This is a genomic window from Micromonospora desertarenae, from assembly GCF_056150265.1.
Genome location: NZ_JAXCFQ010000003.1, coordinates 113,259 through 170,929 on the forward strand (window position 1 = coordinate 113,259; position 57,671 = coordinate 170,929).

49 protein-coding genes (2 of these 49 cut by a window edge) are annotated in these 57,671 nt (G+C 74.4%); 15 read left to right on the forward strand and 34 right to left on the reverse strand.

Annotated elements, in window-relative coordinates:
• The 3 genes from SM577_RS06485 to nrdR form a co-directional block, all read right to left on the reverse strand.
• On the reverse strand, positions 1–26 hold the beginning of the coding sequence (locus SM577_RS06485) for a DUF2332 domain-containing protein (RefSeq protein WP_302917597.1). It extends 910 nt beyond the left edge of the window; only the first 26 of its 936 coding nucleotides appear in the window; its start codon is at positions 24–26; its stop codon lies off the left edge, out of view.
• A 173-nt stretch (positions 27–199) separates the two neighbouring features.
• Entirely contained in the window at positions 200–3,103 is a 2,904-nt protein-coding gene (locus SM577_RS06490) for a vitamin B12-dependent ribonucleotide reductase (protein WP_474586483.1), read from the reverse strand.
• A gap of 21 nt (positions 3,104–3,124) precedes the next feature.
• The gene (nrdR, locus tag SM577_RS06495; RefSeq protein ID WP_167187561.1) at positions 3,125–3,619 is read right to left on the reverse strand and encodes a transcriptional regulator NrdR; all 495 of its coding nucleotides are present in this window, start codon (positions 3,617–3,619) and stop codon (positions 3,125–3,127) included.
• Between the two features lie 567 nt (positions 3,620–4,186).
• On the opposite strand from nrdR, the gene lexA reads away from it, so the two are divergent.
• Positions 4,187–4,975, forward strand: a complete 789-nt coding sequence (gene lexA, locus SM577_RS06500) for a transcriptional repressor LexA (RefSeq protein WP_302917599.1) — start codon at positions 4,187–4,189, stop codon at positions 4,973–4,975.
• An 87-nt stretch (positions 4,976–5,062) separates the two neighbouring features.
• Here the strand turns inward: lexA and SM577_RS06505 are convergent, their stop codons facing one another.
• A complete protein-coding gene (locus SM577_RS06505) occupies positions 5,063–6,724 on the reverse strand; it encodes a hypothetical protein (RefSeq protein ID WP_474586484.1) in 1,662 nt (553 codons plus the stop codon).
• A gap of 50 nt (positions 6,725–6,774) precedes the next feature.
• Positions 6,775–8,226, reverse strand: a complete 1,452-nt coding sequence (hflX, locus tag SM577_RS06510) for a GTPase HflX (protein ID WP_474580302.1) — start codon at positions 8,224–8,226, stop codon at positions 6,775–6,777.
• Between the two features lie 177 nt (positions 8,227–8,403).
• On the opposite strand from hflX, the gene SM577_RS06515 reads away from it, so the two are divergent.
• Positions 8,404–9,870 (forward strand): NAD-dependent malic enzyme, encoded by a 1,467-nt coding sequence (locus SM577_RS06515; RefSeq protein ID WP_302917602.1) that lies wholly within the window; start codon positions 8,404–8,406, stop codon positions 9,868–9,870.
• Between the two features lie 132 nt (positions 9,871–10,002).
• Here SM577_RS06515 and dapF read toward each other — a convergent pair whose 3' ends face one another.
• From dapF to SM577_RS06530, 3 genes are all read right to left on the reverse strand, one after another.
• The gene (gene dapF, locus SM577_RS06520; RefSeq protein ID WP_474586485.1) at positions 10,003–10,854 is read right to left on the reverse strand and encodes a diaminopimelate epimerase; all 852 of its coding nucleotides are present in this window, start codon (positions 10,852–10,854) and stop codon (positions 10,003–10,005) included.
• 7 nt (positions 10,855–10,861) lie between these two features.
• A complete protein-coding gene (miaA, locus tag SM577_RS06525) occupies positions 10,862–11,809 on the reverse strand; it encodes a tRNA (adenosine(37)-N6)-dimethylallyltransferase MiaA (protein WP_474580304.1) in 948 nt (315 codons plus the stop codon).
• Between the two features lie 61 nt (positions 11,810–11,870).
• On the reverse strand, positions 11,871–12,587 hold the full coding sequence (locus SM577_RS06530; protein ID WP_474586486.1) for a class III extradiol ring-cleavage dioxygenase family protein: 717 nt from the start codon (positions 12,585–12,587) through the stop codon (positions 11,871–11,873).
• A gap of 201 nt (positions 12,588–12,788) precedes the next feature.
• Between SM577_RS06530 and SM577_RS06535 the strand changes: the two genes are divergently transcribed.
• A complete protein-coding gene (locus SM577_RS06535) occupies positions 12,789–13,997 on the forward strand; it encodes a DUF349 domain-containing protein (RefSeq protein ID WP_302917606.1) in 1,209 nt (402 codons plus the stop codon).
• 333 nt (positions 13,998–14,330) lie between these two features.
• Here the strand turns inward: SM577_RS06535 and miaB are convergent, their stop codons facing one another.
• Positions 14,331–15,830, reverse strand: a complete 1,500-nt coding sequence (gene miaB, locus SM577_RS06540; RefSeq protein WP_302917607.1) for a tRNA (N6-isopentenyl adenosine(37)-C2)-methylthiotransferase MiaB — start codon at positions 15,828–15,830, stop codon at positions 14,331–14,333.
• A gap of 52 nt (positions 15,831–15,882) precedes the next feature.
• Here miaB and SM577_RS06545 point away from each other — a divergent pair, with 52 nt between their 5' ends.
• Positions 15,883–16,113 carry a DUF2277 family protein gene (locus SM577_RS06545; RefSeq protein WP_474580308.1) on the forward strand — a complete coding sequence of 77 codons (231 nt, stop codon included), beginning with the start codon at positions 15,883–15,885 and terminating at the stop codon, positions 16,111–16,113.
• 137 nt (positions 16,114–16,250) lie between these two features.
• Here SM577_RS06545 and SM577_RS06550 read toward each other — a convergent pair whose 3' ends face one another.
• Both SM577_RS06550 and selD read right to left on the reverse strand, forming a co-directional pair.
• The gene (locus tag SM577_RS06550; RefSeq protein WP_474586487.1) at positions 16,251–16,730 is read right to left on the reverse strand and encodes a hypothetical protein; all 480 of its coding nucleotides are present in this window, start codon (positions 16,728–16,730) and stop codon (positions 16,251–16,253) included.
• 220 nt (positions 16,731–16,950) lie between these two features.
• Positions 16,951–17,940, reverse strand: coding sequence for a selenide, water dikinase SelD (selD, locus tag SM577_RS06555; protein ID WP_302917610.1), 990 nt, complete (start codon positions 17,938–17,940; stop codon positions 16,951–16,953).
• Between the two features lie 193 nt (positions 17,941–18,133).
• Between selD and SM577_RS06560 the strand changes: the two genes are divergently transcribed.
• Genes SM577_RS06560 through SM577_RS06575 form a run of 4 tightly spaced genes read left to right on the forward strand, consistent with a single transcriptional unit; the run spans position 18,134 to position 21,539 of the window.
• Positions 18,134–18,889: an amino acid ABC transporter ATP-binding protein gene (locus tag SM577_RS06560; protein ID WP_302917611.1), complete on the forward strand. Its 756-nt coding sequence runs from the start codon at positions 18,134–18,136 to the stop codon at positions 18,887–18,889.
• 57 nt (positions 18,890–18,946) lie between these two features.
• Positions 18,947–19,828 (forward strand): glutamate ABC transporter substrate-binding protein, encoded by an 882-nt coding sequence (locus SM577_RS06565; protein WP_302917612.1) that lies wholly within the window; start codon positions 18,947–18,949, stop codon positions 19,826–19,828.
• Between the two features lie 41 nt (positions 19,829–19,869).
• Positions 19,870–20,577 (forward strand): amino acid ABC transporter permease, encoded by a 708-nt coding sequence (locus tag SM577_RS06570; RefSeq protein WP_302917613.1) that lies wholly within the window; start codon positions 19,870–19,872, stop codon positions 20,575–20,577.
• Positions 20,574–21,539 (forward strand): amino acid ABC transporter permease, encoded by a 966-nt coding sequence (locus SM577_RS06575; RefSeq protein ID WP_302917614.1) that lies wholly within the window; start codon positions 20,574–20,576, stop codon positions 21,537–21,539. Before SM577_RS06570 ends, SM577_RS06575 begins: the two co-directional genes overlap by 4 nt.
• A gap of 59 nt (positions 21,540–21,598) precedes the next feature.
• On the opposite strand, the gene rny is transcribed toward SM577_RS06575, so the two are convergent.
• From rny to SM577_RS06630, 11 genes are all read right to left on the reverse strand, one after another.
• A complete protein-coding gene (gene rny, locus SM577_RS06580; RefSeq protein ID WP_474586488.1) occupies positions 21,599–23,365 on the reverse strand; it encodes a ribonuclease Y in 1,767 nt (588 codons plus the stop codon).
• A 1,228-nt stretch (positions 23,366–24,593) separates the two neighbouring features.
• On the reverse strand, positions 24,594–25,322 hold the full coding sequence (locus SM577_RS06585) for a 3-keto-5-aminohexanoate cleavage protein (RefSeq protein WP_474580310.1): 729 nt from the start codon (positions 25,320–25,322) through the stop codon (positions 24,594–24,596).
• A gap of 94 nt (positions 25,323–25,416) precedes the next feature.
• Positions 25,417–26,115, reverse strand: coding sequence for a regulatory protein RecX (locus tag SM577_RS06590; RefSeq protein ID WP_474586489.1), 699 nt, complete (start codon positions 26,113–26,115; stop codon positions 25,417–25,419).
• Between the two features lie 8 nt (positions 26,116–26,123).
• Positions 26,124–27,170: a recombinase RecA gene (recA, locus tag SM577_RS06595; RefSeq protein ID WP_088995380.1), complete on the reverse strand. Its 1,047-nt coding sequence runs from the start codon at positions 27,168–27,170 to the stop codon at positions 26,124–26,126.
• Between the two features lie 184 nt (positions 27,171–27,354).
• A complete protein-coding gene (locus tag SM577_RS06600; protein ID WP_302917618.1) occupies positions 27,355–27,555 on the reverse strand; it encodes a DUF3046 domain-containing protein in 201 nt (66 codons plus the stop codon).
• A 4-nt stretch (positions 27,556–27,559) separates the two neighbouring features.
• A complete protein-coding gene (locus SM577_RS06605; RefSeq protein WP_474586490.1) occupies positions 27,560–28,900 on the reverse strand; it encodes an MFS transporter in 1,341 nt (446 codons plus the stop codon).
• Between the two features lie 80 nt (positions 28,901–28,980).
• Complete coding sequence (locus SM577_RS06610; RefSeq protein WP_302917620.1) at positions 28,981–30,120, reverse strand: acyl-CoA dehydrogenase family protein; 1,140 nt, start codon at positions 30,118–30,120, stop codon at positions 28,981–28,983.
• A 67-nt stretch (positions 30,121–30,187) separates the two neighbouring features.
• On the reverse strand, positions 30,188–30,967 hold the full coding sequence (locus SM577_RS06615) for a GNAT family N-acetyltransferase (RefSeq protein WP_474586491.1): 780 nt from the start codon (positions 30,965–30,967) through the stop codon (positions 30,188–30,190).
• 135 nt (positions 30,968–31,102) lie between these two features.
• Positions 31,103–31,807 (reverse strand): UdgX family uracil-DNA binding protein, encoded by a 705-nt coding sequence (locus SM577_RS06620; protein WP_302917622.1) that lies wholly within the window; start codon positions 31,805–31,807, stop codon positions 31,103–31,105.
• Positions 31,808–31,858: 51 nt separating this feature from the next.
• Positions 31,859–31,981, reverse strand: coding sequence for a hypothetical protein (locus tag SM577_RS06625; protein WP_474586492.1), 123 nt, complete (start codon positions 31,979–31,981; stop codon positions 31,859–31,861).
• 61 nt (positions 31,982–32,042) lie between these two features.
• Positions 32,043–33,383: an aminotransferase class I/II-fold pyridoxal phosphate-dependent enzyme gene (locus SM577_RS06630; protein WP_474586493.1), complete on the reverse strand. Its 1,341-nt coding sequence runs from the start codon at positions 33,381–33,383 to the stop codon at positions 32,043–32,045.
• 34 nt (positions 33,384–33,417) lie between these two features.
• Between SM577_RS06630 and SM577_RS06635 the strand changes: the two genes are divergently transcribed.
• Positions 33,418–34,659 (forward strand): bifunctional pyridoxamine 5'-phosphate oxidase family protein/GNAT family N-acetyltransferase, encoded by a 1,242-nt coding sequence (locus SM577_RS06635; RefSeq protein ID WP_474586494.1) that lies wholly within the window; start codon positions 33,418–33,420, stop codon positions 34,657–34,659.
• Positions 34,659–35,327: a leucine efflux protein LeuE gene (gene leuE / locus SM577_RS06640; RefSeq protein WP_302917626.1), complete on the forward strand. Its 669-nt coding sequence runs from the start codon at positions 34,659–34,661 to the stop codon at positions 35,325–35,327. Before SM577_RS06635 ends, leuE begins: the two co-directional genes overlap by 1 nt.
• A 14-nt stretch (positions 35,328–35,341) precedes the next feature.
• Here leuE and SM577_RS06645 read toward each other — a convergent pair whose 3' ends face one another.
• The 11 genes from SM577_RS06645 to SM577_RS06695 form a co-directional block, all read right to left on the reverse strand.
• The gene (locus tag SM577_RS06645) at positions 35,342–36,271 is read right to left on the reverse strand and encodes a sporulation protein (protein WP_302917627.1); all 930 of its coding nucleotides are present in this window, start codon (positions 36,269–36,271) and stop codon (positions 35,342–35,344) included.
• A gap of 89 nt (positions 36,272–36,360) precedes the next feature.
• Positions 36,361–37,425: a hemolysin family protein gene (locus SM577_RS06650; RefSeq protein WP_474580318.1), complete on the reverse strand. Its 1,065-nt coding sequence runs from the start codon at positions 37,423–37,425 to the stop codon at positions 36,361–36,363.
• Complete coding sequence (locus SM577_RS06655) at positions 37,422–38,780, reverse strand: hemolysin family protein (protein WP_302917629.1); 1,359 nt, start codon at positions 38,778–38,780, stop codon at positions 37,422–37,424. Before SM577_RS06655 ends, SM577_RS06650 begins: the two co-directional genes overlap by 4 nt.
• A 193-nt stretch (positions 38,781–38,973) precedes the next feature.
• Positions 38,974–40,536, reverse strand: coding sequence for a M20/M25/M40 family metallo-hydrolase (locus SM577_RS06660; protein WP_474586495.1), 1,563 nt, complete (start codon positions 40,534–40,536; stop codon positions 38,974–38,976).
• A 229-nt stretch (positions 40,537–40,765) separates the two neighbouring features.
• Positions 40,766–41,098, reverse strand: a complete 333-nt coding sequence (gene mnhG / locus SM577_RS06665) for a monovalent cation/H(+) antiporter subunit G (protein WP_474580320.1) — start codon at positions 41,096–41,098, stop codon at positions 40,766–40,768.
• 34 nt (positions 41,099–41,132) lie between these two features.
• Positions 41,133–41,396, reverse strand: coding sequence for an MrpF/PhaF family protein (locus tag SM577_RS06670; RefSeq protein WP_302917632.1), 264 nt, complete (start codon positions 41,394–41,396; stop codon positions 41,133–41,135).
• On the reverse strand, positions 41,393–41,986 hold the full coding sequence (locus tag SM577_RS06675; RefSeq protein ID WP_302917633.1) for a Na+/H+ antiporter subunit E: 594 nt from the start codon (positions 41,984–41,986) through the stop codon (positions 41,393–41,395). The genes SM577_RS06670 and SM577_RS06675 overlap by 4 nt, the downstream gene beginning before the upstream one ends.
• On the reverse strand, positions 41,983–43,488 hold the full coding sequence (locus SM577_RS06680) for a Na+/H+ antiporter subunit D (RefSeq protein WP_474580321.1): 1,506 nt from the start codon (positions 43,486–43,488) through the stop codon (positions 41,983–41,985). Before SM577_RS06680 ends, SM577_RS06675 begins: the two co-directional genes overlap by 4 nt.
• Positions 43,489–43,522: 34 nt before the next feature.
• Positions 43,523–44,002, reverse strand: coding sequence for a Na(+)/H(+) antiporter subunit C (locus SM577_RS06685; protein ID WP_302917635.1), 480 nt, complete (start codon positions 44,000–44,002; stop codon positions 43,523–43,525).
• Entirely contained in the window at positions 43,999–46,836 is a 2,838-nt protein-coding gene (locus tag SM577_RS06690) for a Na+/H+ antiporter subunit A (RefSeq protein WP_474586496.1), read from the reverse strand. Before SM577_RS06690 ends, SM577_RS06685 begins: the two co-directional genes overlap by 4 nt.
• A gap of 139 nt (positions 46,837–46,975) precedes the next feature.
• Positions 46,976–47,362, reverse strand: a complete 387-nt coding sequence (locus SM577_RS06695) for a hypothetical protein (RefSeq protein ID WP_302917637.1) — start codon at positions 47,360–47,362, stop codon at positions 46,976–46,978.
• Positions 47,363–47,637: 275 nt separating this feature from the next.
• Between SM577_RS06695 and SM577_RS06700 the strand changes: the two genes are divergently transcribed.
• Complete coding sequence (locus SM577_RS06700; RefSeq protein ID WP_474586639.1) at positions 47,638–52,212, forward strand: ATP-dependent helicase; 4,575 nt, start codon at positions 47,638–47,640, stop codon at positions 52,210–52,212.
• A 78-nt stretch (positions 52,213–52,290) separates the two neighbouring features.
• Here SM577_RS06700 and SM577_RS06705 read toward each other — a convergent pair whose 3' ends face one another.
• A complete protein-coding gene (locus SM577_RS06705) occupies positions 52,291–52,866 on the reverse strand; it encodes a hypothetical protein (RefSeq protein WP_474586497.1) in 576 nt (191 codons plus the stop codon).
• A gap of 152 nt (positions 52,867–53,018) precedes the next feature.
• Between SM577_RS06705 and SM577_RS06710 the strand changes: the two genes are divergently transcribed.
• The 4 genes from SM577_RS06710 to SM577_RS06725 form a co-directional block, all read left to right on the forward strand.
• Positions 53,019–53,543 carry a GNAT family N-acetyltransferase gene (locus tag SM577_RS06710; protein WP_302917639.1) on the forward strand — a complete coding sequence of 175 codons (525 nt, stop codon included), beginning with the start codon at positions 53,019–53,021 and terminating at the stop codon, positions 53,541–53,543.
• A 9-nt stretch (positions 53,544–53,552) separates the two neighbouring features.
• Positions 53,553–54,347 carry an SAM hydrolase/SAM-dependent halogenase family protein gene (locus SM577_RS06715; RefSeq protein ID WP_474586498.1) on the forward strand — a complete coding sequence of 265 codons (795 nt, stop codon included), beginning with the start codon at positions 53,553–53,555 and terminating at the stop codon, positions 54,345–54,347.
• Between the two features lie 151 nt (positions 54,348–54,498).
• Positions 54,499–55,308, forward strand: coding sequence for a DNA-formamidopyrimidine glycosylase family protein (locus SM577_RS06720; RefSeq protein WP_302917641.1), 810 nt, complete (start codon positions 54,499–54,501; stop codon positions 55,306–55,308).
• A gap of 261 nt (positions 55,309–55,569) precedes the next feature.
• Positions 55,570–57,671: the 5' portion of a hypothetical protein gene (locus SM577_RS06725; protein ID WP_474586499.1), read on the forward strand. It continues 1,537 nt past the right edge of the window; the window shows 2,102 of its 3,639 coding nt (coding positions 1–2,102); it begins with the start codon at positions 55,570–55,572; the stop codon falls past the right edge of the window.

Below are 57,671 nucleotides of genomic sequence, written 5' to 3' on the forward strand. Positions count from 1 at the left end.
CGCACGTACGTCTCGGCGATGGTCATCCCCCGATGATCGCCGGCATACCCCCACGTTGTCCTGCCCGCCGACGGCGTCGACACCGGATTCGCCGTGCTGGACTCCCCCAGGGCGTTGAGGCCGCGACATCCCGCATCGCGCGCGGAGGAACGGACGAGCCCCGGGCGTGGGGACGCCCGGGGCTCGTCGCGGTGGTTCGTCAGCTGCAGCCGCTGGTGGAGCCGCAGCCCTCGCAGACGTAGCAGCTACCGGCCGGGCGCATCTTCGTACCGCAGGTGAAGCAGAGCGGCGCGTCGGCGGCCTTGCCGATCACGGCCTCCAGCAGCTCGGTGCTGGAACCCACCGACGGCGCCGGCTTGGCGGCGGCGACCTCGGCGACCTCCTGCGCCGGCTGGGCCACCGGGCCGGTCTTCGGCTCCTCCGGCTTGGTCTCGACCGGGGCGGAGGCGGCCATCGCGGCGAGGTCCGCGCCGCTCTCCGCCTCCGCCTCGGCCCGCAGCTGGGCAGCCCGCTCCTTGGCGGTGAAGATGCCCAGCTCCGCGCGCCGCTCGTACGGCAGGAAGTCCAGCGCGAGCCGACGGAAGATGTAGTCCATCACCGAAGCGGCCATCCGCACGTCCGGGTCGTCGGTCATGCCGGCCGGCTCGAAGCGCATGTTGGTGAACTTGCTGACGTACGTCTCCAGCGGCACGCCGTACTGGAGGCCGATGGAGATGGCCACCGAGAAGGCGTCCATCACCCCGGCGAGGGTCGAGCCCTGCTTCGACATCTTGAGGAAGACCTCGCCGAGGCCGTCGTCCGGGTAGGACGACGCGGTGAGGTAGCCCTCGGCGCCGCCGACGGAGAAGCTGACCGTCTGGGACGGGCGCTTCTTCGGCAGCCGCTTGCGCACCGGGCGGTACTCGACGACCTTCTCGACCACCTTCTCCACCTCGGCCGGAGCCTCGGTGGTGGCCTTGTTCGGCTTGGCCGCGGACAGCGGCTGGCCGACCTTGCAGTTGTCCCGGTAGATCGCCAGGGCCTTGAGGCCGAGCTTCCAGCCCTCGAAGTAGATCTTCTCGACGTCCTCGACGGTGGCCTGCTCGGGCATGTTGACCGTCTTGGAGATCGCGCCGGAGATGAACGGCTGGACCGCCGCCATCATCCGCACGTGCCCCATCGGGGCGATCGACCGCTCGCCCATGGCGCAGTCGAAGACCGGGTAGTGCTCCGGCTTCAGGCCGGGGGCGTCCACCACGTGGCCGTGGTCGGCGATGTGCTCGACGATCGCCTCGACCTGCTCCTCGGGGTAACCGAGGCTGCGCAGGGCGCGCGGCACCGTCTGGTTGACGATCTGCATCGAGCCGCCGCCGACCAGCTTCTTGAACTTGACCAGCGCCAGGTCGGGCTCGACGCCGGTGGTGTCGCAGTCCATCATCAGGCCGATGGTGCCGGTCGGGGCGAGCACGCTGGCCTGCGAGTTCCGCCAGCCGTTCTTCTCACCGACCTTGTTGCCCAGCGTCCACTGCTTCGTGGCCTCCCGCTGGATGGCGGTGGCCACGGTGCCGGCCGGCTTGATCTCGTCGTTGGCGGCGGCGTGCTTGCGCATGACCCGCTTGTGCGGCTCCGCGTTGCGGGCGTAGCCGTCGTACGGGCCGACGATGCCGGCCAGCTCGGCGGAGCGGCGGTAGGCGGTGCCGGTCATCAGCGAGGTGATCGCCGCGGCGACCGAGCGGCCCTGGTCCGAGTCGTACGGCAGGCCGGAGGCCATCAGCAGGGCGCCCAGGTTGGCGTAGCCGATGCCGAGCTGCCGGTAGGCGCGGGTGGTCTCACCGATCTTCTCGGTCGGGAAGTCGGCGAAGCAGATCGAGATGTCCATCGCGGTGATGACCAGCTCGACCGACTTGACGAACTTCTCCACCTCGAAGCCACCGTCGGCGCGGAGGAACTTCATCAGGTTGAGCGAGGCCAGGTTGCACGAGGAGTTGTCCAGGTGCAGGTACTCCGAGCACGGGTTCGACGCGGTGATCCGGCCGGTCTCCGGGCAGGTGTGCCAGTCGTTGATGGTGTCGTCGTACTGCAGGCCGGGGTCGGCGCACTCCCAGGCGGCCTGGGAGATGGTGCGGAACAGCTTCTTGGCGTCGATGGTGTCGATCACCGAGCCGTCCAGCCGGCCGCGCAGGTCGAAGCTGCCGCCGTTCTCCACGGCGGTCATGAACTCGTCCGACACCCGGACCGAGTTGTTGGCGTTCTGGTACTGCACGCTGACGATGTCGGCGCCGCCCAGGTCCATGTCGAAACCGGCGTCGCGCAGCGCGCGGATCTTGTCCTCCTCGCGCGCCTTGGTGACCACGAACTCCTCGATGTCGGGGTGGTCCACGTCGAGGATGACCATCTTGGCCGCGCGCCGGGTGGCGCCGCCGGACTTGATGGTGCCGGCGGAGGCGTCCGCGCCGCGCATGAAGCTCACCGGGCCGGAGGCGGTGCCGCCGGAGGAGAGCAGTTCCTTGGAGGAGCGGATCCGGGAGAGGTTCACCCCGGAGCCGGAGCCGCCCTTGAAGATCAGCCCCTCCTCCTTGTACCAGTCCAGGATCGAGTCCATCGAGTCGTCGACCGCGAGGATGAAGCAGGCGCTGACCTGCTGCGGCGACGGCGTGCCGACGTTGAACCAGACCGGCGAGTTGAAGCTGAACACCTGGTGCAGCAGCATCCAGGTCAGCTCGTGCGCGAACACCTCGGCGTCGGCCGGGCTGGCGAAGTAGCCGTACTCCTCACCGGCCGTGCGGTAGGTGGTCACCACCCGGTCGATCAGCTGCTTGAGCGACCACTCCCGCTCCGGGGTGCCCACCGCGCCCCGGAAGTACTTGGTGGTCACGATGTTGGCCGCGTTGACGCTCCAGGTCTCGGGGAACTCCACCCCGCGCTGCTCGAAGTTGATCGAGCCGTCCCGCCAGTTGGTCATCACGACGTCGCGGCGCTCCCAGGTGACCTCGTCGTACGGGTGCACCCCCTCGGTCGTCCAGACCCGCTCGACCTTCAGACCTGTCCCCGCCTTGTTCCGCGACCTGCTCGTCGTCACAACGTCCGCCCCCTCGTCTACGTGGTCACCCACCACGCGTCCCATCTGTCAGAAATCTGGAAAAACTCAACCGGCCCGGCCCGCGGCCTCTGCCGCGCCGGCCTCGGCGCCCTCCCGGGCGCGTGCCCGCAGCGTCTCGATCTCCCGCTCGAAGTCGGCGAGCGAGTCGAACGACCGGTAGACGCTGGCGAACCGGAGGTAGGCCACCTCGTCCAGGTCCCGCAACGGGCCCAGGATGGCCAGCCCCACCTCGTGGCTGGGGATCTCGGCGGCCCCCTTGGCCCGGACGGTCTCCTCGACCCGCTGCGCGAGCAGCGCGATCGAGTCGTCGTCCACCGGCCGGCCCTGGCACGCCTTGCGCACCCCGCCGATGATCTTCGTGCGGCTGAACGGCTCGGTCACCCCGCTGCGCTTGACCACCGCGAGGACCGCCTCCTCGACGGTGGTGAACCGCTTGCCGCACTCCGGGCAGGACCGCCGCCGGCGGATCAACTGGCCGTCGTCGGCCTCCCGCGAGTCGACCACCCGAGAGTCGGCGTGCCGGCAGTACGGACACCGCATCGCCTGACCTCCTTCGTCGATCCACGGGCCCGATCCCACGCACCTCCGGGCACGCCGGACCCCGGCGGGGCCATCCTCCGATGGCCGTCGCCGTGCCGACGGTACTGGAGTGCGGTCGGTAGTCGAACCCAACCTGTAGGCGACTTACGCCCGTGTGACTACTACATCTAGGGGTCGACCGTATGCCGCCGACGAACGGAGGTCAAGTTGGGCGGCGTGTCCGGCGCGTCACCGGCAAACCGCGTCGAACCGACCGTCCGGTGCCGCCGGAGGACCAACCGAACGACCCCGCCGGGGGTTACCGCCCGGCCGGTCCGCGCTCGCCGACGATCCGCCAGGATCGAACACCCGTTCGACCCGACGTACCATTACCAGAACGGGCGTACGAGCCGCGAGCGTTTCCACCGCGACACGCCGAGCCGAGGTCGTACAGATGTTTGAAAATGACCGATCTCACCTATACGGTCAGGAACAACCGGTCGCGGCACCCGCCGCACCGGCCAGCACAGCCCCGCCGCACGCACCACGAGCCGCCGAGGCACCCAGCGCCGACCAGGGAGGACGGACGTGACCGAGGACCGGGCCAGCCGGCCCAAGAGCCCGCACCAGATCACCGAGGCGGGCCCGCCGGCCACCCGACGCCGGGCCGCCACCCGCGGCCGGGCGGCCGGGCAGCCCGCCGTGCGCCCGGTCACCCCGGTGGTCAGCGCATTCCCCGACCCGGCGACGGTCGACCTGACCGCCCGGCAGCGGCGGATCCTGGAGTTCATCCGCACCTGGGTCGACCGGCACGGCTACCCGCCGAGCGTGCGCGAGATCGGCGAGGCGGTCGGCCTGGTCTCCCCGTCCAGCGTCGCCTACCAGCTCAAGGAGCTGGAGAAGAAGGGATTCCTGCGCCGCGACCCGAACCGGCCGCGGGCGGTGGACGTCCGCGCCCCGAGCGACGTGGTCGACGACGAGCTGAGCCGCTCCCAGCGCCCCACCCCGGCGTACGTGCCGATGCTGGGCCGGATCGCCGCCGGTGGCCCGATCCTGGCCGAGCAGGCGGTCGAGGACGTCTTCCCGCTGCCCCGCGAGCTGGTGGGTGAGGGCGAGGTCTTCATGCTCCAGGTCAAGGGCGACTCGATGCTCGACGCGGCGATCTGCGACGGCGACTGGGTGGTGGTCCGGCAACAGCCCAACGCCGAGGCCGGCGACATCGTCGCGGCCATGCTCGACGGCGAGGCGACAGTGAAGACCTACCGTCGGCGCGACGGTCACGTCTGGCTGATGCCGCAGAACCCGGCATTCGACCCGATCCCGGGCGACGACGCCACCATCATGGGTCGGGTCGTCGCGGTGCTGCGCCGCATCTGACCCGTTCCGCCGGGTGGCCGCCGACCGGCGGTCACCCGGACCGGCCCACCCCCGACGGCGGGTCAACCGGTCGGGCGAAGGGGATGGTCAGTACCGGTCGCCCCGATAGCCCCGGCCGGGCACCTGGCCGTACGAGCCGCGCCCGTCGTCGTAGCCGCCGTCGCGGCGGCGCCCTGGCCGCTGCCCCCGGGGATCCTGCTCCGGGCCGCCCCGGCGAGGCGGCTCCGCCCGGCCACCACCGCCGTACCCACCGCCGGGCTGACCGCCGTAGACGCCGCCACCGCCACCGGCGGGCCGGCCGTTGGGGCGGCCGCCACCGTAGACGCCACCCCCGTCGGCCGGGCGGCCACCGCCGTAGACGCCACCACCGCCCGCCGGGCGGCCACCGCCGTAGACGCCGCCACCGGCCGGTGCGCCAGCCCGGCCACCGCCGCCCGCCCGGCCACCACGGTCACCGCCGCCGGCCGGGGGGCCACCGCGGCCGCCGCCGTAGACCCCGCCGCCGGCCGGTCCCCCGTACACGCCGCCGCGGCGGGCGTCGGGCTCGGAGCGGTCCTCGTCGGGTCGGATCCGGCGGTTGTCGGGCAGGTCGTCGTCGGGGTCCCGGCCGTCCGCGTCGTCACCGGACGACCCGGCGCCGCGCTTGCGGGCCCGGAGGATGCCGACGATGCCGGCGCCGACCAGCAACGCGCCGATCACGCCGACCGCCGCGATGAGGTAGGTGATGTCCTGCAGCGACAGCGAGTCGAACCAGGACAGCGAGGCCTTCTTCGGCTGGCCGTCATCCTCGCCGGCCACCGGCTTCGCGCCCTCGGTGGAGGGGGTGTAGCTGAGGATCTCGATCGGCTCGTCCTCCTCCATCTGCCCGCCGTCGGAGACGGTGAGGAAGGACTTGCCGTCGGGGGTGTAGGCGATCGCCTCGCCGAACGGGTCGGCCAGCGGGGTCACCTTGGGCTTGCCGGTGGTCACCGCGGCCAGCACGTCGCCGTTCGACACGTCGTACTCGAAGGCGTCGGCGTACGTGCGCAGCACCACCCGGGTGCCGTCCGGCGACCGGGCGGCGCCGGTGATCGCGACCCGGCCGAAGGTGTTGAACGGGTTCTCCGTGGCCGTCTTCGGCAGGGTGATCTCGCCGACCTGCTTCATCGGCACCGGCTCGGTGTCGCCGGTCTTGAGCTTGCCGTCGGGGGTGAATACCTTCGCCTTGCCGCTCGTCACCTTCGTGATGACCAGCGGGCTGCCGTCGGAGTTGATCAGCAACGCCTCGGCGTCGTGGTGCTTGCCCTCCGGGTACGACAGCCGGTGCAGCTGCGGCTTCTTGCTGCCGCTGACCGGCATGCTCCACACCGCCACCCGGTCCCGCCGGTTCTTGCTGGTGACGTTGTCGCCGGTGTCGGCGATCCAGAGCGTCTTGCTGTCCGGGGAGAGCGCCAGGTCCTCGGTGTCGAACGGCCCGCCGCCGGAGTAGCTGACGTCCTTGGTGACCTCGCACTTGCTGTCGAGGAAGAAGACCCGCTTGCGGCTCTCGACGTCGGTGCCGTCGTTGATCACGATGTAGCCGCTCCGGGTGGCCACCAGGCCGGAGAGTTCGCGCAGCCGCTCGTCGGCCACGGTGCACCGCTTCTTGCCCGGGGCAACCGCGGACGGGAGGGAGGCGGGGGCGGGCGCCGCCACGGCGGCTCCGCCGGCCGCCACGGCTACCCCCACCAGACCGAGGGCAGCCATGATCGACGAGACAGCGCGGCGCATGGAGTCAGTGTCGCATGCCCCACGTTTCGGCCGGGTGACGCCGGGACGCCTCACCGAGCCCCGGCGACCGCCTGGTCCTCCCCCGCCCGGAACGGCGCCAGCTCGGCCGCGAGGCTCTCGCCCACCCGGACGTGCAGCAACGTGCCCTCCGCCAGGTGGGCCGTGCTGAGCACCTCGCCCTGCCGGTGCACCCGGGCGACCAGGTCACCCCGGTCGTACGGGAGCACCGCGCGGACCTCCACCGCCGGGCGGGGCAGCCGTGCCTCGATCTCGTCGCGCAGCCCGTCGATGCCGCGGCCGCTGTGCGCCGAGACGAAGATCGCCTCCGGCCAGAGCCGCTTCAACCGCAGCAGCGTCTCCTCGTCGGCGGCGTCGGTCTTGTTCACCACCAACAGCTCCGGCAGCCGGTCGGCGCCCACCTCGCCGAGCACCTCACGGACCGCCCGGACCTGCTCCTCCGGATCCGGGTGGGTGCCGTCGACGACGTGCACCACCAGGTCGGCCTCGGCGACCTCCTCCAGCGTCGAGCGGAACGCCTCGACGATCTGGTGCGGCAGGTGCCGGACGAAACCGACGGTGTCGGAGAGGGTGTAGAGCCGCCCGTCGGCGGCGGTGGCCCGGCGGGTGGTCGGGTCGAGGGTGGCGAAGAGCGCGTTCTCGACCAGCACGCCCGCCCCGGTCAGCCGGTTGAGCAGGCTCGACTTGCCGGCGTTGGTGTAGCCGGCGATGGCCACCGCGGGGACGGCGTTGCGGGCCCGGCGGGCGCGCTTGGTCTGGCGTACCGTCCGCATGCCCTTGATCTCCCGGCGCAGCCGGGCGATCCGGTGCCGGATCCGGCGCCGGTCGGTCTCCAGCTTGGTCTCACCGGGACCGCGCAGGCCCACGCCGCCGCCGGCGCCGCCGCCGCGACCGCTACCACCGGTCTGCCGGGACAGCGTCTCGCCCCAACCCCGCAGCCGGGGCAGCAGGTACTCCAGCTGGGCCAGCTCGACCTGGGCCTTGCCTTCCTTGCTCTTGGCGTGCTGGGCGAAGATGTCGAGGATCAGCGCCGTCCGGTCGACCACCTTGACCTTGGTGCGCTGCTCCAGGTTGCGCAGCTGGGACGGGGACAGCTCGCCGTCGCAGATCACCGTGTCGGCGCCGCTGGCCAGGACCACCGAGCCGAGGTCGTCGACCTTGCCCCGCCCGATGTAGGTGGCCGGGTCCGGCCGGTTGCGCCGCTGGATCAGCCCCTCCAGCACCTGCGAGCCGGCGGTCTCGGCCAGCGCGGCCAGCTCGGTGAGGGAGTTCTCGGCGTCGATCTGGGTGCCCTCGGTCCAGACGCCGACCAGGACGACCCGCTCCAGCCGGAGCTGGCGGTACTCGACCTCGGTGATGTCGGTGAGCTCGGTGGAGAGGCCGGGGACCCGCCGCAGCGCCTGCCGCTCCGACAGCTCGAACTCACCGGTGGTGGCGTCGAGCTCGTCGTCGTCGAGGGGAACGTAGGTCTCCTGGTCTCGCAAGCTGTTCTCCTGTCCGTTCTGTCAGGTACCGAGCAATCCTGACATGTAGCAACGCCGGACGCACCTGCAATATGCCCGGTGGCGTACCCGCCGGTAGCGGGGTCGGATGCCGGCCGACCTGCGCGGGCGAGTAGAAATGCGGGGCGACACCCGTTCAGTGCTGACGGAGGGAAACCCGTGGCCATCACCCGACTTCCGAGTGCGGGCTTCTCGATCACCATCCGGATCGCCGTACCCGCCGACGCCTCGTCGATCGGCCGGCTGACCACCTCCGTCGGGGAGGCAGGGGCGATCGTCACCGCGCTGGACGTCGTCGACTCCGACCCGACCCACGTGATCGTCGACCTGACCTGTGACACCGCCGACGCCGGCCACGCCGACCAGGTGGTCGAGGCGCTCACCGCGCTGGACGGGGTGGACGTGCGGAAGGTGTCCGACCGCACCTTCCTGCTGCACCTGGGCGGCAAGATCGAGGTGAGTTCGAAGGTCGCGCTGCGCACCCGCGACGAGCTGTCCCGGGCGTACACCCCGGGGGTGGCCCGGGTCTGCCAGGCGATCGCCGAGAACCCGGCCGACGCCCGCCGGCTGACCATCAAGCGCAACACCGTGGCCGTGGTCAGCGACGGCTCGGCGGTGCTGGGCCTGGGCAACCTCGGGCCGGCCGCGTCGCTGCCGGTGATGGAGGGCAAGGCCGCGCTGTTCAAGCGCTTCGGTGGGGTGGACGCCTGGCCGGTGGTCCTCGACACCCAGGACACCGACGAGATCGTGCAGATCGTCAAGGCCATCGCCCCGGCGTACGGCGGGATCAACCTGGAGGACATCGCCGCGCCGCGCTGCTTCGAGATCGAGGCCCGGCTGCGCGAGGCGCTGGACATCCCGGTCTTCCACGACGACCAGCACGGCACCGCCATCTGCGTGCTGGCCGCGCTGACCAACGCGCTGCGGGTGGTGGGCAAGCAGCTCGCGGACGTCCGGGTGGTGGTCTCCGGCGCCGGCGCGGCGGGCACCGCGATCATGAAGCTGCTGCTGCGCCAGGGTGTGGGCGACATCATCGCGTACGACCGGCAGGGCGCCCTGCACCGCGGCCAGGCCGGCCTCAACCCGGCCTGGCAGTGGCTGGCCGAGCACACCAACAAGGAGAACTACTCCGGCGACCTGCCCGGGGCGATCCGGGGCGCCGACGTCTTCATCGGGGTGAGCGCGCCCAACCTGCTCACCGGCGAGGACATCGCCGCGATGGCCAAGGACGCCATCGTCTTCGCGCTGGCCAACCCGGACCCGGAGGTCGACCCCCGGGAGGCGCGCAAGCACGCCGCGGTGGTCGCCACCGGCCGCTCGGACCAGCCGAACCAGATCAACAACGTGCTCGCCTTCCCCGGCGTCTTCCGCGGCATGCTCGACGCGCACGCCGAGGAGTTCACCGAGGAGATGGCGATCGCCGCCGCCCAGGCCATCGCCGACGTGGTCGGCGAGGACAAGATCAACCCGACGGTGATCGTGCCCAGCGTCTTCGACTCGCGGGTCGCGCCGGCGGTGGCCGCGGCCGTCCGGGCCGCCGCGCAGAACCCGGCGCCCGCCCCGGCCGCCGACCCCGGTCCGGCCGACCTGCCCGAGATCGCCGCCGAAGCCTCCGCCACCCCCTGACCGCCCGCGCCCCGCTCCCCGCGCCAGGTCGGCGCGACGGGGACGGTGATCGCTGGTGTTCGGGTGCGTCTGTCGTCGCCACAGCAGCAACAGACGCACCCGGACCGCGGCGCCGGGTGGCGGAGGGCCGGGTCAGGGGGCGGTGGTGAGGGCGGTGGGGGCGATCTCGCCGGTGGCGACCAGCACGGCCGGACCGGCGAGCCAGCACGAGTCGTCGGTGACGATGACCGAGAGCCGGCCGCCGGGGACGTCCACCGCCACCACGCCGGTGTCCCGGCCGGCGTCGCGCAGGGCCACCGCGGCCACCGCGCAGGCGCCGGTGCCGCAGGAGAGGGTCTCCGCGGAGCCCCGCTCGTACACCCGCATCAACACGTGCCCGTCGGCGCCGTCGACCGGGTCGCCGAGGGCGGTGAACTCGACGTTCACGCCGTTGGGGAAGGCGGCCGGGTCGACCTCGGGCGCCCGGGTGAGGTCCAGCCCGGTCAGGTCCAGGCCGGCCGGCAGGGCACAGACCAGGTGCGGGTTGCCCACGTCCACCGAGGTGCCGGGCAGGGTCAGCCCGCCCAGCGAGGCGGTCGACGTGTCGTACAGCCGGGGGCGGCGCATCTCGACGGCGATGCTGTCGCCGCTCACCCGCGCCCGCACGACGCCGGCCCGGGTGGCCACCGGCAGCGTCCCGTCCGCCGGGTCGGCCAGCCCGGCGGCGACCAGGTAGCGGACGAACACCCGGGCCCCGTTGCCGCACATCTCGGCGAACGAGCCGTCGGAGTTCCAGTAGTCCATGAACCACTCGGCGTCCCCGGCCTGCCCGGCGGCCTCGGGGTGCGCGGTCGCCCGGACCACCCGCAGCACGCCGTCGGCGCCGAGCCCGCGCCGGCGGTCGCAGAGCGCGGCGACCATCCCTGGCGTCAACTCCAACTGCCCGTCCGGGTCGGGCAGGATCACGAAGTCGTTGCCGGTGCCGTGCCCCTTGGTGAACTCCACGCCCCCATCATCGCGCAGCGGCGGGGACCAGCCGCAGGGCCTCGGCAACCAGGTCCGGCGCGGCCGCGTCCAGCCAGTGGATCCGCGGGTCGCGGCGGAACCAGGAGCGTTGCCGGCGGACGAAGCGCCGGGTGGCCCGGATCGTCTCGTCGTGCGCCTCGGTCTCGGTCAGCTCACCGGCCAGGAACCGCAGCACCTGCTGGTAGCCGAGCGCCCGGCTGGCCGTACGCCCCTCGGGCAGGCCGCGGCCGACCAGCTCGCGGGTCTCGGCGACCAGGCCGTCCGCCCACATCCGGTCCACCCGCAGGGCGATCCGCTCGTCCAGCAGCGCGGTGTCCAGGTCGACCCCGACCTGCACGGACGGGTAGTACGGCGTCGGCTCGGGCAGCGCGGCGGTGAACGGCGCCCCGGTGAGCTCGATCACCTCCAGCGCCCGCACGATCCGCCGGCCGTTGCCGGGCAGGATGCCCGCCGCGGCGGCCGGGTCGGCGGCGCGCAGCCGGGCGTACAGCGGCGCCGGGCCGGCCTCGGCCAGCTCCCGCTCCAGCCGCTCGCGGACCGCCGGGTCGGTGCCGGGGAACTCGAACCGTTCCAGCACCGCCCGGACGTACAGCCCGGAGCCGCCGACCAGCAGCGGCACCCGGCCCCGGGCCAGGATGTCGTCCACCGCCGCCCGGGCCAGCCGCTGGTACTCGGCGACGCTGGCCGGCTCGGTGACGTCCCAGATGTCCAGCAGGTGGTGCGGCACCCCCTCGCGCTCGGCGGGGGTGAGCTTGGCGGTGCCGATGTCCATGCCGCGGTAGAGCTGCATCGAGTCGGCGTTGACCACCTCGCCGTCCAGGGCGTGCGCGAGGGCGATGCTCAGCGCCGACTTGCCGGCCGCGGTCGGCCCGACCACGGCCACCACCGGGCCGGCCGGCGGGCGGCTGCCACCGGCCTCGACCGGCCCGCTCATGCCGGCCCGCCGCTTCGCCGCGCGCCGCCGCGCGGCACCACCGCGCCGACGTTCCGCCCGCTCACCCGAGCTCCCAGCCGGCCACGAAGTAGGCCACGCCGTAGGGGGCGGCGTGGTAGCTCAGCTCGCCACGCCAGGCGCCGCCGGCCGCGCGGGCCGCGCCGGCGAGCACCTGCCAGGGCGCGCGCCCGGCGACCCGCAGCTCCGCCGACAGCCCCGGGTCCAGGCCGAGCAGGGCCCCGGCGTCCGCGTCGGCCAGCGCCCGGGCGACCCCCTGGTCGTACGGCTCGGCGCGCGGGTCGTGGTAGCCGGGCGACTTCTCCCCCCGGCTGGCGGACCCGTCCCCCATCGCCAGCAGCGCGACCCGCGGGCGGTACCCGTCGACCTGTCGGGCGAGTTCGGCCACCTCGTCGGCGGGCGCGTCCGGCGACACCTGGGCACCGACCACCCGCGCGCCGACCCGATGCCGGCCGAGCAGCCACGCGCCGACGGTCACGCTCAACGGCAGCACCGCCGGCCCGTCGGGCAGCGCCGGGACCAGCGGGACGGTGCGATCCACGCCGAACGGGCGGAGCGTGCCGAGGGCGGGCGGGATGATCCAGCCCGTCTCCGGGCCGGCGCCCAGCACCACCACGCAGTCCGGCTCGCTGGCCAGCAGCCGGGTGACGGCGGCGTCGCAGGCGGCCCGGAGGTCGTCCAGCTCACCGGCGGCGGTGCCGGCCACCTCGGGCACGAGCAGGGGCGGATGCGGGCAGACGGCGGCGGCGACCAGTGGCACGGGTCCACGTTAGCGGGACGTCCCGGTGCGTCCCCGCGCCGATCCGGTCATTCGACGGCTAGGACACCGTATGGTCACGGTCGGCGATAGGCGCTCGACGCGGACGGGGGCGGACCTGTGACAATGCCGGGAGAAACTTTGCTGCGCCGTGGCGGCGATCGCGGGACTGCTCCCCGACGCCGGGAGAACGAGGATGGGCACATGAGCGACTGGACTGCCTTCGGACGGGTGGACGCGGACGGCACCGTGTACGTCAAGACCGCCGAGGGTGAGCGGGTGGTCGGTTCCTGGCAGGCGGGAGCACCGGAGGAGGGGCTGGCGCACTTCGCCCGGCGCTTCGCCGACCTGGTGACGGAGGTGGACCTCACCGAGGCCCGGCTCAACTCGGGTGCGGCGGACGCGGGCCACTCGCTGACCACGATCCGCCGGCTGCGTGCCTCGCTGGCCGAGGCGCACGTGGTCGGCGACATCGACGCGCTCGCCGCGCGGCTCGACAAGCTCGCCACCGTCGCCGAGGAGAAGGCCGGGGAGGCCCGGGCCGCCCGGGACGCCGCCCGCAGCGAGGCGCTGGCCCGCAAGACGGCCCTGGTCGAGGAGGCCGAGAAGATCGCCGCCGAGTCGACCGGCTGGAAGACCGCCGGGGACCGGCTCAAGGAGATCCTCGACGAGTGGAAGACCATCCGCGGGGTCGACAAGAAGACCGACGGCGAGCTGTGGAAGCGGTTCGCCGCGGCCCGGGACGGCTTCACCCGCCGGCGCGGCGCCCACTTCGCCTCCCTCGACGCGCAGCGCAAGCAGGCGCAGTCGGTCAAGGAGGAGCTGGTCGCCGAGGCCGAGAAGCTGACGGACTCCACCGACTGGGCGGCCACCGCCAACCAGCTCAAGGACCTGATGAACCAGTGGAAGGCCGCGCCGCGCGCCTCCAAGGAGGCCGAGCAGCGGCTCTGGGAACGGTTCCGGGCGGCGCAGGACGCGTTCTTCACCCGGCGCAGCGAGGTCTTCTCGGCCCGCGACAACGAGCAGCGGGCCAACCTGGAGCGCAAGCAGGCCCTGCTCGCCGAGGCCGAGGCGCTGGACGTCGACGGTGACCCGAAGGGCGCCCAGGCCAAGCTGCGGGAGATCCAGGCGCAGTGGCACGAGGCCGGCCGGGTGCCCCGGGAGGCGGCCGCCGGGCTGGAGCGCCGGCTGCGCGCGGTCGACGAGAAGGTCCGCGAGGTGATGGACTCGGCCTGGCGGCGGACCACCAAGGAGGACAACCCGCTGCTCGCCCAGATGCGGGCGCAGGTCGCCGAGGCGGAGGAGCGGCTGGCCCGCGCCCAGGCCGCCGGCGACGCCAAGCGGATCCGCGAGGCCGAGCAGGCGCTGGCCTCGAAGCGGCAGTTCCTCCAGCTCGCCGAGCAGTCCAGCTGACCTGATCCAGCGTGACGAGCCCCGGTCCCCCACGGGACCGGGGCTCCTGCGTGTCCCGGACCCGCCGCGCGCCCGCCGCCCGTCCCCGCCCCGCCCCGCCCGCAGGCCGGGGGCCGTCCCGCTCGGATGGCCGCCCTGCCCCGGGACCGCCGCCCCGCTCGCGCCACTGCGGGCCGCGGCGCGGCCCGACAACGGCGCACCTTCCCGGTGCGCGGATCCTCGGGCGCGCCGGGCCACGATCGCGCTACACCAACGATCCAGTGGCCTCACCGTGCGGTCGAGGGCACTTACATCCGGGTTGCGCGTGATCTTGCGGCAGGCCCCGGTGACCGGTCAGTGGGCGGCGCAGCCGGTGGTCGGCGCGGGCGCCGCGGCCGGCGCGCCGACCGTGGGCAGCCCGAGCAGCACCCCGGGCGTACGCGGGGCACGCCCCGCCTCGGCCGCGTCGCCGGCCCGGGTACGCCGGTGCGACAGCGGCTCGCCGTCGGCGTTGAGGTGGTGCGGCGCGGCGTACGTCACGGTGGTGTGCACGATGTCGCCGGGGCGGATCCGTCCCGCGTACGAACCGGCGTCGAAGTGCACGAGCCGGCCGTCCCGGGCCCGGCCGGACATCCGTCCGGTGCGCTCGTCCTTGCGCCCCTCGCCGACGGCGACCAGCACCTCGACGGTCTCCCCGACCAGCTTCCGGTTCTCCGCCCAGGTGATCTCCTCGACGCAGGCGATCAGCCGCTCGTAGCGCTCCTGGACGACCTGCTTGGGCAGTTGGCCGTCCATCGTGGCGGCCGGGGTGCCGGGGCGCTTGGAGTACTGGAAGGTGAACGCCGAGGAGAACCGGGCCTCGCGCACCACGTCGAGGGTGCGCTCGAAGTCGGCCTCGGTCTCGCCGGGGAAGCCGACGATGATGTCGGTGGTGATCGCCGCGTCCGGCATGGCCGCCCGCACCTTGGCGATGATGCCCAGGTAGCGCTCGGCCCGGTACGAGCGCCGCATGGCACGCAGCACCGCGTCGGAGCCGGACTGCAACGGCATGTGCAGCGAGTGGCAGACGTTCGGGGTCTCGGCCATCGCGGCGATCACGTCGTCGGTGAAGTCCTTCGGGTGCGGGCTGGTGAACCGGACCCGCTCCAGGCCCTCGACGTCGCCACAGGCGCGCAGCAGCTTGCCGAAGGCCAGCCGGTCGCCGAACTCGACGCCGTAGGAGTTGACGTTCTGCCCGAGCAGGGTCACCTCCAGCACGCCCTCGTCGACCAGCGCCCGCACCTCGGAGAGGATGTCACCGGGGCGGCGGTCCTTCTCCTTGCCGCGCAGGGAGGGCACGATGCAGAACGTGCAGGTGTTGTTGCAGCCCACCGAGATCGACACCCAGCCGGCGTACGTCGACTCGCGGCGGGTGGGCAGCGTGGAGGGGAAGACGTCGAGGGATTCGAGGATCTCCACCTCGGCGGCGGTGTTGTGCCGGGCCCGCTCCAGCAGCACCGGCAGCGAGCCGATGTTGTGCGTGCCGAAGACCACGTCCACCCAGGGCGCCTTGCGGACGATGTCGCCGCGGTCCTTCTGGGCCAGGCAGCCGCCGACGGCGATCTGCATGCCGGGGTGCTTGTCCTTCACGGGGCGCAGATGACCGAGGTTGCCGTAAAGCCGGTTGTCGGCGTTCTCCCGCACCGCGCAGGTGTTGAAGACCACCACGTCCGGGTGCTCGTCGGCCTCGGCGGCGCGCACGTAGCCCGCCTGCTCCAGCAGCCCGGAGATGCGCTCGGAGTCGTGCACGTTCATCTGGCAGCCGTAGGTGCGCACCTGGTAGGTGCGCGGGCTGCTCGCCGCTGCGGTAGTCATGACCCGGACAGCGTATCCGGGCCGGGTAGCCCGAACCGAACGAGGAGGAGCCGTGTGCCGGAGCATCAAGACCCTGCGTGAGCCGTACGTCGCCGAGGTGACCCCGGCCGACGTCGACGCCGCGGCGTTGCAGTACGTCCGGAAGATCTCCGGGTTCCGCAAGCCGGCCGCGCACAACGCGGCCGCCTTCGACGCGGCGGTGGCCGCCGTCGCCGCGGCCACCCAGACGCTGCTGGAGCAGTTGGAGGTCCGGGGCGGGCGGGCGGCCAGCCCGACGAGCTGACCGCCTGTCCGACCGGGCCCGGCCCGCTGACCGGCCTGGCCCGCTGACCGACGGGCCCACCGGCTCCCGCTCGCTGACCGGCGCGCGATCCGCCGGTCCGGCGCGCTGACCGCCGGCCGGCCCGCCCGCGTCGTCGGTCAGGCGGCGGCGAGCGCGGGCAGCACCGAGTCGGGCGCCCACTTCGAGCGGTGGCACTGGGACCAGCCCCGACAGCCGGCGTTGGCCTCGGTGCAGAGCCGCTGGTCGCCGAGCACCTCGCCGTCGTCGGTCTCCCGGACGGTGAAGTGCACCGGCCGGATCGTGCCGTCCGGCGCGACGAGCAGGTGCCGGCCGGCGTCGAGGGTGTCGTCGCGCACCAGGCAGTTGCGGCCCAGCAGCCGGGCCAGGGCGGCGATGCTGGCGTGCTCGGGGAGCCGTTCCGGGACCCCGTAGCAGTCCACCATCGTGCCGAAGTCGCCCGGCGCCTCCCAGACGTCGCAGATCACCGCGTACGTCGGCAGCCGGGTCGGGTCGGCCACCGCCAGGGGCATCACCACCCGGCCGAGCGCCTCGGCCAGTGCCGGGTAGACCTGAACCGGCGCCGCCCGGTCGATTCTCCAGTTCCACAGCTCGGTCATGCCGCCTCCTCGCTGTGCTCGTCCCACCGGCCTCCGGATCGGGCCTTACTGACGATGGTGGGGTGCATTTGACCTCAGCCGGGGGCAAGTTACCGGTCTGTGACCATTCCGGGCAAAATTTACCCGAGCCGCATTGCTCCGAGTAGCCGGAAGATGACAGTTTATCGGGTATGGTGCCGCATCCGGTGCCGCGCCACGTCGTCTTTCCGACCCGCGTCGCTCAGCGCAGGACCACCAGGTGCTCGCCGCGCGGGAGCAGTTCGCCGACCACGGTGGCACCCGGGAGTTCGCCGGCGACCAGCAGCCCGCCGGAGGTCTGCGCGTCGGCCAGCAGCAGCCGGTCGTCCGCGCCGACGCGGCCGAAGTCCGTCCACGGCGTCACCCAGTCCAGGTTGCGCCGGCTGCCGCCGCTGACGTACCCGTCGCGGACCGCCTCGCGGGCGCCGGCCAGGTAGGGCACCCGGGCCGCGTCGAGGGCCACGGTGAGCCCGCTTGCCCGGGCCAGCTTGGACGCGTGGCCGAGCAGCCCGAAGCCGGTCACGTCGGTGCCGCAGCGCACGCCGGCGGCCACCGCCGCCCGGGCCGCGTCGCGGTTCAGCGTGGTCATCGCCGCCACCGCCTCCGGGAAGCGCTCCCCGGTGTTCTTGTGCCGGGTGTTGAGCACCCCGACGCCGAGCGGCTTGGTCAGCGACAGGGGCAGGCCCGCCCGGCCGGCGTCCAGGGTGATCAGCTCGTCCGGGCGCACCACCCCGGTGACGGCCAGCCCGTACTTGGGCCCGTCGTCGTCCACGCTGTGCCCGCCGGCCAGGTGGCAGCCGGCGTCGCGGGCCACGTCCTGGCCGCCGCGCAGCACCTCCCGGGCCAGCTCCAGCGGCAGCACGTCACGCGGCCAGCAGAGCAGGTTCAGCGCCACCAGCGGGGTGCCGCCCATCGCGTACACGTCGGAGAGGGCGTTGGTGGCGGCGATCCGGCCCCAGTCGTACGCGTCGTCGACGACCGGGGTGAAGAAGTCGGCGGTGCTGACCAGGCCGGTGCGCTCGTCCAGCCGGACCACCGCCGCGTCGTCGCCGTGGTCCAGGCCGACGAGCAGTTCGACGGTGCCGGCGGCCGGGCCGAGCCCGGCGACCATCGCCTCCAGCTCGCCGGGCGGGATCTTGCAGGCGCAGCCGCCGCCCCGGGCGTACCGGGTCAGCCGTACCGGTTCGGTCATCCCCACATGATTTACTCGACGCGCGCAGGTCGCCACATGGCGCACCAGGACGGTGGTCGAATTCGGACTTCCCGCCGTGATCACGAATGGTGTTACCGCTCCGTGACCAACTGAGTTGCATTCCGCCACATCCCCCCGCCTACAGTTGCCCAACCGGGGGTCAACCGACCCCGCTGGGGCGACGACAGGGACGGTGGACGACGTGACGACGGGCGAACCGCTCATCGTGCTGGACTCGGTCAACAAGTGGTTCGGGCCGTTGCACGTGCTGGACGACGTCTCACTCTCGGTCGGCAAGGGCGAGGTGGTCGTGGTGATCGGCCCGTCCGGCTCCGGCAAGTCGACGCTCTGCCGCACGATCAATCGACTCGAGCCGATCAACTCCGGCACCATCACCTTCGACGGGCAGCCGCTGCCGGCCGAGGGCAAGGCGCTGGCGAAGCTGCGCAGCGAGGTCGGCATGGTCTTCCAGTCGTTCAACCTCTTCGCGCACAAGACCATCCTGGATAACGTCACCCTCGGGCCGATCAAGGTGCGCAAGGAGAAGCCCGCGGCCGCCCGCGAGCGCGCCCTCGCCCTGCTCGACCGGGTCGGCATCGCCAACCAGGCCGACAAGTTCCCGGCCCAGCTCTCCGGCGGTCAGCAGCAGCGGGCGGCGATCGCCCGCGCGCTGGCCATGCAGCCCAAGGCGATGCTCTTCGACGAGCCCACCAGCGCGCTCGACCCGGAGATGGTCGGTGAGGTGCTCGAGGTGATGACCTCGCTGGCCCGCGACGGCATGACCATGGTCGTGGTGACCCACGAGATGGGCTTCGCCCGGCACGCGGCCAACCGGGTGATCTTCATGGCCGACGGCCAACTGGTCGAGGACGCTCCCCCGGCCGAGTTCTTCGGCAACCCGCGCAGCGAGCGGGCCAAGGACTTCCTCTCCAAGATCCTCACGCACTAGGCGTCCGTACCTGGAGCGCGCCGTCCCCCGGCGGCTTCGTCGAAGAAGGAGAAGAGTATGCGTATGAAGCGCGTAGCGGCGCTCGCCGCGGCCGCCACCCTGGCGCTCGGCATGGCCGCCTGCGGTGGCGACGACGACGGCGGCGAGGGCACCGGCGCCGGCAGCAAGTCGTTCGCCGCCGGCACCACGATGGAGCGGCTGAACAAGGCCCAGTCCATCAAGATCGGCACCAAGTTCGACCAGCCGGGCTTCGGCCTCAAGGGCCTGTCGGGCAAGCCGGAGGGCTTCGACGTCGAGGTCGCGAAGATCATCGTCAAGGAGCTGGGCATCCCCGAGGACAAGATCGAGTGGGTGGAGGCCCCCTCGAAGGTCCGCGAGGACGTGATCGTCAACGGCACCGTCGACCTGGTCGCGGCGACCTACACGATCAACGACAAGCGCAAGGAGCGGATCGCCTTCGCCGGGCCGTACTACGAGGCCGGCCAGAACATCCTGGTGAAGAAGGACGACACCACCATCACCGGGCCGGACTCCTTCAAGGACGGCACCAAGAAGGTCTGCTCGGTCACCGGCTCGACGCCGGCCGAGGAGATCAAGAAGTACGTCAAGGACGTCGCCACCCAGCTGGTGCTCTTCGACACGTACGACAAGTGCAAGGACGCCCTCAAGGGCGGCCAGGTGGACGCGGTGACCACCGACAACGTCATCCTGCTCGGCTACATCGCCAAGGACGAGGCGTCGTTCAAGCTGGCCGGTGACAACTTCACCAAGGAGCCGTACGGCATCGGGGTGAAGAAGGAGGACACCGAGTTCCGCAACTTCATCAACGACACGCTGGAGAAGGCGTTCGCCGACGGCAGCTGGAAGAAGGCGTGGGACGACACCGCCGGCAAGTTCGGTGCCGAGCTCGGCAGCGCTCCGACCGTCAACCGCTACTGATCTGACCCGTTGATCTGGAGGGTGGGGAGGAAGACCGACCCGTGAGTGTGCTCATCGACAAGTTCGACGTCTTCGCGGGTGGTTTCTGGCTCACCCTCCAGATCTGCGTACTCGCCGCGATCGGCGCCCTGATCCTGGGCGCCGTCGTGGCGGTGCTCCGCATCTCACCGGTGCCGCCGCTGCGCGCGCTCGGCACCGGATACGTGAACGTGTTCCGGAACATGCCGCTGACCGTGGTGATGTTCTTCGCCGCCTTCGGCCTGCCGGCGCTCGGCTCCAACGCGGACTTCCTCCGCATCCCCGGGCTGGACGCCATCTTCACCCGGCTCGGCACCGACCTGCCGTACTTCCGCTTCGCGCTGGTCGCGCTGGTGCTCTACACCGCGGCGTTCGTCTGCGAGGCGCTGCGCTCGGGGGTCAACGCGGTGCCGGCCGGGCAGGCCGAGGCCGCCCGGTCGCTGGGCCTCACCTTCGGCCAGAACCTGCGCTACGTGGTGCTGCCACAGTCCTGGAAGGCGTCCGTGGTGCCGCTCGGCTCGGTGATCATCGCGATGATCAAGAACTCGGCGCTGATCGGGTTCTTCGGGGTCGTCGGCGACCTCTCCGCGACCGCCGACCAGCTCACCTCGGCCGAGGGCTACGCCTTCGTGCCGGTCGCCATCGGCATCTCGATCGGATACCTGATCATGACCGTCCCCCTGGGCGCCCTCCTCGACCGGATCGAGAAGCGGCAGGCGGTGGCCCGATGAGCCAGCAGACCGTCCTCTACGACGTACCCGGCCCCCGGCAGCGCCGGATCACCCTGGTCAGCAGCGTGGTGGCCACCGCCCTGCTGCTGGTCGGCGCCTACTTCCTGGTCTACCGTCCGCTGGACGAGAAAGGCCAGTTCTCGATGGAGCTGTGGGGCCCGCTGGTGGACCCCGGCAACGAGAACTTTCCGCTGGTCTGGGAGCGGATCGGCCTCGGCTTCAAGAACACGCTGATCGCCGCCGCGCTGGCCATCGTCTCCTCGCTGATCGTCGGCACCCTGCTGGCGATGCTGCGGATCCAGCTCAAGAGCCTCGCCCGGCGCCGGTTCACCGGGCTGGCCACCCCGGTGTCGTACCTGCTGCGCGGGCTGAGCATGCTGCTCTCCGGGGTCACCCGGGTCTGCGTCGAGGTCTTCCGGGGCCTGCCCGTGGTCATCACGATCTTCTTCGTGGCCCGCGGCTTCCCGGAGTTCGGGGTTACCTTCGACACGCTCTGGTACCTGGTCATCGGCCTGACCATCTACAACTCGGTGGTCATCGCCGAGATCCTCCGCTCCGGCATGGAGGGTCTGCCCGGCGGGCAGGCCGAGGCGGCCGCGGCGATCGGTCTCGCCCCGTGGCAGACCACCCGGATGATCCTGCTGCCGCAGGCGTTCCGGATCATGCTGCCGGCGCTGATCAGCCAGCTCGTGGTGGTGCTCAAGGACACCTCGCTCGGCTTCATCATCAGCTACGAGGAGGCCCTGAACATCGGCAAGCAGATCATCGGCTCGCTGGGCAACCCGATCCAGGTCTACATCGTGATCGGCGTGATCTTCATCGTGGTCAACTACTCGCTGTCCAAGCTGGCCCAGTACGTCCAGCACCGGCTCGCCCGGGGCCGCAAGAGTGCGGGCGGCACCCGTACCGGGGCCGCGGGCACCGAGCTGGAGACCGAGGCGGTCGCCGGCACCACCACCTGACGTCGGGAAACGAGAGGGCCGGCCCGGGAGACCGGGCCGGCCCTCTCGCCGTTGACGGGTCAGCGGGCGATCTCGGTGACCCGGGACTCGCGGACCACGGTGACCCGGATCTGACCGGGGTAGGTCAGCTCCTCCTCGATCTGCTTCGCCACGTCCCGGGCCAGCACGGCGGCGCCGATGTCGTCCACGTCGTCCGGCTTGACCATCACCCGGATCTCCCGGCCGGCCTGCATGGCGAAGACCTTCTCCACGCCGAGCTTGCCGGCCGCGATCTCCTCGATCCGCTCCAGCCGCTTGACGTACGCCTCCAGGCTCTCCCGGCGGGCGCCCGGCCGGCCGCCCGAGCAGGCGTCGGAGGCCTGGGTCAGCACCGCCTCGATGGTCTGCGGCGGCACCTCGTTGTGGTGCGCCTCGATGGCGTGCACCACGTCGTCGCTCTCGCCGTACTTGCGGGCCAGGTCCGCACCGATGATGGCGTGGCTGCCCTCCACCTCGTGGGTGAGCGCCTTGCCGATGTCGTGCAGGAACGCGCAGCGCTTGATGGTGGGCACGTCCAGGCGCAGCTCGGCGGCCATGACGCCGGCGATGTGCGCGGTCTCCACCAGGTGCTTGAGCACGTTCTGCCCGTACGAGGTGCGGTAGCGCAGCCGGCCGAGCAGGGTGACCAGCTCCGGGTGGATCTCGGTGATGCCGACCTCGACCAGGGCGTCCTCGGCGGCCCGCTGGCAGAGCTCCTCCACCTCGTGCCGGGCCAGGTCGTAGACCTCCTCGATCCGGTGCGGGTGGATCCGGCCGTCCAGCACCAGCTTCTCCAGGGTCAGCCGGCCGACCTCCCGGCGTACCGGGTCGAAGCAGGAGAGCAGCACCGCCTCGGGGGTGTCGTCGATGATCAGGTTGACCCCGGTGACCGACTCGAAGGCCCGGATGTTGCGGCCCTCGCGACCGATGATCCGCCCCTTCATCTCGTCACCGGGCAGGTGCAGGACGCTGACCACGCTCTCCGCGGTCTGCTCGCTGGCCACCCGCTGGATGGCGTCGACCACGATGTGCCGGGCCCGCTGCTCGGCGGTGCTGCGCGCGTCCGCCTCGATGTCCCGGACCAGCAGCGCCGCCTCCCGCTTGGCCTGCGACTCGATGGCCTCGATCAGCTCGGCCCGGGCCGCGTCGGCGGTGAGCCCGGCCACCCGTTCCAGCTCGCGCCGCCGCTGCTCCTCGGCCTCGGCCAGCTCCGCCTCCCGCCGGGCCAGCTCGGCCTCCCGGGCGGCCAGCGCGGCGGTCGCGGCGGTCAGCTGCCGCTCCCGCTCGGCGAGCCGCTCGACCTCCTCGGTGTGCAGTCGCTCCCGCTCGTCCATCCGGGCCGCCCGGCGCTCCACCTCGGCCGCCTGCTCGCGGGTGGTGGCGGCGAGCACGGCCACCTCACGCTCGCCGCTGCGCCGGGCCGCCGCCCGCAGTTGCTCGGCGTCCGCCTCGGCCTGCTTGTGCGCCCGCTCCAGCACGGTGTCCGCCTCGGCGCGGGCGTCGTCGAGCACCCGGCGGGCCTCCGCCCGGGCCGCCTTCGCCTCCGCCTTGGCCGCGGCCGCCTCGGCGCGCGCCGCCGCGGCCGCGGACTTCGCCACGTCGATGGTGCTGTTCGCCTCGTCGGCGGCGCTGCGCAGCGCGGCCAGGGACTGCTCCTGCCGGTCCTTCTCGGCGATGAAGGCCGGATCCTCGGGGGCCGGCGCGGCCTGGAACCGGCGCAGCGTCCGGACGCCCAGCAGCACCGCCCCGACCACCACCACGGTCAGGATCAGCACCACCACGAGGAGCACGACGTCGAACCCGCTCATGCCGGCACTCCGCTCCGCCGCGTGCCGACACGAGGCTCAAGCGCACCGCCCCGCTGATCCGCTCGCTGACGCTCCCTCATGCCGGCACTCCGCTCCGCTGCGTGCCGCCATGAGACACAAGCGCACTGTCCCGCTGATCCGCTCGCTGACGCCCGCTCATGCCGGCACTCCGCTCCGCTGCGTGCCGACATGAGGCTCAAGCGCACTGCCCCGCTGATTCGCTCGCTGACGCTCGCTCATGCCGGGACCTCGTGGGGACCACCGGTGAACCTGTGCCGCCCCGCCATGGCCGCCTCCCCTGAACGTCGGCGCCGCAGTGACCGTGCCGGAAGGCACACTCCTGCGGCTCTGGACGCCCGACCGGAGCGACTGGCCGTGGGTAGCTCTCTCCGCCGGCGGTGCCCGAAGCATCGCCGGCGACCGGGTGCAGTTGTCTCCTCAACTCCCGACCGGCCTGTCCGGAGCTGCGGTGGTATGGCCGATGGTGCTGGCCAAAGTGATGCGGTTCTGTTACGCGATCTATGTTGTGCGCTTAGCCTGCGCTGGTCGGGCAATGTGAGCCTGTATGGCGAGGCTAGGTCGCGAGGGCCGGTCTGGTCAAGAACTCATGATCAAACCCCCCGAACGGAGCGAAGTTGCCGCGTCACCCAGCGCTGACGAAACGCCGGACACCGGGGGACAAACTCCACCCTCGGGCAGTGTCGGATGGCTGTCATCGCTGCTCAACCCCGGGGTCGAGCGCACCGGCAAGGTGCTCCGCCGGCCCGACCCGGCCGGCTCGGGCTCACGACTCGGGCTTAGGGGACTCGGGACTGGGGCTCGCGGCTCAGGGCTCGCGGCTGGGGACTGAGGGCTGGGGGGCTCGCGGCTGGGGGCTCGCGGCTCGCGGCTGGGGACTGAGGGCTCGCGGCTCGCGGCTCGCGGCTCGCGGCTCGCGGCTCGCGGCTCGCGGCTCGCGGCTCGCGGCTCGCGGCTCGCGGCTCGCGGCTCGCGGCTCGCGGCTCGGGGCTCGGGGCTCGGGGCTCGGGGCTCGCCGGAGGATCATCGCGGCGTCGTCGCCGCGGCTGATCGACTCCGTGTCGCCGACATGGCGGTCTCCCGGCCCGCCGGACACCGCCACATCGCCGATCTGGCGTCGGGCCGGCGCCAACCCGGCGGCGGGTGCCGCCGATCCCGCGTCGGTCAGCGCCGCCGCGGCGAGGGGTGCCGTCGGCCCGGCGGGGGCGGCTCAGCGGGCGCCGGCGGCCAGCGCGGCGGTGACCAGTGCCGGGTTGTCCGGGGCGGGCGTGCCGTCCGGTAGCTGGAGGGTGTCTTCCAGGCCGATGCGGGCGTGCAGCCCCCGGCGGACCGCCTCGGCGAGCACCGTCCAGGTGGCCGGCCCCTCGGCGTGCAGCAGCACCGGCGGCTCGACCCGCGGCTCGACCGGCGCCGCGGCGCGCGGCAGGGCGGCGAGCATCGCCGCCGCGTCCGCGAGCGCCACCGGCGGTTGCTCGGCCATGCACTCGATCAGCAGCCGCCCCGCCGGCACCCGCCAGGCCCGGTAGGCCGCCACCGCCTCGACCGTCCAGAGCCCGGCCTCCACCAGCACGCCCCGCTCGTGCAGCGCGGCGGCGACCGCCTCCGCGCCCTCCTCGTGGGCGTTGACCGACGCGAAGTCGGGCAGGACCCGCCAGGCGCGGACGGCGGCCACCCGAGCGGCCGGATCCGGTTCGATCCAGGCACCGGTGCTCACCCCGACCGGCAGCCCGGGCCGGGCGGCCCGGATCGCGGTGAGGGCCGCCGCGATGACCTCGGGACGCAACGACTCGGCACCGTCGGTGTCGCGCGGATGGACGTGCACCGCCGCCACGCCGAGATCGGCGCAGCGGGCCGCGTCGGCGGCCAGTTCGGCCGGGGTGAGCGGGACCGCCGGGTGCTCGTCGCGACCCCGCCCGCCGTTGAGGCAGGCCTTCAGCATCGGCCGGCCCTCCCTGGCGCCGCCACCCGCCGACCGGCCGCCGGGAGTGGTTCGCTCGGCCGGTTGCCCGGCCACGTGAACATCGCCCGGCCGGTCATTCGGCCGCCCGGTTGTCGCGGTCCAGTTCGCCCTCGGCGTCGGCGAGGGCGTCGGCGTCGATCTGCTCAGCGAACTCGGCCGCCTCGGCGCTCTGCGCGGCGAGGGCGTCCTTCACCGCGCGGATGGCCACGCCGGGCGGGTAGCCCTTGCGGGCCAGCATGCCGACCAGCCGGCGGAACACCGCGTCGGGCTCGCCACGGGCGACCCGGAGCTTCCGCTCGACCAGGGCGCGGGCCGTCTCAGCCTCGGTGGTCTCGTCCAGCTCGCCGAGCGCCTCGCGGGCCACGTCGCCGTCGACTCCGCGCTGGCGCAGTTCGTTGGCCAGCGCCCGGCGGGCCAATCCGCGGCCGGCGTGCCGGCTGCTCACCCAGGCGCGGGCGAAGGCGGCGTCGTCGATGATGCCGACCTCGTCGTAGCGGTCGAGCACCTCGGCCGAGACCTCCTCGGAGATGCCCCGCTTGGCGAGCGCCGTGGCCAGCTCGGCCCGGGTACGGGGCCGCACGGCGAGCAGGCGCAGGCAGATCTCCCGGGCCACCTCCGCCTCGTCGCGCGGCGCGGCGGCGGGCGCCTCGGAACCGGCCTCCTCCTCGGAACGGCCGCGCCGGCCGCGGCGGGGCCGCGGCGTGCTGGCGTCACCCGTACGGGGTGGGCTGGCATCCCAGCCCCGCCCCGTACGGGCACGTCGTCCTGCCACGAGTCAGGTCAGAAGTCGACCGGCGGCAGCTCCGGGCCACCGGCGGCGTCGCCCGCGCCGACCCCGACGCCGAGCTTCTCCAGGATCTTCTTCTCGATCTCGGCGGCCACGTCCGGGTTCTCGCGGAGGAACTCGCGGGCCTTCTCCTTGCCCTGGCCGAGCTGGTCGCCGTCGTAGGTGTACCAGGCGCCGGACTTGCGGATGATCGCCTGCTCGACGCCGACGTCGATCAGCGAGCCCTCACGGGAGATGCCCTTGCCGTACATGATGTCGAACTCGGCCTGCTTGAACGGCGCGGCGACCTTGTTCTTCACCACCTTGACCCGGGTGCGGTTACCGACCACGTCGGTGCCGTCCTTGAGGCTCTCGATGCGGCGCACGTCGAGCCGGACCGAGGCGTAGAACTTCAGCGCCCGACCACCGGTGGTGGTCTCCGGGCTGCCGAACATCACACCGATCTTCTCGCGCAGCTGGTTGATGAAGATCGCCGTGGTGCCGGTGTTGTTGAGCACGCCGGTGATCTTCCGCAGCGCCTGGCTCATCAGCCGGGCCTGCAGACCCACGTGGCTGTCGCCCATCTCGCCCTCGATCTCGGCGCGCGGCACCAGCGCGGCCACCGAGTCGATCACGATGATGTCGAGCGCGCCGGAGCGGACCAGCATGTCGGCGATCTCCAGCGCCTGCTCACCGGTGTCCGGCTGGGACACCAGCAGCGCGTCGGTGTCGACGCCCAGGGCCTTCGCGTACTCCGGGTCGAGCGCGTGCTCGGCGTCGACGAAGGCGGCGATGCCGCCGGCCCGCTGGGCGTTGGCCACCGCGTGCAGCGCCACCGTGGTCTTACCGCTGGACTCCGGACCGTAGATCTCGACGACCCGGCCGCGGGGCAGACCGCCCACGCCGAGGGCCACGTCGAGCGCGATGGAGCCGGTCGGGATCACCGCGGTCTGGATGACCGGCCGCTCCCCCAGCCGCATCACCGAGCCCTTGCCGAACTGCTTGTCGATCTGAGCGAGAGCAAGGTCGAGTGCCTTCTCCCGGTCAGGCCCTGCTGCCATCGTTGCCACCCCTGCCTTCGCCGGCGTCTTTCCTGAGCTTCGCGTCACGCGGACACGCTAGGCGCTGGGTCCGACAGAAAACCAGCCGACGGGCCGCGAGCTGTGGACGAGCACCCCGCTGTGGACAATAGCCGAACAGGTGTACGAGTCGGCAAGCGACACGCGGGGGCGGCGAAAAGGCTGCTCAGCGTAGTCGGGCGGGCACCCGGTCGGGATAGGCGGCGACGACCGCCCGCCACACCACGTGCGTCTCCTCACCCGCGGCGAGCGCCTGCTGGATGGTCCGTCCGCCGAGCTGGGCCAGCACCTGGTCGGAGGCGATGCTGGCCGCGTAGCCCGGCCCGAACGTCTCCTCCAGCCGCGCCCAGAAGTCGGTCAGCCGCACGTGATCAGTCCTCCTCGTCCGGTGCGCTCGCCGGCACCGCCCGCAACGCTAGCGCCACCAGCGGCACCACGGCGATCGCCGCGAGCAGGGTGAGCACCGGATAACCGGCGGCCCGCATGACAAACCCGCTGACCGCGGCGGCTCCCGCGCCGGCCAGCCCCATCGTCAGGTCGGAGAACCCCTGCACGCTCGGGCGGACGGCCGCCGGCACCGACTCGGACAGCAGCGTGGAGCCGGCCACCATGGTGCCGGACCAGCCCAGCCCGAGCAGGACCAGGCCGATCGAGAGCCGGGGCGTGTGGTGCCCGGCCGTGCCGGCCACCGCGCACGCGGCGAGCAGCAGCCCGACGCCGGTGAGGATCACCGCGCGCCGACCGAGTCGGTCGGTCAGCCAGCCGACCAGCGGGGAGAGGGCGTACATGCCGGCGATGTGCAGGCTCAGCACGATGCCGACCACCCGCAGCACGTCGGCGTCGCCGTGCGACTCGCCGAGGCGGACCGGCGTCATCGACATCACCGCCACCATCACCACGTGGCCCACCGCCACCGCGGCGATGCCGAGCCGGGCGGCCGGGCGGCCGCGTACCACCTGCCAGGCCGCCCGCATCCCGGCGCCACGGGCGGGCCGGGCCGGCGCGGCGACCGCCTCGGCCGGTGGGGTGACGTCCGCCGCTCCGGTGGCCACCGGGGCGGGGGCCGCCGCCAGCCGGCGCGCGGTGAGCAGCGGGTCGGGCCGCAGCAGTACCAGCAGTACGCCCGCGGCCAGCACGAACGCGGCCGCGCTGAAGGCGAACGGGCCGGCCAGCGGCGGCAGTCCCCAGCCGCTGGTGGTGCGGTCGGCGAGCGCGGCGAAGTTCGGCGCGGCCACCGCGCCGATGGTGGTGGCCCAGACGATCAGCGAGAGCTGCCGCCCCCGGCGGGCCGGTTCGGCGAGGTCCACCGCGGCGTAGCGGGCCTGGAGGTTGGCCGCGGTGCCGCCGCCGAAGAAGAGCATGCCGAGGAAGAGCAGCGGCACGGACCGGGTGACCGTGGCGAGCACCACCAGCACCGCGCCGACCGCGCCGGCCAGGTAGGCGAAGGCCAGCCCCGGCCGGCGGCCGTGCGCGTTCATGATCCGGGTCACCGGGACGGCCAGCAGCGCCCCACCCACCACGGCGGCGCTCTGGGCCAGGCCGGCCACCGCGGTGCCGGCCACCCGGGCGGCCAGCAGCGCGCCCACCGCGATGCCGATGGTGACGCCGATCCCGCCGATGATCTGGGTGCCGAAGAGCAGCCCCAGGGTCCGCCGCTGGATCGGCGCGACGTCCGGGGCGGCGGCGACCGGCGCGGTCAGGTCCGTGGTCATCGGCGGCTCCTCGGTCCGGTAAGGGGTGCGGGCGCTGTCCATCCTTGCGCAGCCACCCGGGCCGATGGCACCCGGTTTCGCTACAGGCCGAGCCCGCGGCCGATGATCTCCTTCATGATCTCGGTGGTGCCGCCGTAGATGGTCTGCACCCGCCCGTCCAGCCACGCCTTCGCCACCGGGTACTCCAGCATGTAGCCGTAGCCGCCGTGCAGCTGCACGCAGCGGTCGGCGACCCGGTTCTGCAGCTCGGTGGTCCACCACTTGGCCTTGGCCGCGTCGGTCACCGAGAGCCGGCCGGCGTTGAACTCGGCGACGCAGTGGTTGACGAAGGTCCGGGCGATGGTCACCTCGGTGTCCAGCTCGGCCAGGAGGAACCGGTTGTGCTGGAAGGCGCCGATCGGCCGGCCGAACGCCTGCCGGGAGCGGGCGTAGTCCAGGGTGACGGCGAGCAGCTTCTCGGCGGCCGCGACCGCGGCGACCGCGATGCTCAGCCGCTCCCGGGGCAGGTTGGCCATCAGGTGGTAGAAGCCGTGGTTCTCGGTGCCGATCAGGTTCTCCGCCGGCACCCGGCAGTCGTCGAAGAAGAGCTCGGCGGTGTCGTTGGCCTTCAGCCCCACCTTGGCCAGCCGCCGGCCCCGGGTGAAGCCGGGCGTGCCGGTCTCCACCGCGATCAGGCTCACCCCGTGCGCGCCCTGGTCGGCCGTGCGGGCGACCACGACCACCAGGTCGGCCAGCTCGCCGTTGGTGATGAAGGTCTTCTGACCGTTGAGCACGAGCGCGTCGCCGTCGCGTACCGCGGTGGTGCGGACGCCGGCCAGGTCGGAGCCGGCGCCGGGCTCGCTCATCGCGATGGCGGTGACCAGGTCGCCGGAGCAGAACCCGGGCAGCCAGCGCTTGCGCTGGTCGTCGGTGGTCAGCTCGGTGAGGTACGGGGCCACCACGTCGTTGTGCAGGCCGAAGCCGAGCCCCGAGCAGCCGGCGGCGACGATCTCCTCCACCAGCACCGCGTTGTACCGGAAGTCCCGCTGGCCGCCACCGCCGTACTCGGGGTCGACGTCCATGCCGAGCAGTCCGGCGGCGCCGGCCTTGCGCCACACCTCCCGGTCAACGATCCCGGCGGCCTCCCACCGCTCGTGGTGCGGCACCGCCTCGCGGGCGAGGAACGCGCGGCACAGGTCCCGGAACTCGTCGTGGTCGCGCTCGTAGAGATGCTGCTGCATGGCGGCAAGTGTGGCACCGGCCACCCGTGCGGAACAGTGCCGATCGCCGACCGGCGGGGTCGGGCGGTCAGGACCACCAGGTGGCCCGGGCGACGGGCCGGAAGCCGAGCGAGTCGTAGAGCGGGCGGCCGGCCCGGGACGCGGTGAGGGTGACCGGGTGACCGGCCAGCTCCGCCAGCGCCGCGTGCAGCAGCGCCCGGCCCACGCCCCGGGACCGGTGCTCGGGCAGCGTGGTCATCCAGTACAGCCCGGCCACCTCGGCGCGCACGGTCAGGCAGGCGCCGGCGGGTACGCCGTCGACCTCGGCGAGCAGGAACCGGATCCCGGGTCGGCCGAGCAGGGCCACCGGGAACGCCTCACCCGGCCGGTACGGGTGCAGCCCGCCCAGCGGGAAGCCGGACACCACCACCCGCTCGACAGTGGCCAGCCGCCGCGGGTCGTCGACCGGGATCACCCGCGGCGCGGGCGCCGGGGCGGGCGCGGGAGGGCGGATCATGACCGGCAGGTGCCGGGGCGCCAGGCCCGTGCCGGTCAGGTCCACGGCGCCGAACGGGTCCTCGACGGTCACCGGGCCCGCGGCGCCTCGCCGGACCAGCGCGGCGATCTCGGCCACCTCGTCCGGGGTGGGTTCCGGGGTGCGCAGCAGGACGCGCAGGCCGGCCCGGTCGTCGCCGTGCACGGCGAGGAAGCCGGGTCGCCGGGTCAGCGGGTGCCGCCGGGTCTCGGCCAGCGCCGTCCAGAGCGCGGCGGCGTTGCCGGTGGCCAGCCTCAGCTCGGCGTCCGGGTCGGTCGGCGGCTCGGCGGCGACGTCGACCGGGGACGGGGCGGTGGGGTGGGTCGAGCTCATGCCGCCACGTTAGGCGCCGGGCGGACCCTGCCGCAGAGCCGATCCCCGCGCGCCCGGCCGGACCAATCCGGAGTGTGGGTGTTCGCCGTCGGCCCGGTGACCGTCCACCGACCGCCTGGGACGAGGCCGGTCGGGTCAGGCGGCCAGGGCGCGGGCGGCCACGGTGAGGTCGGCGACCAGCCCGTCGTACGCCTTGTCCTGGTCGTCGGCGCGCAGCACCGCGGACGGGTGGATGGTGGCCAGCAGCCGGGCCTCGGGCGCGTCGGCGACCTTGCCCTCGGCGTCCACCGGCACCCGCTGGAAGTCCTCGGGGTGCTGCGCCGAGGCGGGCCACGGCAGCAGCTCGCCGCGCTGGCGGGTGACCCGGAACGTCGGGCCGAGCAGCGCCTTGGCGGCGGTGGCGCCCAGCACCACCACGATCTCCGGGTCCAGCCGGGCGAACTCGGCGACCAGCCAGGGGCGGCAGGCGGTGATGTGCACCCGGTCCGGGGTCTGGTGGATGCGCCGCTTGCCGCGCAGCTCGAAGCGGAAGTGCTTGACCGCGTTGGTCAGGTAGATGTGCCCCGGGTCGAGGCCGGCGTCGTCGACGGCCTTGCGGAGCAGCCGGCCGGCGGGGCCGACGAACGGCAGGCCCTTCTGGTCCTCCATGTCGCCGGGCTGCTCGCCCACGAAGACCACCCGGGCGCTCTCGTCGCCCCGGCCGAACACCGTCTGCGAGGCGTCCCGGTAGAGCTCGCAGCCACGGCAGCCGGCCGCCGCCGCGCGGAGCGCGTCGATGGTGTCCGCCTCGGGCGGGATGAACCGCTGGGCGCCCGGAGCGCTCTCGGTCTGCTCGGCCATGTCGACTGTTATATACCCGTTCGGGGGACTCCGCCGGGCGGGCGGGCGCCGTCAGTACCCGCCGCCACCGCCGTCACCGCCGCCGGACGCCAGCGCGATGATCACGATGATGAGCACGATCACCGCCACCGCGACGGCGATCCAGACTCCCCGCTTCGACCCGGACCCAGCCATGTCGCTCACCTCCGGGGCCGCGCTTACCCCCTGCGCGGCGGCTCACGCTCGTGCCGGCCGCTCAGGCGGTGAAGCCGGCGACGGGGGGCGGGCGGACCGCCCCGGCCAGCGCGTCGGCGAGCGGCTCGACGTCGGCGTCGGCCAGCCGGCTCACGGTGATCCGCAGCCCCGGCGGGCCGGCGATCCGGTAGAGCGCGCCCGGCGCGACGGCCCAGCCGGCGTCGCGCAGCGACGTCAGCGCGCTGGTCTCGTCCGCCACCGGCAGCCAGACGTTGATGCCGCTGCGCCCGTGCGCCGGCAGACCGCGCCGGGCCAGCGCGGCGAGCAGCGCGCCGCGGCGCCGCTCGTAGCTGCCGGCCGCCCGGTCGACCAGCTCGGCCACCGCCGGGTCCCGCCAGAGCGCCAGGACCAGCCGTTGCAGCACGGTGGAGACCCAGCCGGCGCCGACCCGGGCCCGGCCGGCCACCCGGGCCACCGTCGTCTCGTCGCCGACCAACACGGCCAGCCGCAGGTCGGGCCCGAAGGGCTTGCTCACCGACCGGAGGAAGGCCCACGTCGGGGTCGCCCCGGCCAGCGGGTGCAGCGGTACGCGGGCCAGCTCGGCGGCGTGGTCGTCCTCGATCAACAGCAGGTCGGGCCGGCCGGCGAGCAGCTCGCGCAGCTGCCGCGCCCGGTGCGCGGAGACGGCCGCGCCGGTCGGGTTCTGCGCCCGGCTGGTGACCACGAGCGCGCGGGCCCCCGCGGCCAGCGCCGAGCGGACGCCGGCGACCAGCGGCCCGTCGTCGTCGACCGGTACGCCGATCGGGCGCAGCCCGAGGGCGGCCACCAGGTCGAGCAGGTTGGCCCAGCCCGGGTCCTCGACCGCCACCGCGTCGCCGGGGCGCAGGTGGGCGCCGAGCAGGCGCTCGATGCCGTCGAGCGCGCCGCCGGTGATGGTCAGCTCGCCGGCCGGTACGCCGTCGGCGGCCAGCCGCGCCCGGGCCGCCTCGACCAGTTCGGGCAGCACGCCGGCACCGGAGTAGCTGACCGGCGGACCGGCCGCCGCGGCGAGGGTGGCCAGGTGCGGGCCGAGCGGGGGCAGCAACGCCGGGTCGGGTTCCCCGGTGGACAGGTCGCGCAGACCGGGCGCCAGCGGCGGGCGCAGCGCCGAGCGGCGGGACGCCACCGGCGGGCGGGGCCGGACCCGGGTGCCGTGCCGGCCGGCGGTGACCACCAGCCCGCGCTGGCGCAGCTCCTGGTAGGCCCGGGCGACGGTGGCCGGGCTGACCGCCAGCTCGGCGGCCAGGGCCCGCACCGGCGGCAGCGTGGCGCCGGGCGGCAGCGCGGCGGCCCGGATGCCGGACTCGATGCTGGCCGAAATCTCGACGGCCGTCGTACCGGTGACCTGATAGCGTGCTGACACAAATGCAGGATTGTACTAGAACAAAGGCGGGAGCATGTACCCACCGACCCCTCGGACCACCGCCAGCCGCAGCCGGGACCGGATGAGCTACGACCGCGCCGCCGCGCACGCCGTGCTGGACGAGGCGTACCACTGCGCGCTGGGGTTCACCGTGGACGGCGAGCCGCGGGTGCTGCCCACCCTGCACGTCCGCCTCGGCGACACCCTCTACCTGCACGGCTCCACCGGCAGCCGGCCGCTGCTCGCGGCCCGCGGCGACGGGCTGCCGGTCTGCGTCGCGGTCACCCTGCTCGACGGCCTGGTCTACGGCCGCTCCCAGTTCCACCACAGCGCCAACTACCGCTCGGTGGTCGCGCACGGCACCGCCCGGCTGGTCACCGACGAGCGGGAGAAGGCCGACGTGCTCGCCGCGCTGGTGGAGAAGGTCGGCGCCGGGCGCAGCGCGGACAGCCGCCCGCCGAGCCGCCGCGAGCTGGCCGAGACCGCCGTGCTGGCGCTGCCGCTGCGCGAGGTCTCGGTCCGGGCGCGCACCGGGGGCGTACGCGACGAGGAGGCCGACCTCGACCTGCCGCACTGGGCCGGCGTGGTGCCGCTGCGGCTGACCGCCGGCGTGCCGGAGCCGGACGCCGGCGTCACCGCCCCGGTCCCGGCGTACCTGCGGCCGGGCCGGTCGCCGTGGCTGGAGCCGGCGGTGCTGCGCGGCGAGCACGTGGTGCTGGAGCCGCTCGACCTCGCGCACGCCGACGAGTTGCACACCGCCACCGCCGACCCGGACGTCTGGCGGCACCTGGGCACCGCCATGCCGGCCGACCCGGCCGGGACCGCCGAGGTGGTCGCCGCCGCGCTGGCCGCGCACCACCGGGGTGAGCGGGTGCCGTGGGTGCAGCGCTGCGCGGTCACCGGCGCGGTGGTCGGCACCACCTCCTACTACGAGGTCGACCCGGACCGGCGGGCGGTGGCGATCGGATACACCTTCCTGGGCCGGCCGTGGTGGCGCACCGGGATCAACACCGAGGCGAAGCTGCTGCTGCTCACCCGGGCCTTCGACGAGCTGGGCGCGCTGCGGGTGGTGTGGCACACCGACATCCGCAACGAGCGCTCGCAGCGGGCCATCGAGCGGCTCGGCGCCACCCGCGAGGGGGTGCTGCGGATGCACCGGCAGCGCGCCGACGGCTCGTGGCGGGACACCGTGCAGTATTCGATGACCGTCGACGAGTGGCGAGGAGCACAGGTCACGCTCCGGGAAAGGCTTCGCCGGGCGGCACCGGTGGCGTGATGATGTCCGGCGTGCTGGGCATCACCGACATCTGGACGTACCTGCTGGGCACCGTGGCGATCATCCTGCTGCCCGGGCCCAACACCCTCTTCGTGCTCTCCACCGCCGCGCAGCGGGGCGTGGCGGCCGGCTACCGGGCCGTGGGCGGGGTGCTCGTCGGCGACGGGGTGCTGATGCTCCTCTCCGCCGCCGGGGTGGCCTCGCTGCTCCAGGCGTACCCGGCGCTGTTCCTGGTGGTGAAGTACGCCGGCGCCGCGTACCTCGGCTATGTGGGGTTGACCATGCTGCGCGGCGCCTGGCGGCGCTGGCGGGACCGCAACGACCCGACCACGCCGCGGCTGATCGACGCCGCGGAGCCGGCCGCGCTGCGCAGCCCGTTCCGCAAGGCGTTGGTGGTCAGCCTGCTCAACCCGAAGGCGATCCTCTTCTTCATCTCCTTCTTCATCCAGTTCGTCGACCCCGGGTACGCCTGGCCGGCGCTGTCCTTCCTGCTGCTCGGGCTGATCGCCCAGGTCACCAGCGCGCTCTACCTGACCGCGCTGATCTTCGCCGGGACGTTCCTGGCGGCGCAGTTCCGCCGGCGCCGCCGCCTCGCCGCCGGCGCCACCACCGGCGTGGCCGCCCTCTTCCTCGGCTTCAGCGTCAAGCTCGCCACCGCCACGATGTAACCCGGCGCGGCGGCTCAGGTGCCGTCGCCGCCGCCACCGCCGCCGCCGATGCCGGCGCCGCCGGCCGTGCCGCCGAGGCCGAAGCCCGGGTGCAGCGGCTCGTCCGGCGGGCGGCTGACGTGCGCGGACTCGGTGATGTTGGCCGACCAGTCGCTGTGCGCCGCCGCGGCGGCGTGCCGGTTGATCGCGTGCCGCAGCCACCCGTCCACCGTCGCCACCCAGTCCCGCCGCTCCGCGCCGACGTGCCAGACCCGGAACCGGCTGATGCTCTGGTGGGTGATCCCGGCCAGGGCCAGCCGGCGGTCCAGCCAGAGGATCACCTCCAGCCCGGCCGAGTTCGCCACGAAGATCACCTCCAGCTCGGTCATCGGCCCGGCGTAGAGCGGGGCCACCCAGTAACCCAGCCGCTGGTGCAGCGGCAGGGTCTGCTCCACCCCGGGCAGCCGGCCGTCCAGCAGGCCGGCCTGGCGCAGGCTGAAGCCGAGCGTGTCCAGCGCGGCCAGGACGTGCGCCTGGGTGGGCAGCGGATGGACGAAGACCGGGACCATCGCCCCCTGGTCGAGCTGCGGCTCGATGGCCACCTCGGTACGCAGCCCCATCCGCAGGCTGAGCAGCGGGACCCCGCCGAAGATGGTCACCGGCGTCTCCCAGGGCATCGGGAACGTGAACGGCATGGTGCGGGCCCGTCCGGCCCGCACCACGAAGCCGCCGGAGACCGCCGCCTGGTGGAACTGCACCAGGCGGCGGGGCGCCTCCGGGTCGTCCGGCTCGACGGAGGTGACCAGACCGAGGCGGACGTGCCGGACCGGCACGTCGAACCGGCCGGCGGTGATCGTGATCCGCCCGGGCAACCGCAGCCCCGGGCGGGTGCTCGGGTTGGCCAGGGCGGTCTGCACGGACAGCCCGGTCCAGCCGGACTCCGGTGACACCCCGGTCAGCCGCACCGCGCTCCCCCGTCCCGGCGGACCGGGCGGGGGCTGCCCCCGCCCGGGCGGGACCGCCCCGCCGCCGGAGCCGGCTTACCCGGCCGGCCTCACCGCAACCGCCGCCCGCGCGGCACCGGGTCGGTCTCGTCGTCGAACTCGCCGATGACCTCCTCCAGCAGGTCCTCCAGCGCGACGAACCCGATCGGCCGGGCCGGGCCGCCACCGTTGCGGACCAGCGCGAGCTGGGACTGCCGGGCCCGCATCGCGGCCACCGCCTCGGTGACCGACGCCGACGCCGGCAGGGTGAACGCGGCGGTCATCAGGTCGCCGGCGGTGGCCGACCGGCCGGTGGTGGTGACCCGCACCGCCTCGCGGACGTGCACCAGCCCGCAGACGTCGCCGGCGGCGTCCAGCACCGCCAGGCGGGACCGCCCGCTGTCCCGGCTGACCTGCTCGATCCGGTCGGCGGCGTCGTCCCGGCGCACCGTCACCATCCGGTCGAACGGCTCCATCACCTGCGCCACGGTGGTGCCCTGCAGCTCCAGCATGCTGGTCAGCAACTCGTGCTGCTCGGCGCCGAGCAGGCCGTGCTCGCGGGACTGCTCCAGCAGGATGCGCAGCTCGCCCGGGCCGTGCACCTGGGCGAGCTGGTCCTGCGGGTTCACCCGGAACAGCCGCAGGATCGCGTTGGCGAGCGCGTTCAGCGCGGACAGCACCGGCCGGGAGACCCGGGCGAAGGCCCGGAACGGCAGCGCCAGCAGCATCGCCGAGCGCTCCGCGTCGGTGATCGCCCAGGACTTCGGCGCCATCTCGCCGATCACCAGGTGCAGGAAGGTCACCAGGCTCAGCGCGAAGATCAGCGCGATCGCGTGGCTCGCCGCGTCGGGCAGGCCGACCGCGTGCAGCAGCGGGCTGACCAGGTGCTCGATCGCCGGCTCGGCGAGCGCGCCGAGGCCCAGCGTGCACAGGGTGATGCCCAACTGGGCGCCGGCCAGCATCAGCGACAGCTCGCGCACCCCGTCCAGGGCGGCCCGGGCCGCCCGGCCGCCACCGGCGGCCGCCTGCTCCAGCCGGTACCGCTTGCTCGCCACCAGGGCGAACTCGGCGGCCACGAAGAAGCCGTTCAGCGCCAGCAGCAGCACCGAGCTGAACAGCGCCACCCCGGGGCTCATGCGGACACCTCCCGGCGCTCGCCGGGCTCGGCCAGCCGCAGCCGGACCGAGTCGGCCACGTGCCGGTCGACCGCGAGCACCTCGACCAGGGCGCGCGGCTCCACCGCGCCGTCCTCGCCGTCGGCGGGCAGGCTGATCTCCAGCCGGTCGCCGACCTCGGGCACCCGGCCCAGCTCGCGCATCACCAGGCCGGAGAGGGTGTCGTACTCCGGGGCCTCGGGCAGCGCGATGCCGGTGCTGTCGGCCACCTCGTCGATGCGCCAGCGGGCGGGCACCACCCAGGACCCGTCGTCCTGCCGGGCCGGGGCGCGCTCCGGCGGGTCGTCCTCGTCCCGGATCGGGCCGACCAGCTCCTCGGCGATGTCCTCCAGCGTGATCACGCCGGCGAAGCCGCCGTACTCGTCGACCACGCAGGCCATCTGCCGGTGCCCGGACCGCAGCCGGTCCAGCACCGTGGGCAGCGGCAGGGTCTCCGGCACCAGCAGCGGCGGGCCGGCCACCGCGCCGACCGGGGTGCTCGCCCGCCGGGCCGGGGGTACGCCGAGCACGTCGGCGATCCCGACCACGCCGACCAGGTCGTCGACGCCCTCGGCACCGCGCACCGGGAACCGGGAGTGGCCGCTGTCGAGCAGCTCGACCACCCGGCTGACCGGCTCGTTCGCCCGTACGGTGTGCACGTCGACCCGCGGCACCATGGCCTCGCCGGCGGTCAGCTGGCGGAAGTCGAGGCCCCGGTCGAGCAGGGTCGACATCTCGACGTCGAGGTGCCCCTCCTGCCGGGACTCGGCGATGATCTGCTCCAGGTCCTCCGGGGTGGCCCCGCTGGGCAGCTCCTCGATCGGCTCGATGCCGACCCGGCGGAGCAGCCGGACCGCGGCCCGGTCGAAGAGGGTGATCACCGGCCCGGCCACCTTGAGGTAGACCAGGGTGGACCGGGCCAGCGCCCGGGCGACCGGCTCGGCGCGGGCGATGGCCAGGTTCTTCGGCGCCAACTCGCCCAGCACCATCTGCACCACTGTCGCGATGACCAGGGCCAGCGCCACGGAGAGCGGCAGGCTCAGCGAGCGGGAGACGCCGGCCACGCCGAGCAGGTCGGCCAGGCCGGCGCCGAGGAACGGCTCGGCGACGTAACCGACCAGCAGCGCGGTGACGGTGATGCCCAGCTGGGCGCCGGAGAGCATGAAGGAGAGCCGGCCGGTGACCTCCAGGGCCCGGGCGGCGGCCTGGTCGCCGCCGTCGGCGAGCTGCTTGAGCTTGCCTCGGTCCACGGCGACGTAGCCGAACTCCTGGGCCACGAAGTAACCGGTGGCGGCGGTGAGAACGATGATGAAGAGGAGACCGACGACGATCAACACGGGACGCTCAGGGCTCCCGGGGACGTCGGGGTCGTCAGGCGCCGGGCACGACCCGGCTGGCTACTGCTGCCCTCCTGGGCAGAGGAGTCGATCATGCACGCCATTTTATCGGCGGCACCTGTACGTCCGCTGAAGGTGTGCGGAAGGACCCGGGTCGCCCGGTACTGGCGATCCCGGGCCCTGCCGTCCGGTTTCAGCTCTGGGTGACCGTCATGTCGTCCACCGCCGCCTCGACGAGGCTGGCGGTGCCGGCGTCGGCGGCCTCGACCATGATCCGCACCGTCTGGCCACGCAGCGCCGAGACGTCGACCGTGGCGCTCTGCCAGGACGCCGCCCGGTTGCTCGCGGCGCCGGTCGCGGTCAGCGCGGTGACGGTGCTGGTGCCGACCACCCGCACCCGGAGGTAGTCGGCGCTGGTGGCGTTGTTCAGGTGGGCCAGGTACCAGGAGAAGGAGAGGGTGAGCGTGCCGCTGGCCGGCAGCGTGATCGCCGGCGAGCGGATGCTGCTCACCCCGCCGTCCAGGTCGTACGCCCCGGCGCTGCTGCCCGCGGCCGCCCCGGTGACCAGGTCGTAGCTGCCGCTGACCGTGCTGCCCGACTGGGTGGTCACGCCCGAGCTGCTGGTCGCCGCGGGGTCACCGCGTTCCCACTGGCCCAGGGTGGCGGTGTCGGTGCCGGACGGGTCGGCCGTCCAGCCGGTCGCCGTCTCGAAGGTGTCGCTCCAGACCGTGCTGCCCGGCGGCGTGCCGGCCCCGCCCAACGTCCAGACCGTGTACGCGATCGCGTCGGCGTTGCGGTCCAGCGCGGTGTCGTTGATGTTGGCGGTGGTGTCGCAGGAGCGGTGGTAGCAGGGGTCGAACGCCTGGCCCGCGGTGCCGCCCCAGAGCGACGCCTGGGCGCTGGACTTGATCCCCTCGGCGCCGGTGAAGGTGCCGCCGGCCGGGATGCCGACGCTGATGAACGGGCCGTAGTCGCTGCGGCCGTCGAAGTCGGTGCCCCGGGTCGGCACCCCGATCGAGGTGAAGTACGCCTGGATGGTCTGCTCGATCTGAGCGGAGCCGGCCGGGCCGGGGCCGGAGCCCACCCCGTCGGAGTTGTCGCCGTCGTAGACGAAGTAGCCGGCGTTGGGCGAGCCGACCATGTCGAAGTTCAGGTACTGGCTGATCTTCGCGCGCTCCGCCGTGGGCAGGGTGTTCACGTAGTGCCGGGAGCCGCGCAGGCCCAGTTCCTCCGCACCCCACCAGGCGAACCGCAGGTGCTTGGCGGGAGCGAAGCCGGTGCGGGCCACCGCGAGCGCGACCTCGAGGATGGCCGCCGAGCCGGAGCCGTTGTCGTTGATACCCGGCCCCGCGGCGACGCTGTCCAGGTGGGCCCCGGTCATCAGCACCGCGTTCGGGTCGCCACCGGGCCAGTCGGCGATCAGGTTGTAGCCGGTGGCGCCGTTGTAGCTGAACGACTGCACGGTGGTGGTGAACCCGGCCGCGTCCAGCTGGCCCTTGAGGTGGTTGACCGAGGCCAGGTAGCCGGGCCGGCCGTGCGCCCGGTTGCCGCCGTTGGCGGTGGCGATGGACTGGAGCTGGGTGAGGTGCGCCTTCACGTTGGCCAGCGGGATGTCCGGGGCGGCGGCGAGCGCGGCGGGCGGGGCGGCGGGGGCCGGGGCGGTGGGGGCGGCGGCGGCCGAGGTGGCGGTCAGCACGGTCGCGGCCGCGACGGCCAGCCCGGCCAGCCAGCCGGGACGGGGGGTGCGGGAGCTCATGGGTCCTCCGGGGTGGGGGTGGTCCGGTTCCGCCGGGTGGGCGGTGACCGGGCGGCGGTCATTGATCGATGACCATCACTGCGAAGAGTGCCGCCGGGCCCGGAACCCGGCAAGAGGCAAGACGCAGAATCGCCGCAGTCCCGGAATTGGGACGCGGCGGGACGCATCCCCGCGAGCGGCGGCGGATGCCACCCGACGGACGACGTGGACAGCGGGGTACCCCCCGGCCTCAGCGGTCGGCCAGCTCGTCGACGTCGAGCAGGCGGGGGTCGACCCGGCCGGTCCGGTAGGCGGCCCGACCGATCATCTGCGCGGCGACCGGGGCGGTGGCCATCTGGAAGATCCCGACCAGCGCCACCATGCCCAGGTCCTCCGGGTCGCGCAGCCGCAGCGCCAACCCGACGAGCAGCAGCAGCACCCCGAGCGTCTGCGGCTTGGTGGCGGCGTGCATCCGGTCCAGCACGGTCGGGAAGCGCAGCAGGCCGATCCCGGCGACCAGGCTGAGCAGCGCGCCGGCGACCAGGAAGGCGCCACCCAACCAGTCGGCGACGGTGCCGAGCATCAGGCCCTCCTCGGCACGGCGGGCGTGGCGGGCATCAGGACTCCTCCCGGACGGCGAAGCGGACCAGCGACACCGAGCCCACGAAGCCGAGCAGCGAGAGCACCACCAGCACCGGCAGGCTGGTGGCGTTCCGGTTGACCGCCGCCTCGGCGCCCACCCCGCCGATCATGGTGGCGAGCAGCATGTCGGCGGCGATCACCCGGTCCAGCAGGGACGGGCCCCGGTACAGCCGGACCAGCGCGCACAGCGCGGTGATCGAGAACAGTACGGTGAGGACGGCGGCGAGGATCGCGGTCACGATCGGTCTCCCTTCGGCACGGATTCGGACTGCACCAGGGGCAGCTCCGCGGGCGAGCCGACGGCGCGGACGAGCCGCTGCTCGACGGCGAGGATCCGGTCCCGGCTGCCGGTCAGGTCCTGCGGGCCGCGGACGTCGAGCACGTGCACGTAGAGGGTGCCGCTGTCCCGGTCCACCTCCACGATCAGCGTCCCCGGCACCAGCGAGATGATCTCGGCGGTGAGTGCCAGGTTCAGGTCGGTGCGCACCCGCAGCCGCACCGCGATGATCGCCCCCCGGGGCCGGAACCCGGGCCGCACGGCGATCCACGCGACGTGCAGGCTCGCGCGGACCAGCTCGCCGGCGAAGCGGACGGCGAAGACCAGCAGCGGAACGGGCCGCAGCCGGCCGCCGAAGGTCACCGGCGGCAGCGGGAAGAAGACCAGCACCGCCCCGCCGACCAGCAGCCCGCCCAGCAGGTTGCCCCAGGAGAAGTCGCCCCAGAGCAGCATCCAGATCAGCACCAGCCAGCCGTACGCGATCAGCTGGTCGCGGGAGCGGACCACCCGGCCGCGCACGTCCCGCGCCCGGTCCGCCGGCTGCGCGTTCACGGCGCCCCCCGGGGCAGCACGGCCCGGACGTACGGGGTGCGTTGGCGCAGGTCCACGGCCGCGTCGGCGGTGACCCGGAAGAGCGGGCCGGCGACCACCGTCATCGCCAGCCCGAGGACGACCAGGGCGACCGTGGACCCGACCATCAGGCCGGGCAGCCGGGTCGGCGGCTCCTCGGTGGCCAGCCGGGGTGCCCGCCAGAAGGCGATGTTCCATACCCGGGAGGCCACGTAGAGGGTGAGCAGGCTGGTCAGCGCCCCGGCCGCGACCAGCGCGCCGGGCAGCGGGCCGCCGGCCGCCACGCCGGCCTGGAACAGGCTGAGCTTGCCGAGGAACCCGGAGAACGGCGGGACGCCGGCCAGGTTCATCGCCGGCACGAAGAAGATCACCGCGAGCACCGGGGCCACCCGCGCCAGGCCGCCGATGCGGCGCAGGTCGGTGCTGCCGGCCCGGAGCTGGATCAGGCCGACCACCAGGAAGAGCGTGGTCTGGATGGTGATGTGGTGCAGCACGTAGAAGATCGCGCCGGTGAGACCGGCCACGCTGCTCAGCGCCACCCCGAAGATCATGTAGCCGATGTGGCTGACCAGGGTGAACGAGAAGAGCCGCTTCAGGTCCGACTGGGCCACCGCGCCCAGGATCCCGACGATCATGGTCAGCCCGGCCACCACCAGCAGCAGCGTGCCGGCGTGGCCGCCCGGGAAGAGCAGCGTCTCGGTCCGGATGATCGCGTACACGCCGACCTTGGTGAGCAGGCCGGCGAAGACCGCGCTGACCGGCGCGGGCGCGGTCGGGTAGCTGTCCGGCAGCCAGGCCGACAGCGGGAAGACCGCCGCCTTGATCCCGAAGGCGAGCAGCAGGGTCAGCTCCAGCATCAGCCGTACGCCGGCCGGCAGGGCGTCCAGCCGGTGGGCGAGCTGGGCGAGGTTGACGGTGCCGGTCGCCGCGTACACCAGGCCCACCCCGGCCAGGAAGAGCATCGAGGACAGGATGCTGACCACCACGTACGTCGAGCCGGTGCGGATCCGGGCCTCGGTGCCGCCGAGGGTGATCAGGACGAAGCTCGCGGCGAGCAGGATCTCGAAGCCGACGAAGAGGTTGAACAGGTCGCCGGCCAGGAACGCGTTGGTCACGCCGGCGGTCAGCACCAGGTAGGTGGGGTGGTAGATGGTCACCGGCGGGGCGTCGCCGAAGTCGCCCTGGCCCTGCCCGATCGAGTAGAGCAGCACGCAGAGGGTGACCGCGGCGGAGACCACCAGCATCAGCGCGGCCAACTGGTCGGCGACCAGCACGATGCCCACCGGCGCCGGCCACGCCCCGATCTGCGTCACCAGCGGCCCGTGCCGGTACGCCTGCACCAGCAGCACCACCGCCACCGCGAGGGTGGTGGCCAGGCAGGTCACGCTGATCGCGCGCTGCGACCGGGGGTGGCGGGCCAGCATCAGGGTCAGGGCCGCGCCGAGCAGCGGCACCACCACCGGCAGCGGCACCAGCCGGCTCACCGGGCACCCCGGTCCGGGGTCGGCGGGCGGCCGGTCACCGGTCGCCGTCCTGCTCCGGCGGCCGGCGCGGCGGCTCCGGGTCGACCTGCTCGGGGTCGCCGTCCGGGCCCTCGCCGCCGAGGTCGGCCGGGACCAGTTCGTCGCGCTCGGCCCGCCGCCTGACCTGCCGGTCCTCCAGGTCGTCCGGCACCTCGTCGTCGCCGGTCAGGTACCAGCTGCGGTAGCTGACGGCGAGCAGGAACGCGGTCAGCCCGAAGGTGATGACGATGGCGGTGAGCACGAGCGCCTGCGCCAGGGCGCCGCTCATCGCGTCGGTCGGGGCGGTGCCCACCACCGGCGGGGCGCCCGGCCGGCCGCTGAGCAGGATGAGCAGGTTGACCCCGTTGCCGAGCATGATGACGCCGAGCAGGATCCGGGTCAGGCTGCGCTCCAGCAGCAGGGTCACCCCGCAGGCGACGAGGATGCCGATGGCGAGCACCACGGTCAGCGTGGGGCCCGTCGCGCCGTCCCTCACCGCCGCTCCCCCTCGTGGTCGACGGCGAGCCCGCCACCGGGGCGGCCGGCCGCCTCGATGTGCCGGTCCACCTGGGTGCCGAGGCTGCGCAGGATGTCCAGCATCAGCCCGACCACCACCAGGTAGACGCCGATGTCGAAGAAGAGCGACGTGACCAGGTAGAACTCGCCGATCAGCGGCAGCGCCAGGTCGATCTTCGCGCTCTGCAGCACCGAGCCCCCGGCGGCCAGCGCGATCACCCCGCTGCCCACCGAGACGGCGAGCCCGGCGCCGAGGACCGTGCCGGCGCTGACCGGGGCCGCCTCGGCCAGTTCGTACCGGCCGCCGGCCAGGTAGCGCACCACCAGCGCGAGGCTGGCCACCAGACCGCCGGAGAACCCGCCGCCCGGCGCGTTGTGCCCGGAGAAGAGCAGGAAGAGCGAGAACAGCACCACGGTGTGGAAGAGCAGCCGGGTGATCACCTCCAGCACCAGGGACCGGCGCCGCTCCTGGAGGCTGGCCCCGCCGCGCAGCCAGACCGGGCGGTCCGGGCGGGTCGGCTGGCCGGCGGGCTCCGGCCGGCGCGGGCGCGGCCCGGTGCGGGACCGCTCGAAGATCAGGCTGGCCACCCCGGTCGCCGCCACCACCAGCACCGACAGCTCGCCCATGGTGTCCCAGGCGCGGATGTCGACCAGGGTCACGTTGACCACGTTGCGGCCGTACCCCTCGGTCACCGCGAGTTCCGGGAAGGCGTCCGAGATCGGGGGTGCCCGGCGGGCGTCGGCGGCCACCAGGGCCAGTCCCGCGGTGACCACCCCGGCGGCCACCCCGATCGCCCGCCGCGCCCAGCGGCTGCGCCGCAACGGCCGGGCCGAGAACCGGTCGGGCAGCCGGCGCAGCACCAGCACGAAGATCGCGATGGTGGCCGTCTCCACCAGGAACTGGGTCAGCGCCAGGTCCGGCGCGCCGTACAGCACGAAGAGCATGGCGGTGCCGTAGCCGGTGGTGCCGACCAGCAGCATGGCCGTCAACCGGCGGCGGGCGTTGACGGCGAGCACGGCCGCCACGGTGATCACCAGGAGCACGACCGGTTGCAGCGGCGTGTACCAGAGCGCGACGTCGGTCGCCCAGGGCCGGGCGAGCAGCATCGCCCCACCGGGGACCGCCACCAGCGCCAGCAGGATGACGCCGAGGTACTGCGGCAGCGAGCCGCGCTGGGTGACGGCGGTGACGTCGGCGGCGAGCCGGTCGAAGTGGCCGATCACCCACTCGTACCCCTGGTTGCCGTTCACCGGGGCGCGCACCCGGGCCAGCACCGGGGCGAGTGGGCCGCGCAGCGCGAAAAGCAGCGCGCCGCCGGCCACCGCGAGCGCGGAGTAGCCGAGCGCGGGGGTCAGGCCGTGCCACAGCGCCAGGTGCGCGCCGACGCCGCCGAAGAGTTCGGCGTACGGGTGGAACAGGCCGTCCAGCCCGCCGGCGGCCGGACCGGCGACCAGCCCGGCGGCGGCCAGCAGGGCGGGCGGCGCCAGCATCGGCAGGGCCACCCGCCCGACGTCGGTGGTCGGCACCCCGGGCCGGGTGGCGAACGCGCCCCAGACGAACCGGGCGCTGTACGCCACGGTCAGCGCCGTGCCGGCGACCAGGACGGCCAGCGCCAGCGGCCGGTCGGTGAACGCGGCGAGCACCGCCTCCTTGGCGACGAAGCCGACCAGTGGGGGCAGGCCGGCCATCGACGCCGCGGCCAGCACCGCCACGGTGGCCAGCAGTGGCGCGGCGCGGCCCAGCCCGGACAGCTCGGTGAGGTCCCGGGTGCCGGTGCGGTGGTCGATGATGCCCACGACGAGGAAGAGCGCCGCCTTGAACAGCGCGTGCGCGAGCAGCATCGCGGCGGCGGCCAGCGCGGCGTCCGGGGTGCCCACCCCGGTCACCGCCATCAGCAGCCCGAGCTGGCTGACCGTCCCGTACGCCAGCAGCAGCTTCAGGTCGGTCTGCCGCAGCGCCGCCCAGCCGCCGACGAGCAGGGTGGCCAGCCCGGCGACCAGCACCACCGGCCGCCACGGGCCGACCGCGGCGAGCACCGGCGCGAGCAGCCCGACCAGGTAGACGCCGGCCTTCACCATCGCCGCCGCGTGCAGGTAGGCGCTGACCGGCGTGGGCGCCGCCATCGCCACCGGCAGCCAGGTGTTGAACGGCAGCACGGCCGACTTGGCCAGCGCCCCGACCAGGATCAGCACCACCGCCGTGCCGAGGTAAGCCCCGTCGGGCAGCGGCCCGGCGGCGATCACCGACCAGCGGTAGCTGCCGGCGTGCTCGCCGAGCATGACGAACCCGACCAGCATGGCGAGCCCGCCGAGGGTGGTCACGGTCAGCGCCTGCGCCGCCGCCCAGCGGCTGGACCGTCGTTCGGTGCTGTGGCCGATCAGCAGGTACGAGAAGATCGTGGTGAGTTCCCAGCAGACGTAGAGCAGCAGCAGGTCGTCGGCGAGGACCAGGCCGAGCATGGCTCCGGCGAAGGCCACCAGGACCGCGGCGAACCGGGCCAGCCCGAGCGAGCCGGGCCCGAAGTACCGGGCGCTGTAGACCAGCACCAGGGCGCCGACCCCGCCGACCAGCAGGGTCATCAGCCAGGACAGGGTGGTCAGCCGCAGCGCCAGCGCCATCCCGAGCTGGCCCACCCAGGGGTACGTCTCGACCACCGCGCCGCCGTCCCGGACCGCTGGCGTGCGGGCCAGGGCCCAGCCGAACGCGGCGGCCGGCGCCAGCGCCAGCGCGTAGCAGGCGCGCGGGCCCCACCACCGGACCAGCAGCGGCGCCACGAGGGCCGCCAGGAGGTGGAGGATCAGCAGTACGAGCACCCGCGCTCCAGGTCGAGGTGGCAGGGGGCACCGCTGAGGTGGGACGGCACCTACGAGCGATCAGACGCCAGTTCGCCGCTCGACGGGCGGTTTTGCCGGAAATCGCCCGCCCGACCGCCGCCCCGTGCCGGCCACGCTGTCAGTGGAGGGCGACGTCGGCGGCGGGCAGCGCGGGCTCCCGGGCCGGGCGGTCCCACCGCGCCTCCACCAGCAGGTCGGGGCGGCCGAGCTGGCGTACCACCCGGTTGACCACCCGCTGGGCGGCGGTGAGCGAGCGGACCGAGAGCAACCGGCCGCGGCTCTCCCGGCGGAGCACGAAGAAGTGCACAGCGGCGCGGACCCGGCCACGGTCGGCGGCGCTGGCCTGGGCGGTGGAGACCACCAGCTCGCGCAGGCAGTCGGCGAGTCGCTCGGCCAGCTCCAGCTCGGGGCCGGTGAGGCCGGCGCGGACGGCGGCGAGATGACTGTCGACCTTGCGGATCAGCACGTCGGTGCCGGGCTCGAAGCTCCGCTGCTCGACCGCCATCCGACCCCTCCGCCCCGCTGCGCGTTGCGAGTGAAGTTACTTTATGTTGCGCTGTACTAGCAAGCAGTTAACTGAGACTTACCGCGTTCAACGTCGCATCCGTCGCGTAAGAGCCCGACCCGGACAGATTCCCCGGTCGGCACGGGCGGGATGTCAGACCGCCGGGGCAGGATGGAGGCGTGGCGGAGGTGCGAGGCGGCGCGGGTGGCGACGGCCCGGCGGAGCGTCCGGTCGACCCGGCGGCGGGGCCGTCGGGCGACCCCGAGACGGCCGGGGTGCTCGCCGGCTTCGGCCCGGCCACCCGCGAGTGGTTCCGCGCCGCCTTCGCCGCCCCGACCGCGGCGCAGACCGGCGCCTGGCAGTCGATCGCCGCCCGGCGCAACGCCCTGGTGGTGGCGCCCACCGGCTCCGGCAAGACGCTCGCCGCGTTCCTCTGGTCGCTGGACCGGCTGGCCCGCGAGCCGGCGCCGGCCGAGCCCCGGCAGCGCTGCCGGGTGCTCTACGTCAGCCCGCTCAAGGCGCTGGCGGTCGACGTCGAGCGCAACCTGCGCGCTCCGCTGGCCGGCATCCGGCAGGCCGCCACCCGGCTCGGCGTCGCCCCGCCCGACATCACCGTCGGGATGCGCACCGGCGACACGCCGGCCGACGAGCGCCGCGCCTTCGCCCGCACCCCGCCGGACATCCTCATCACCACGCCCGAGTCGCTCTTCCTGCTGCTCACCTCCGCCGCCCGGGATTCGCTGCGCGGGGTCGAGACGGTGATCGTCGACGAGGTGCACGCGGTGGCCGGCACCAAGCGCGGCGCCCACCTGGCGCTCTCCCTGGAGCGCCTCGACGAGCTGCTGCCCGCCCCGGCCCAGCGGATCGGCCTGAGCGCCACCGTCCGGCCGGTCGACACCTGCGCCCGGTTCCTCGGCGGGGCCCGCCCGGTCGACGTGGTCGCCCCGCCCACCGCCAAGACGATCGAGGTCACCGTCCAGGTGCCGGTGGAGGACATGACCCGCCTCGACGAGCACGAGCAGCCGCCGGAGGACGACCTCGGCGGGCTGGGCCCGCGCCGCGCGTCGATCTGGCCGGCGGTGGAGGAACGGGTCTTCGCGCTGATCCGGGCACACCGGTCGACCATCGTCTTCACCAACTCCCGCCGCTCGGCCGAACGGCTCTGCGCCCGGCTCAACGAACTCGCCGTCGAGGAGCTGGCGGCGGCCACCGACGGCGGGCCCGCCGGGGGCGGGCCGGGTGGCGCCGGTGGGCGCGGCGGGCGGATGCCGGCCGAGCTGATGGCCCAGGCCGGCGCGGTGGCCGGCGCCCCGCCGGTGATCGCCCGCGCCCACCACGGCAGCGTCTCCCGCGAGGAGCGCAAGCAGATCGAGGAGGCGCTCAAGTCCGGGCAGCTGCCCGCCGTGGTGGCCACCTCCAGCCTCGAGCTGGGCATCGACATGGGCGCCGTCGACCTGGTGGTGCAGATCGAGGCGCCGCCGAGCGTGGCCGCCGGGCTGCAACGGGTCGGTCGGGCCGGCCACCAGGTGGGCGCGGTGTCCCGCGGCGTGGTCTTCCCGAAGCACCGGGGCGACCTGCTCTCCTGCACGGTGGTGGCCGAGCGGATGGCCGGCGGGGCGATCGAGGAGCTGCACTACCCGCGCAACCCGCTGGACGTGCTGGCCCAGCAGATCGTGGCGATGGTGGCGCTGGAGCCGTGGCGGGTCGGCGACCTGGCGGTCGTGGTCCGCCGGGCGGCGCCCTTCGCCGAGCTGCCCGACTCGGCGCTGCACGCGGTGCTCGACATGCTCTCCGGCCGCTACCCGTCCACCGCCTTCGCCGAGCTGCGGCCCCGGCTGGTCTGGGACCGCGCCACCGACCTGCTCACCGGCCGGCCGGGCGCGCAGCGGCTCGCGGTGACCAGCGGCGGGACCATCCCCGACCGGGGCCTGTTCGGGGTCTTCCTGGCCGGCGCCGAGCGCGCCGCGCGGGTCGGCGAGCTGGACGAGGAGATGGTCTACGAGTCCCGGGTCGGCGACGTCTTCCTGCTCGGCTCCTCGTCCTGGCGGATCGAGGAGATCACCCCCGACCGGGTGCTGGTGTCGCCGGCCCCGGGGCAGGCGGCGAAGATGCCGTTCTGGAAGGGCGACCAGCTGGGTCGCCCGGTGGAGCTGGGCCGGGCGATCGGCGCCCGGGTGCGGGCGCTGCTGCGGCAGGACGACGAGACGGCGGTCGCCGCGCTGCGCGCCGGCGGGCTGGACGACTGGGCCGCCGGCAACCTGATGGCCTACCTGCGCGAGCAGCGGGCCGCCACCCGCGCCCTGCCGGACGACCGCACGGTGGTGGTGGAGCGGTTCCGCGACGAGCTGGGCGACTGGCGGCTGGCCGTGCACAGCGTGCTCGGCGCCCGGGTGAACGGGCCGTGGGCGCTGGCGATCGGGCGCCGGCTGGCCGAGCGCTACGGGGTGGACGCCCAGGTGATGCCGGCCGACGACGGCATCGTCGTCCGGCTGCCGGACACCGCCGACGAACCGCCCGGCGCCGACGTGGTGGTCTTCGACCCGGACGAGATCGCCCAACTGGTCGAGGAGTCGGTCGGCACGTCCGCGCTCTTCGCCGCCCGGTTCCGGGAGTGCGCCGCGCGGTCCCTGCTGCTGCCCCGGCGCGACCCGCGCCGCCGCCAGCCGCTCTGGCAGCAGCGCCAGCGGGCCGCCCAACTGCTCGACGTGGCCCGCGAGTACGCCGACTTCCCGGTCACCCTGGAGGCCGCCCGGGAGTGCCTGCAGGACGTCTTCGACCAGCCGGCGCTGGCCGAGCTGATGCGCGACCTGGCCGCCCGGAAGGTGCGGCTGGTCGAGGTGGAGACGCCCCAGCCGTCCCCGTTCGCCCGGTCGCTGCTCTTCGGCTACGTCGGCGCCTTCCTCTACGAGGGCGACGCCCCGCTGGCCGAGCGCCGGGCCGCCGCGCTGGCGCTGGACTCGGCCCTGCTCGGCGAGCTGCTCGGCCGGGTCGACCTGCGCGAGCTGCTCGATCCGGCGGTGCTGGCCGAGACCGAGCGGCAGCTGCGCTGGCTGACCGAGCAGCGGCGCCCGCGCGACCCGGAGGACGTGGTCGAGCTGCTCCGCGTGGTCGGCGACCTGAGCACCGACGAGCTGGCCGAGCGCGGCGCGCCGGCCGACTGGCTCACCGAGCTGGCGGCGGCCCGCCGGGTGCTGTCGGTCCGCATCGCCGGCGAGGAACGGTGGGTGGGCGTCGAGGACGCCGGCCGGCTGCGCGACGCGCTCGGCGTGGCCCTGCCGGTGGGGGTCGCCGAGGCGTACCTCGAACCGGTCGCCGACCCGCTCGGCGACCTCGTCGCCCGCTACGCGCGCACGCACGGCCCGTTCGCCGCCGCCACCTGCGCGGCCCGGTTCGGGCTCGGGGTGTTCGTGGTGGAGCAGGCGCTGCGCCGGCTGGCCGCCACCGGCCGGGTGGTCTCCGGCGAGTTCGCCCCCGACACCGTCGGCACCCAGTGGTGCGACGCGGAGGTGCTGCGCCTGCTGCGCCGCCGGTCCCTCGCCGCGCTGCGCCGGGAGATCGAGCCGGTGCCGCCCCGGGCGCTGGCCGCGTTCCTGCCCCGCTGGCAGCAGGTGGGCTCGTCCGCCCGCGGCGTGGAGGCGGTGGCCGCCGCCGTCGAGCAGTTGCAGGGGGCGGCGGTCCCGGCGTCGGCGCTGGAGCGGCTGGTGCTGCCCGGCCGGGTCGCCGACTACTCCCCCGCCCAGCTCGACGAGCTGTGCGCCAGCGGCGAGGTGCTCTGGGCCGGCTCGGGGGCGATCTCCGGCGGGGACGGCTGGGTCACCCTGGCGTACGCGGACGCGGCGCCGCTGCTGCTCCCGCCGCCGGACGAGGCGCTCACCCGTACCCCGCTGCACGACGCCGTGCTGGAGGCGCTCGGCGACGGGCAGGCGCTGTTCTTCCGGTCGCTGGCCGACCGGGTCGGCTCGACCGACGACGCCGCGCTGGCCGCCGCCGTCTGGGACCTGGTCTGGGCCGGTCACCTGACCAACGACACGCTCGCCCCGCTGCGCGCCGCGCTCGGCGGTGGCGGCGCGCACCGGTCCCGCCCGAGCGCGCCACGCACCCGCTACCGGCGCCCCGGCCGGGTGGCGCTGCCGAGCCGCAGCGGCCCACCGACCGTCGCCGGCCGGTGGTCCCGGCTGCCCGAGCGCGACACCGACCCGACCCGCCGGGCGGCGGCGCTGGCCGACGTGCTGCTGGAACGGCACGGCGTGGTCACCCGGGGCGCGGTGGTGGCCGAGCAGGTGACCGGCGGTTTCGCCGCGGTCTACCCGGTGCTCTCCGCGCTGGAGGAGCGCGGCGCGGCCCGGCGGGGCTACTTCGTCGAAGGGCTGGGGGCGGCGCAGTTCGCGGTGCCCGGCGCGGTCGACCGGATCCGCGCGCTGGCCGAGCCGGCCGACGGCGGGCGCGGTCGCGGCGGCGGGCCGACGCTGGTGCTCGCCGCCACCGACCCGGCCAACCCGTACGGCGCGGCGCTGCCCTGGCCCGAGCGGGCGGTCGACTCCGGCGACGGGGCGGCCCCGGCCACCGGGCACCGGGCGGGTCGCAAGGCCGGTGCCCTGGTCGTGCTGGTCGGCGGCGACCTGGTGCTCTACGTGGAGCGGGGCGGGCGGACGATCCTCTCGTTCACCGACGACGCCGACGCCCTCGCCGCGGCCGGCAAGGCGCTCGCCGACGCGGTCCACTCCGGGGCGCTGGGGGCCATGTCGGTGGAGCGCGCCGACGGCGAGGCCGTGCACGCCTCACCGCTGCGGGACGCGCTCACCGCTGCCGGCTTCCGCACCACCCCGCGCGGGCTGCGCCTGCGCGGCTGACCGCCGGCCGCCGGTCCAGGGCGGGCCGTCGGCCGGGCGGGCCGGGGGCGCGCACTGCGCACGGCCGCACCGGCTCGGTCAGCGCAGGGTTCTGAGTACCCGCTCGTACCGGGCGCGGTCGGTGGCCGGGGTCTTCGCCTCCAGGTAGTTGAGCACCACGGCGCCGCGCCGGTACGACTGGCCGCGCCAGATCTCCGCGACGTCGCCGGCGCTGGGCTCGTCCGGGAAGACGTAGACGGTGACCGCGTCGGTGGCGACGATCTCCGCGCAGCCCAGCCCGAGCCCGTCCGGCCCGCAGTCGGCCGAGCGGTCCCGCGGGTTGCCCGCCGCCAGCCCGGCGGCCCGGAACGCGGCGACGACCTGCCGCGCACCGGGCGTCCCCGCCGGCCGGGCCGGCAGCACCACCGGCGGCGGGCCGGTCGGGCGGCGTTCGGTGGTACCGCTCGGCCCCGCCGGCACGGCGGGCCTCGGCGGGATGGCCGCGGTCGTGCCACCCGGGACGACCGGCGGGCCGGTGACCGGGGTGGCCGGCGCGGCCTCCGGGGCGCCGGTCGAGACGCCGGCGGGATCCGGCCGCCGGTCGGCGCCGCAGGCGGCGGTCAGCGCGGCCGTGAGCAGGAGCACCGCGACGGCGGGCGGCTTCCGGTTGGTCACCCCGGCAGTGTGCGGAACCGGCCGCCGGCGGCGGCAGTGGCCGGTCGGCCAGTGCCGCTGTCCCATATCCGCCAGCCCGCCCGGTAAATCCGGCGGACCGGACCGGCCCGGTGCGGATACCATCCGGGCCGGTCGCAGGGCGGGGAGGCGGGATGAGCGGGGTGCGGGTACGGCCGGCCGAGCCCGGGGACCGGGCGGCGGTCGAGGCGCTGCACGAGCGCGAGTGGGGTGGGCCGTACGTGATCGCCCACGACACCCGCTTCGACCTGCGTACGCTGCCCACCCTGGTGGCGGTGGACGGCGCCGGCGGGGTGGTCGGGGCGCTCGCCCACCACACCGGCGCCGACGGCCTGGAGGTGGTCAGCGTGGTCGCCGCGACGCCCGGCGGCGGCGTCGGCACGGCGCTGCTGGCCGCGGCGGTGGACGCCGCCCGGGCCGCGGGCGCGGCCCGGCTGTGGCTGATCACCACCAACGACAACCTGCGGGCGCTGCGCTTCTACCAGCGGCGCGGGCTGCGGCTGGTGGGCGTGGACCGGGGCGCGGTGGACCGGGCCCGCCGGCTCAAGCCGAGCATCCCGACGGTCGGGGAGGACGGCATCCCGCTGCACGACGAGCTGATCCTGGAGCTGCGCCTGGCACCCGACGGCGCGGCGCCGGCGCCGGGGCGGACGAACTAACCTGCCGGCATGGCACCGATCCCGTGGATCTCGCTGACCACCGACTACGGCCTCGCGGACGGCTTCGTGGCCGCCTGTCACGGGGTGATCGCCCGGCTCGCGCCGGCCGCCCGGCTGATCGACGTGACCCACCTGGTGCCGCCGGGCGACGTACGCCGGGGCGCGGCCGTGCTGGCGCAGACCGTGCCGCACCTGCCGGTCGGCGTGCACGTGGCCGTGGTGGACCCGGGGGTCGGCACGGCCCGGCGGGGAGTCGGGCTCGCCACGCCGGGCGGGCTGCTGGTCGGGCCGGACAACGGCCTGCTGCTCGACGCGGCGGCGGCGCTCGGCGGGATCACCGCCGCCGTCGAGCTGACCGCGCCCGGGTGGCTGGCCGCCCGGGTGTCGGACACCTTCCACGGCCGGGACGTCTTCGCGCCGGTGGCGGCGCGGCTCGCGCTCGGCGCGCCGCTGGCCGACGCCGGCCCGGCCGTCGACCCGGAGACCCTGGTCCGGCTGCCGGCGCCGGTGCTCGACCGCGAGGCCGGCGGGTTCACCGCCGAGGTGCTGACCGTCGACCATTTCGGCAACGTGCAGCTCGCCGCGCCCGCCGACCTGCTCGGGGCGTTGCCCGCCCGGGTACGGGTGGCCGGTCGGGACGCGGTACGCGGGCGGACCTTCGGCGACGCCCCGGCCGGCGGGCTGGTGGTGCACGGCGACTCGGCCGGCCTGGTGGCGGTGGCGGTCAACGGCGGCCGGGCGGCCGACCTGCTCGGCGTCGCACCCGGCGACCTGCTCCGGGTCGCCGCCCCGGACGCCGGCTGACCCCGCCGCGCCGGCCCGGCCGCGGGCTGCGACGCCGCCGCGTCGAGTCGGCGCGGGCCGGAACGCCGCCGCGCCGGGTGGAAGCCGCCGCCCACCCGGCACGGCGGCCGGTCAGCGGGCCGGCACCCGGCGGCGGGTGCAGGATGGCAGGGTGCCCGAAGGCGACACCGTCTGGAACACCGCCCGCGTGCTGCACCGCGCGCTGGCCGGCGCCCGGCTGACCGGCAGCGACTTCCGCGTGCCCCAGCTCGCCACCACGGACCTCACCGGCTGGACCGTGCGGGAGTCCGCCAGCCGGGGCAAGCACCTGCTGCTCCGGCTCGCCGCACCCGACGGGGCGCACTGGACGCTGCACTCGCACCTGCGGATGGAGGGCGCCTGGCGGGCGTACGCCCCCGGCGAGCGGTGGAGCGCCCGGCCGGCCCACCTGATCCGGGTGGTGCTGCGCAGCCCCGGGGCGGTCGCGGTCGGTTACCACCTGCACGAGCTGGCGCTGGTGCCCACCGCCGAGGAGGAGTCGCTGGTCGGGCAGCTCGGCCCCGACCTGCTCGGCGCGGACTGGGACCCGGCCGAGGCGGTGCGCCGGCTGGCCGCCCACCCGGAGAGGACCATCGGCGAGGCGCTGCTGGACCAGCGCAACCTGGCCGGCATCGGCAACCTCTACAAGTGCGAGGTGCTCTTCCTGCGCGGCGTCTCGCCGTGGACGCCGGTGGGCGCGGTGCCCGACCTCGCCGGCACGGTCACCCTGGCGCAGCGGCTGCTCGCCGCCAACCGGGGCCGGTGGACGCAGAGCACCACCGGCTCGCTGCACCGCGGCCAGACCAGCTACGTGTACGGCCGCCGGGCCCAGCCGTGCCGCCGCTGCGGCACGGCCATCCGCAAGGAGGAACTCGGCGAGCGGGTCACCTACTGGTGCCCGGTCTGCCAGCCCGAGCGCACCCGGCGCGACGACGCAGGGTGACGCCGACCGGGCGCACCGACCCCGGCCATACCGCTCCGCGCGCCGTGGAACTTCCACGGCCCGGCCACCCGGGACCACCAGCGTCGATGGCCGGTGCGGCCGAGGATCCACGCTCGACAGCAGATACGGACGATTGGGTACTTCCTAACCCACCCGTCCGCGTCGCATGCTGCGGTTGAGTGCTCACCGATCGTCAACGCGAGCGCGACCGGGCCGCCACGCCGGGGTGGTGGCCGCCGCGCCCCGACCCCGGGGAGAGCCATGGTGATGTTCCGTCGACTCCGGATCCCCTGGGCGGCCCGCCTCGGCGCCACCGCCGGCCCGACCCCCACCGTCCCGGCGGCCCGGACCGCCGATCCGGTCGCCCCCGTGCCGGCCAGCCTCGACCCGGCCGCGGTGCCGCGCTGCTTCGGTCCGGTGCCGAACTTCGCCGGCAGCCCCCGCCCGGTGCTCGACGCCGACGGCCGGGTGACGGTGGGCACCGGCATCCGCAAGTTCGTCGACGCGCTGCCCGGCCTCGGCACGCTGGGCGCCAACGACCTCGGCGCCCACCTGCCGGTGGCCACCCCGGACACCATCAGCTACCCCGGCTGCGACTACTACGAGATCGGCCTGGGGGAGTACGCCCAGCGCCTGCACCGGGACCTGCCGGCCACCCGGCTGCGCGGCTACCGGCAACTCAACCTGGGCACCGACGCCGACGGGCACAACACCGTCGCACCGCCGGAGCGCCCCTGGCACCTCGGGCCGGTGGTGCTGGCCCGGCGGGGCCGGCCGGTGCGGATCAAGTTCATCAACCAGCTCCCCACCGGCCGGGCCGGAGAACTCTTCCTGCCGGTCGACCCCACGGTGTACGGGGCCGGTACCGGCCCGCTGGACGGCCCGGCGCCGTACCCGCAGAACCGGGCGGTGCTGCACCTGTCCGGTGCGCAGACGGCCTGGATCTGCGCCGGGAACCCGTGGCAGTGGATCACCCCGGCGGGCGAGATCACCCCGTACCCGAGCGGTGCCGGGCTGACCCACGTGCCGGACATGCCGCCGCCCGGCGCCGGCGCCACCACCCTCTACTACCCGAACGAGCAGAGCGGCCGGCTGCTCTGGTTCCACGACAACACCCTCGGCCTGGCCCGGCTGACCGTCTACTCCGGTCAGGTCGCGCTCTACCTGCTCACCGACCCGGCCGAGGAGGAGCTGGTCGCCGACGGGGTGCTGCCGGCCGACCAGGTGCCGCTGGTGATCGAGGACAAGACCTTCGTGCCGGACGACACCCAGCTCGCCGGGGAGGACCCGACCTGGGACCGGGACCGCTGGGGGGCCCGGGGCAGCCTCTGGCACCCGCACGTCTACCAGCCCCGGCAGAACCCGTACCGGGCCGACGGGACGAACCCGACCGGCCGGTGGGACTACGGCCCGTGGTCGCGTACCGCCGAGCGGAGCGGGCCCGCCGCCGGGCCCGACGGTGCCGGCCCGGCGCACCCCGGCCCGGAGCCGGTGCCGAACCCGCACCACGACCCGGTGACCGACCCGGCGGAGCCGCCGTGGACGCCCGGCGTGCCGCACCCGTCGGCGGTGCCGGAGGTGTTCGGCGACACCATGCTGGTCAACGGCGTCGCCTACCCCTACCTGACCGTCGAGCCCCGCACCTACCGGTTCCGGATCCTCAACGCCTGCCTCGACCGCAGCCTCAACCTGGGCCTCTACCGGGCCCGCTCGACCGGGCCGATGTGGGCGGCCGACGGCAGCCTGGCCGACGCCGACGCCGGCGAGGTGCCGATGGTGGACGCGGTCCGGGCGCCCGGCCGCCCGGCCGGCTGGCCGACCGACGGGCGCGACGGCGGGGTGCCCGACCCGGCCGCCGCCGGCCCGGAGCTGGTCCAGATCGGCAACGAGTGCGGGCTGCTGCCGGCGCCGGTGGTGATCCCGAACCGGCCGGTCGGCTACCGGTACGACCGCCGCGACCCCACCGTGCTCAACGTCGACGGGCACGCCCTGCTGCTCGCCCCCGGCGAGCGGGCCGACGTGCTGGTCGACTTCGCCGCCGTCGCCCCGGGCAGCACGCTGATCCTCTACAACGACTGCCCGGCCCCGCTGCCCGGCTTCGACCCCCGCTACGACCAGCACACCGGCGCGCCGGACCGCACCGCCGATGGCGGGGCGCCGCCCACCCGCCCGGGGTACGGGCCGAACACCCGCACGCTGCTCCAGTTCCGGGTGTCCGGCACCCCGGCGCCCCGCTACGACCTGGCCCGGCTGCGCGACCGGCTGCCCCGGGCGTACGCGGCCGGCCAGCGGCCGCCGATCGTGCCGCAGCCCGGCCACGACGCCGCCTTCGGCACGCGGACCGACCGGCCGACCCTGGTGCC

Coding starts and splice junctions, on each gene's coding strand:
- SM577_RS06490 (WP_474586483.1), bottom strand. CDS start 3,103: ATGGGACGCGTGGTGGGTGACCACGTAGACGAGGGGGCGGACGTTGTG.
- nrdR (WP_167187561.1), bottom strand. CDS start 3,619: ATGCGGTGTCCGTACTGCCGGCACGCCGACTCTCGGGTGGTCGACTCG.
- SM577_RS06505 (WP_474586484.1), bottom strand. CDS start 6,724: ATGCGCCGCGCTGTCTCGTCGATCATGGCTGCCCTCGGTCTGGTGGGG.
- miaA (WP_474580304.1), bottom strand. CDS start 11,809: ATGAGCGGGCCGGTCGAGGCCGGTGGCAGCCGCCCGCCGGCCGGCCCG.
- SM577_RS06535 (WP_302917606.1), top strand. CDS start 12,789: ATGAGCGACTGGACTGCCTTCGGACGGGTGGACGCGGACGGCACCGTG.
- miaB (WP_302917607.1), bottom strand. CDS start 15,830: ATGACTACCGCAGCGGCGAGCAGCCCGCGCACCTACCAGGTGCGCACC.
- SM577_RS06550 (WP_474586487.1), bottom strand. CDS start 16,730: ATGACCGAGCTGTGGAACTGGAGAATCGACCGGGCGGCGCCGGTTCAG.
- selD (WP_302917610.1), bottom strand. CDS start 17,940: ATGACCGAACCGGTACGGCTGACCCGGTACGCCCGGGGCGGCGGCTGC.
- SM577_RS06565 (WP_302917612.1), top strand. CDS start 18,947: ATGCGTATGAAGCGCGTAGCGGCGCTCGCCGCGGCCGCCACCCTGGCG.
- SM577_RS06575 (WP_302917614.1), top strand. CDS start 20,574: ATGAGCCAGCAGACCGTCCTCTACGACGTACCCGGCCCCCGGCAGCGC.
- rny (WP_474586488.1), bottom strand. CDS start 23,365: ATGAGCGGGTTCGACGTCGTGCTCCTCGTGGTGGTGCTGATCCTGACC.
- SM577_RS06585 (WP_474580310.1), bottom strand. CDS start 25,322: ATGCTGAAGGCCTGCCTCAACGGCGGGCGGGGTCGCGACGAGCACCCG.
- recA (WP_088995380.1), bottom strand. CDS start 27,170: ATGGCAGCAGGGCCTGACCGGGAGAAGGCACTCGACCTTGCTCTCGCT.
- SM577_RS06605 (WP_474586490.1), bottom strand. CDS start 28,900: ATGACCACGGACCTGACCGCGCCGGTCGCCGCCGCCCCGGACGTCGCG.
- SM577_RS06610 (WP_302917620.1), bottom strand. CDS start 30,120: ATGCAGCAGCATCTCTACGAGCGCGACCACGACGAGTTCCGGGACCTG.
- SM577_RS06615 (WP_474586491.1), bottom strand. CDS start 30,967: ATGAGCTCGACCCACCCCACCGCCCCGTCCCCGGTCGACGTCGCCGCC.
- SM577_RS06620 (WP_302917622.1), bottom strand. CDS start 31,807: ATGGCCGAGCAGACCGAGAGCGCTCCGGGCGCCCAGCGGTTCATCCCG.
- SM577_RS06625 (WP_474586492.1), bottom strand. CDS start 31,981: ATGGCTGGGTCCGGGTCGAAGCGGGGAGTCTGGATCGCCGTCGCGGTG.
- SM577_RS06635 (WP_474586494.1), top strand. CDS start 33,418: ATGTACCCACCGACCCCTCGGACCACCGCCAGCCGCAGCCGGGACCGG.
- leuE (WP_302917626.1), top strand. CDS start 34,659: ATGATGTCCGGCGTGCTGGGCATCACCGACATCTGGACGTACCTGCTG.
- SM577_RS06650 (WP_474580318.1), bottom strand. CDS start 37,425: ATGAGCCCCGGGGTGGCGCTGTTCAGCTCGGTGCTGCTGCTGGCGCTG.
- SM577_RS06660 (WP_474586495.1), bottom strand. CDS start 40,536: ATGAGCTCCCGCACCCCCCGTCCCGGCTGGCTGGCCGGGCTGGCCGTC.
- mnhG (WP_474580320.1), bottom strand. CDS start 41,098: ATGCTCGGCACCGTCGCCGACTGGTTGGGTGGCGCCTTCCTGGTCGCC.
- SM577_RS06695 (WP_302917637.1), bottom strand. CDS start 47,362: ATGGCGGTCGAGCAGCGGAGCTTCGAGCCCGGCACCGACGTGCTGATC.
- SM577_RS06710 (WP_302917639.1), top strand. CDS start 53,019: ATGAGCGGGGTGCGGGTACGGCCGGCCGAGCCCGGGGACCGGGCGGCG.
- SM577_RS06715 (WP_474586498.1), top strand. CDS start 53,553: ATGGCACCGATCCCGTGGATCTCGCTGACCACCGACTACGGCCTCGCG.